Raw genomic sequence first — 54,963 nt, 5'->3', positions numbered from 1 at the left:
CCGGTAGCATTAAGAAGTCCCCCCAACAGATCACAGGAGAACCATGACTACCGTCAAGGCTTATGCATCCCCGTCCGCCACGGAGGACCTGGTGGCTACCACCATCGAGCGCCGCGAAGTGGGTCCCCACGACGTCATGATCGACATCAAGTTCGCCGGCATCTGCCACTCGGACATCCACACCGTCCGCGGTGACTGGGGCCCGCAGCAGTACCCGCTGGTGCCCGGCCACGAGATCGCCGGCATCGTCACCGAGGTCGGCGCAGAAGTAAGCAAGCACAAAGTCGGCGACCGCGTCGGTGTTGGCTGCATGGTCAATTCCTGCAAGGAATGCGCAAACTGCCAGAAGGGCGAGGAACAATACTGCCTCAAGGGCAACATTGGCACCTACGGCGCCGTCGACCGCGACGGCACCATCACGCAGGGCGGCTACTCCACCCACGTGGTGGTCACCGAGGACTTCGTCGTGACCATCCCCGAGGGCATCGAACTCGACGTCGCCGCACCGCTGCTGTGCGCCGGCATCACCACCTACTCACCCCTGCGCCACTGGGGTGCCGGCCCCGGCAAGAACGTTGCCGTCGTCGGCCTCGGCGGACTGGGCCACATGGCCGTCAAGCTGGCCCACGCCATGGGCGCTGAGGTGACCGTGCTGTCCCAGTCGCTGAAAAAGCAGGAAGACGGCCTGAAGCTGGGCGCCGACCACTACTACGCGACCAGTGACGAGAACACCTTCTCCGAGCTCGCCGGCTCCTTCGACCTGATCATCAACACGGTCAGCGCCTCGATTGACATCAGCTCCTACCTGGGCCTGCTCAAGCTCGACGGCGCCCTGGTAAACGTCGGCGCACCCGCGGAGCCCCTTCCGGTCAACGCCTTCGCGTTGATTGGCGGACGGCGTTCCTTCGCCGGTTCCATGATCGGCGGCATCCGCGAAACCCAGGAGATGCTCAACTTCTGCGCCGAGCACCACCTGGGCGCCGAAATCGAGGTCATCCCGGCCGAGAAGATCAACGAAGCCTACGAACGTGTCCTTGCCTCGGACGTCCGGTACCGGTTCGTGATCGACACCGCCACCCTCTAAAGCACCACCCGCGCTTCCAACTCACACGGCGGGCCGGCCCCCACAAGGGGTCGGCCCGCCGTCGCGCTTTAAGGAACCGGCGACGGCGGGACAAGCTATTTAGGCCAGGCCTTAGGGCGCGAGGCTTTTCAGGATTGAAACCGCGGAGCCCTCCATGGTTTGCCTGTAGTTGATGCCGGCCCACAGGTTCAGCCACTCAGGCTCTCCTGCGGCCGCGGCCGCGGCACGCAGGGGAGTGGTGAGGTGGTGGATTTCCGGGTAGCCGTAAGGGGCGTCGCCATCATGTCTGCGCATGAATTCGTTGTGCAGGCCGCGGGCATTGCGGCCGGAGAAGACGCGGGTGACGTCCGTGGTGGTGAAGTGGTCCGGCGCCGCCAGGGCAGCCCGGTGCACCGGCTTGGTTCCCGCTTCGGCGGCGCGCAGGAATGCCGTCCCGGCCTGGACCGCCACGGCGCCGACGGCCAGCGCAGTCCGGGTGTGGTCAGCAGTTGCGATGCCCCCAGCCCCGATGAGGGGGACCTCCAGGTCGGAAAGCTCGCCGAGGATCCCGTGGAGGGGCACCAGCGGGGGAGGCCCGTCCGGCTTGAACGTTCCCCGGTGGCCACCGGCTTCGGGGCCCTGCACGCACAGGGCATCCGCTCCGGCGGCAAGTGCCCGGAGCGCTTCTTCGCGGTCCGTGACAGTGGCTATCACATATACGCCGCGCTGTTTCAGCGATTCCACCACGCCGGATTCGGGAAAGTCGAAGGTGAACGAAACGACCGGGGGTGCCAGGTCCAGCAATGCTTCGAGCTTCCCGTCCCAGTCGTCATCATCATGCTTTGGCTCTCCCAGTTTGACGCCGAACCGCTCAGCGTCCGGAGCCAGTGATGCGGCATATCGCTGCAGGTCGTCGTGACTGATAACCGGGGGCTGCGGTACGAACAGGTTGACGCCGAATGGGTGCTTGGTCTGCGATCTGACAGCCTCGATGTCTGTCCGCATCGCTGCAGCCGTCCGGTATCCGGCTGCAAGGAAACCAAGGCCTCCGGCGGCGCTGACCGCCACGGCCAGCTGCGGCGTGGAGGGCCCGCCGGCCATGGGTGCCTGGATCACCGGCAGGGCCAGCGACTCGAAACGGAACCTGGTGGCCTTCTGCTGGGTACCCATCTGCCCTCCGCTGTTCGGTACGTACCTGACGAATGCTACGCCGGTCCACGCTCCCGTTCGAGGCGCAGGGGACGGCCGCCACGGTCAGCGTGATCCGGCTTCCACCAGGAGCTTTAGGGTCTCACGGGTCTGTAGGCGTGCCCTTTCCTGCATCCGCACGATGGGTTCGTCCGCTACATACGCCGTTGAGGGACAAACAGGGGCCAAGAGCTGTGCGTCCCCGGGGGCGCCGTTGCCGGGCTGCACCAGTGAGGCCACCTGACCCGGAAGGCGCTGCCACAGGTTCCGTGCGGGATAGACGTCGGTGACGCCGTCGACCGCCAGGATGGCTGCCTGCAAGGTATTGGTCACAGTTCCTCCAGGTAAAGACGCAGGCAGGAAGGGAAACGTCACGCAGTAACTTCTATGATCGTCGTCACTTTTCTTTCGGGGCAGCAAAAAGGACGCGGACGACGCCGGGTGAATCCCGCCGTCGTCCGCGTCCTTTGGCGGAGGGCTGCTTACAGCGCCAGTGCGGGCTCGTCGCCCCGCACGCTCAGCGTGAAGGTGTTCGGCCCGCTGCAGTGGACTGCAATGCGGGAAGTGGTGGTGTTGTGGCGCGAGGAGAGGTCGGAGACCGCGGAATCGAGGGTCTCGTGGAGGGAAGCGCGGTCCCAGATCTTCAGCGTCACGGATTCGGCAGTGTTAAACGTCATTGTTCAGTACTTTCCTGTATCAAGCCGGCTTTACGTCCGGCGGTGGCCTGTCCGCTCCGGGGGTCGGTGGCCTGCGCTCACCGGTGGGCCTCGTTGCGTCACCAGGATGTCAAGGGCGGGTGTTGCCCTGCGTATCCATAGTGCCCGTGGCGGATAAGCCCGCTCAACCAAATACGGCATTTATTGCGAGTGAATCTCATCACGTGTGACCGGGGCCACGCACTCCGGGGCGCTAATCATCAAAGTAGGCCGTAATCCTGTCTTCCCCGGAGATCGAGGTGATAACGGTTGCGGCCACTTCCCTGAGCTTGACGTTCCTGGTGCTCGAGGCCCGCGTGAGGATGCTGAAGGCGGTCTCGCGACCGCAGCGGTTCTGGGCCATGATTGCGCCCACGGCCATGTCGATCACTGTGCGTGACTGCATGGCGGCGGTCAGGTCATTCCTCGCTTCGCTCAGCTGAGAGATCCGAAGGATCAGTCGCAGCGAACTGGCGGCCTGCATGGCGAAGGTCTCCACGGTGGCAATGTCTTCCCCTGCGAACCCGTTGCTCCGGCCGGAGTAGAGGTTCAGTACCGCTTCCGCGTCACCCGCGAGGTCCAGTGGAATGGCAAGAATCGAGGACACGCCGTGCTGTGCGGCCGTCCGGATGTAGGGGGCCCATCGCGTTTCGACGGCCAGGTCCGGCACAAGGAGGGTCGTCCCCTGGCGGAGTGCGGTGAGGCACGGGCCCTGGCCGAAACCGTTCTGCAGCTCGTCCAGGGCCCTGGCGGCAGCATCACTGGCCGCTATTGCCTCTGGCCTTTTATGGCGGAGGACCGTAACGCCGCTGTGGATGGTGTTCCCCGGGCCGGACAACCGCGTACTGGCCAGGATTGCCAGTTCCGCGAGGAAGGCCCTGATGTCCTGGCTTTCCAGTACCAGCTGCTGGAGCGACAGTTCCGTTGCTTCCGGAATCGGTCCCTCCGGCTCCCGGGAGGGATCTTCTTTGGTCACTCGTCCCCACCCGCAGACAGTTCCCTTATGGCGGTGGCAATCAGCCCCACCTGGGCGGCCGGAAGGTGCAGTGCCTCGTTGAGGTAGGCGTCCAGGGATACCTCGTCCGCGTCACCGCCGAGGCCGTAGTAATACGTCCACAGCTTGATCATGGGGATTTGGCAGGCACGGAAACGACGGGCTACGTCCTTCCGTTGCTCGTCGGCCTCCAGGAGTTGGTCGGGGCCGCCGGTCCACTCGGCGTTCATTGCCTGCCTCTGCTCCCCCGGACGGGCACAATTGGGGAGCGGAACGCGGAGCCGGGCGGGACTAAGTCCGCTTCGGCTGGAAGCTCCGCGTACTTGCCGGCGCCATGTTGTGGACGGTGGCTGGCCATGGGGCCTCGATCCCTGATTGCGCCTGGTGTTCCATTCCCGGCTGGCGGCCGCCGCTCTTGGCGCGGGTGGCCCGGTGCATTCAACCCCTGGACGTGACGCAATCCCGAAATCTCCTACCTTTGACACTACGCTTCTGCGGGCGTTTACGGTATGGAGGCGGTCAAGGGCTCCCGAATAATTCATCTCCGGGAGCGCAGCGCTGACTCGGACGGCCGGTGGTCCGTATAGTGAAGCCCATGCTGAATCCTGCCAACAATGAGACCGTCCAGCACCTTCAGGAGGTTCTGGTGGGCGCTGAGGATGCCGTGCAGTTTCTGTCAGGTCTCTCGGGGCTGGCGGCAGCAGCAGTTTCTGAAGCCGCGGGGGATGACATCGAGTGCGCGGTGACCCTGAAACTCCGGCGTCGCCCCGCCACTGCGGCCGGCAGCAGTGCCAGGGCTGTGGAACTGGACCTTGTTGAGCAGGCCCTGGGTGACGGCCCCTGCATCCGCTCCCTTCGCGAGATGACCCCTGTGGTGATTGACGATGTCTCTACGGATCCGCGGTGGACTACATACAACCGGAAACTCATGGAAAACGACGTCCGCAGTACGTTGGGCGTGCCACTGGAAATCACGCCTGAGGCCAGCGCCGCTTTGAACTTTTTCGCCACCAGGCCCCGGGCGTTCACGGCAGACGTCTATGACAAAGCGGTGGGGTTCGCTGCGGCCGCCCACAACACGCTGCACCTCTCCGTGCGTATCAACACCGCCCAAAACCGCGCCGATGACCTGGAAGCCGCCCTTGAGAGCAGGACTGCCATTAATCTCGCCTGCGGCGTGATCATGGCGCAGAACCGCTGCTCCCAGGAGGAGGCCATGGAAATCCTCACCAAGGTGTCCAGCAACCGGAACCGCAAACTGCGGGACGTGGCCAAAGACCTGATCGAGCAGCTGTCAGGCACGCCCGTCCAGACGCACTTCGACTCCTAGCATCGGGCGTTTCCTTGCCGCCCGCAGCGCTGCAGGGCCGCCGGACGGAAACGACGGGGGCGCCGGACCTGCGAATGTCCCAGCTGTTCCCCCTTGACACGGACGCAGTCGCGGAATAACGTGCAACCAAATGGTTGTAGAAAAGCTTAGCGAGACCGAACTGGACCGCCTTTTCCAGGCATTCGCCGACTCCACCCGGCGGGACATCGTCCGCCGGGTCACTGTAGGTGAGTACTCCGTCTCTGGTCTTGCAGCCCTCTACGCCATGAGTTTCGCCGCCGTCCAAAAGCACGTGGCGGTGTTGGAGCGCGCATCCCTGGTCACCAAGGAAAAGCGCGGAAGGGAGCAGATCGTGCGCGGCAACCACGAAGGACTGCAGAAAGCCCGCCGCCTGCTCGACGAATACGAACACATTTGGCGGCAGCGCGCCGCCAGGATAGCCGGCATTCTCGCTGAAGATTAGGAAGGCATTGCCATGGCAGTCATCAGTACGGACAAGAATCCGGAGGCGCTGACCCTCACGCTCATTGCTGAATTCGACGCCGGCGTGGAACGCGTCTGGCAACTCTTCGAAGATCCGCGGCAGCTGGAGCGCTGGTGGGGGCCGCCAACGTGGCCCGCCACCTTCTACAAGCACGACTTCGTCCCGGGCGGCCGCGCCGGCTATTACATGACCGGGCCCGACGGGGAGAAAGCGCACGGCTGGTGGCAATTCACCTCCCTGGAGCCCCCGCGGGAGCTGCAGTTCAATGACGGCTTCGCGGACAGCGATGGCAACCCCACCGGGGAGCTCGGCGTCAGCCACGCCACCGTCACCCTCGAGCCCGTAGGCGGCCGGACCCGGATGACGATCCTTTCCACCTTCGAGTCGGAGGAGCAGTTGGAACAAATGATGCAAATGGGCATGGAGGAAGGCCTCAAGGAAGCGGTGGGCCAGATCGACCGCATCCTCGCCGAGCACGCCAACGCCTGACGGCGCACAATCCACTAACCTTTGCCACAGTGTCAGGTGGGCGGACGACGGCGGGACATCCCGCCGTCGTCCGCCCACCTTGGGCGTTGAACCCGCCGGGCCGCCGCTGAATACTGGAAGGTGGGTTCAAGCGAGGAAAGGCGGTGGCGGCTATGGGCACCGGCGCTGGGGATTTCCGAAAGCGTCTCGAACGGGCGGCCGAGGAGCGGTCATACCGCGGTGCCGGCATCAGCGCTGAGGAGGAAGCGGCGCTGGACGCCCTGGACGCGCAGGAGCGGGAGAAGCGCCGGAAGGTCAGCGACGCCGCCCGTGCCGAATACCTGGTCCGGGATGCCATGGCCCAGGGCAAGTTCGACAACCTCAAGTACGCCGGCAAACCGATTCCCGGCCTCGGCGAGAGCTACGATCCGGACTGGTGGGTCAAGGGGCTGATCCAGCGGGAGAACATCAGTGGGCTCGGGCCGGCCGCCATCCTGCTCCGTGGCGAGGACGCCGAACTCGACGCAAAGCTGGACGCGCAGTACACGGAACAGCAGGTTCGCGACATCCTGCAGGACTTCAACCGACGCGTTGTCGATGCCCGGCGGCAGCTTCAGGGCGGCCCGCCCGTCATCACCAAAACCCGTGACGTGGAAGAAGAAGTGGAACGCTGGCGCACCCGGCGGGCAACCCGGGTCGAGGACGTTCCTCCGGAGCCGGAGCCGGAGCCGGAGCACGGGCGCACCTGGTGGAAGCGGTTGTGGAGGGGTGCCGGCTAGGCGTTGTCCTTCTCGAAGAGTTCGCTCGACGCGTTGCAGTACATGTCAGCGCCCGACGCCGGGATGGACTTGAGGAGCAAGGCCGGCGAGGCGTGCCAGACGTGCGCAGGGCACAGGCGCGGGGACTACGGCCTGTAATTGGGGTTCGGACCAATCATTGAAGCGGGAGGCGGCGCGAACGGGGCCGCAGGATAAAGCGGCGCCACCTTGAGCATGTAGTTGGCCCACTGCGGCCCGGCGATCATGTATCCGTCCAGGCTCGGGTAGAAGGTGCCGTTGATGGTCACGTTCTGCCCTGCCCGTTTTTGGCCTTCCAGTGCATCTCCAAAGAAGGAGGCGGTGACCAGGCCGGTGGTGTATCCCACCACCCAGGTGGAACCGTTGTTATTGGAGGTACCGGTCTTGGCTGCGGTGGGAAGCTTGTCCTGCACCTTTGGATTGATCCAGACGCCCGAGCCCTTCTTCAGGACGTCCTGCAGGACCGAGTTGACGCCACGGGCCACGTCCGGTTTGACGGCGTCGTGGCAGTCGGAAGCCTGGGCCGGCAGCTTGGCCCCGGCTGCATCCGTAATGCTGACCAACGCGATGGGAGCGCAGTAGCGGCCGTCGGTGGCGAAGGTGGCAAAGGCATTGGCCAGGGTGAGGGGAGCGACGCCCGTGCCGCCCAGCAGGTTGCCAAGTTGGTGCATGTTGACCGGGCTGCTGTCCAGGCCGCTGTGCAGGCCAACAGCGTCCACCATCTTTTGGATGCCACAGAAGTCCAGTTGTGAGGCGGACGCGAAAGTGGCGGTGTTGATCGAGTTGTACAGGCCGTAGTTGACGGGCATGGGCCGATAGAAGCCGTCCTCCGCATTCTGCAGGTCGTCGGCGGCACCAAGGGCAGGGTTCGCCTGCGCGGTGCTGTAGGCGCCCAGTACCTTTCCGCAGCTGTCCTTCCAGGGGAACCCCAACGGGTAGACCCGGCGTGAGGCATCAACTTCTGCGGTGAGGGTCTTGCCCTCGTTCAGCCATTCCGCGAATGTGAAGGGCTTCATGGTGGACCCCGGCTGGAACCCGCCGGCGCCGTTCAGGTCATTGCCTTGGGCGTCTTTCGCATCCACGTTGAAGTTCAGGTTGGTATCGAGCTTTCCCGGTTGTGGAAGGAACACCGTGTTCTGGGCCATCGCCAGGATCTTGCCGCTGCCTGGCTGGATGCTTAGCAGCGAGGCCGCCCACCGGTCCGGATTTGCGCCCGCGGTCTCGTCCACCTGGGCCTGGGCGGCGGCCTGCAGCCTGCTGTCCAGGGTGGTGGCGATGGTGAGGCCGCCACGGTACAGCAGCCGCTCCCGATCCGTTTCCGTGGGCCCGTAAGCGGGGTTGTTCAGGATCAGATGCGAGATGTAGTCGCAGAAGTAGGGTGCCATGGACGCATAGGCGCAGCCCTGCTGCTGGGGCGTGATCTTCAGTTGGATGGGGGTGGCAACCGCCTCATCGTGCCGGGCCTGCGTGATCTTTCCCAGGCGCAGCATCTCGGACAGGACCAGGTTGCGCCGCCCGATGGACTTGTCCGGATTCGTGACCGGGTTGTACAGGGTGGGGCTGTTGACCACACCTGCCAGCAGGGCCGCCTGCGGAAGGGCAAGGTCTTTGGCGCTGATGCTGAAGAAGTAGCGGGCAGCGGATTCAATCCCATAGGCGTTGTTGCTGAAGAACACAATGTTGAGATAGCCCTCAAGGATCTGGTCCTTGGTGTACTTCTTCTCCAAACTGATGGCCAGCTTCATCTCGCGGATCTTGTCGCCAATGTTCTTCTGCCCGTTCAGGACCACTGCATCAGGCCGGTCCTGGGAGAGTTGCGCCTCGTTCAGCACATTTGTGACGTACTGCTGGGTGATGGTGGACGCGCCCTGCTCGCCGCCCTTGGTCAGGTTGGACACCAGCGCCCGCAGTATCCCTTGGGGATCGACACCCGCGTGTTCATAGAACCTGCCGTCCTCGATGGCAACGATGGCTTCCTTGATAAACGGCGACATCTGGTCAAGTGGCACCTTCACGCGGTTCTCCGCATAAAAGGTGGCGATCTGCTGCCCGTCGGAGGTGAGGACCTTCGTAGCCTGGGACGGGGGCGCGACCGTCAAGTCCCCTGGCAGGCTCTCAAAGAAACCAATGGACGAACTGACGCCCATCCCCGCGGCGGCTACGGCGGGAACCACCAGGCTGGCCACCAACACCCCGCACATCACACTTGCCGCCACGAATCCCAGGATGCTGCCCAGGACCGCGCTGAAGCGACGCCTGCGCTTCCGCTTCTTCGCCATCCCTCGGCCCTCGTCCTCGAAGGGGATCAGGATACGCTCCTGCCGAGGGGCTGGCCAGATGCGGAAGGGTCATGATTTGGTCACGCAAAGGCATAGACAAGCGATAGTTACCGACATATCGTTAACTATCGCTGAAGAAGCAGCGACGAGACGAGCGATGAAAGGACGATGCCACCATGAACGGCATGTTTGGCGACAAGAATCACGGCCCGGAGTCCGGCAAGGGCCGGTTTGAGCGGGCTAGGGGCCGCAGGGGACCGCACGGGCACAGGGGCGCTGGTTTTGGACCTGGTTTCGGACCAGGTTTTGGCCCGGGCTTCGGGCCGGGGTTTGGTCCGGGTTTCGGTCCCGGCTTCGGCAGGGGCGGCCGGCGCGCCGGCCGGGGTGATGTGCGCGCGGCTATCCTGTCGCTCCTGGCGGAGGCGCCATCCAATGGTTACGGACTGATCAAGACCATCGCCGCCAAGACCGGCGGAATGTGGCGCCCCAGCCCGGGGTCCATTTACCCCACCCTGCAGCAGTTGGTCGACGAGGGCCTGATCGAGGCCCTCAGTGAAGGCCGGGGGACGGAGTTCGCACTGACGGACGCCGGCAAAGCCTACGTGGCGGAACATGGCGAGGAGATGGAGAACGCCTGGAATGCTGAACCGGACAGCGCGGACAGGGACTTCCACCAGAGCATCGTCAAGCTGATGGGCGCCATCCATCAGTTCCGCGCGGGCGTTACGGAGGAGCAGCGTGCGGCTGCCATGGAGAAGATGGACGAAACGCGCCGCGCCCTCTACAAGATCCTTGCCGACTAATGGCTCCGTGGACTCCGGTTGGACGGGCCTTGCTGTCCGGCGCCGTCCAACCGGAACCTGGAGGGCCGTAACTTACGCGAAGGAGTCTTCCTTGGCGTGCTGTTCGGCCCGGACCGCAGCAGCCGGGGCGGAGGCTACAGTGTGGTGTGTCAGCATGTGGCCCAGGGTGCTGAAACCGGAACCCATCTCGCCGAACGCGTAAGCGGTTTCTGCGTGCTCGGACAGGTCCACGCCTGCGCTTTCCGCCTCGCGGCTGACTCGGAACCCAACTGTCTTGTGGATGATTCCGGCAATGACAGCCGTGCCGACGCCGGACAGCAGCAGGGTGATGACGACGGCGGCTGTCTGGGCGATGAGCTGCTGGACGCCGCCGCCGTAGAAGAGACCGCCTCCCTGGCCGTTGACAGGAAGGGCGATGAGGCCCAGCGACAGGGTGCCGATAAGGCCGGCGCCAAGGTGGACGCCCACTACGTCAAGCGAGTCGTCGAGGCCAAACCGGTACTTGAGGTCGACGAAGATGCAGCATGCGGCGCCAGCCACCAGGCCAAGGCCGACGGCGGCCAGGGGGCTGATGTTTGCGCACGATGGGGTGATGGCCACCAGACCGGCGACGACGCCGGAGGCAGCTCCAAGGGAGGTGGGGTGGCCGTGGCGGATCTTCTCGGTGATCAGCCACGTCAGCATGGCCGCGGCGGGTGCAACCAGGGTGTTGATCCAGATCAGCCCAGCCTGTTCCACGCTTGTTGCGGCACCGCCGTTGAAACCAAACCAGCCGAACCAGAGGATCGCCGCACCGAGCATGATGAACGGAATGTTGTGGGGCCGGTGGTTGGGGTCCTTGGCAAAGCCGTGACGCTGCCCGACGATGACCGCGAGCACCAGCGCCGCGGTGCCTGAGCTGATTTCCACCACTGCGCCGCCGGCGAAGTCGATGACCTGGCCAAACATTGCCGTGACAGCGCCGCCGGCGCTCATCAGGCCGCCACCCCAGATCATGTATGCGAGGGGGCAGTAGATGGCGGTAATCCAAACGGGAACGAAGAGGGCCCAGGCGCTGAATTTAGCGCGGTCGGCAATGGCTCCGCTGATCAGGGCCACCGTGATAATGGCGAAGGTAGCGCTGTAACCGGCTTTGAGGAGATCCGGTGAGCCAATCAGGTTCTGCAGGCCGAAACTGGTGAAGGGATTGCCGAAGAGCCCCAGGACGCCGTTGCCGGTTGTCATCGAGTAGCCCCAGAGGACCCAGATGACGCCGACGATCCCCGCTGAGATGAAGCTCATCATGATCATGTTGAGCGCAGCTTTGGCGCGGGTCATACCGCCGTAGAAGAGGCCGAGTCCAGGAGTCATCAGCAGTACCATGGCGGCCGAAATCATCAGCCAGACGTGTTGGGCAGTGATCTCCACCGGTGGGTCCCTTCGCAACGTGAACTAGGTGCGGGGCCCGTGTGGCCCCTTGGCATTTCCCCCCGGTTCCATTTTTGGCGCCATGTGTTTCAGCCAATGCCCCTTAAAGTTGCGCGCACGTTACACAAATCGCTCCTGCGTGAAGTTCACGTATCGCCTATGTTTCGGGAATGTAAACGGCTTCTTCCTGCCGGCCGAGGGCAAGGCCCGTCGTGCCCTCTACTGCCCCGGAATGACGGGGCGAAGGACCTTCCAAAGGTGAAATCCGCCGTCGTATGCTCTTCTGCCTTCTGTTTCCGCGCCATGAACGGCGCCTCACCGGACTAGAACCGGCGAGCGTTGGCCAACACCGGCAGCTTGGCCCGGACGTCCTCCACGGCCGAGGGATCGATGTCGACGACGGCGAGCTCGGGCTTCCCACCAAGGGCCACCACGGTCTTTCCCAGGGGCGTGACGACAGCGCTGTGGCCGATCCCGGTAGGTGCTGTTCCTGCGGGCCCTGCACCCGTGGTTTCGGGGTCGCCCTGCCCGCAGGCGACGACGAACGTGGTGCTGTCCAGCGCCCGGGCGCGGACCAGCAGATCCCACTGCTCGGCTTTGCCTTCGCCGGCGCCCCACGATGCGCACACAATGTTCACCTGTGCGCCGGCATTGGCGTTGGCCGTGAACAGCGCGGGAAAACGGACGTCGTAGCAGGTGGCCAGGCCGAACACGGTGCCGTCGAGCTCGAACGTCACCGGGGCTTCCCCCGCTTCGACCGTCCTGGATTCGGTAAAGCCGAAGGCGTCAAAAAGGTGGACCTTGTCGTAGGACGTGTCCACTCCGGGGCCGGTCACCAGCAGCGTGTTGCGGACGCGGCCGTCCCTCCCGGGGGTGAACATACCCGCCACGATGGTGATCTCCAGCTCCTTGGCGATCCTGCGGACCTCGCCGGCCCACGGGCCATCAAGAGGCTCGGCAATATCTTTGAGCGGGTGGCCGAAGGCGCGCATCGTCGCCTCCGGGAACACCACCAGCTGTGCGCCGGCATTCTTTGCCTGGGCAGCGTAGTCCCAGACCAGCTCGAGGTTGGCGGCGGTGTCGGCGCTGCTGATGATCTGGGCTACTGCGATACGCATGGAAGAACTCAATCTGTTTGGAATACGGAAAACAGGTGCCCGGACCACGCTGGCCCGGGCACCAGGGACAGTCCGGCGGAGCCTACTGCCGGTAGCCCTCAACCTCGCTGATGGGGCGGGCTTCGGCGTCGTTAGGGTTTTCGCCTGAATCTTTCTTGGCCCGGCGTTGGCGCAGGAGGTCCCAGCACTGGTCCAGGCTTTCCTCAACGTACTTGAGCCGCGCCTGGTCCGGCGCCTGTCCGTCGCCCGAGCCCTCGCGCAGCGAGTGTTCCTCCTCAACAAGGGCCTGGATGTGCGTCAAAATGTCCTGGTCATTCATGGCTTCCCCTTACTCCGGTCCGGTCTCCTTCAGCGTACGTAGTAGGTGCCGAAGCCACCAGTCCCTGCGATGTACCATCAACGTCATGCCCACTGCGCTCGATATGGCAGGTCCCATCCTGGAAGTGCTCACGTGGTTGTGCCTGCCTGCGGGGCTCGGGCTGCTGTTCTATGCCGGGTTCCTCCGCCGCTTCGTGCACCCGTGGGATGTGGCTGAGGCCGTGGTGTACTCCGACTCCACCGGGGTGGGGTTCCGCTGGTTCGACCGGAAGCACCAGGTGCACAACGCTCCCATGTCCCCTTATGACATCAGGGATATGGCCGTGGGGGACACCCTGTCCGTCTACTACCACCCCAAGCGCCCAACCCAGTGGCAGACCACCGTCCCGGAGGAAGCCGGCAGGACAGCCGCGGTGCTGGGCCGTTGCCTGACCGCGATCGGGGCGGTGGCGCTATTGGGAGGTTTCGTCCTGCCGATGTTCTAGCTGCTTTGTGCACGCTTCGCTCCGCCGGCAGCCACCGCAGGGCGGCGGAGCCGCTGGGCATCATGCCCAGCAGGAGCAGGAGGGCAGCCGGCTAACTGCCACTTCGGGGCGCGAACATGATCACGGCGACGCCCAGCAGGCAGACCAGGGACCCCGCGATATCCCACCTGTCCGGCCGGAAACCGTCAAAAACCACGCCCCACGCCAGGGAGCCGGCCACGAACACGCCGCCGTACGCCGCGAGGATCCGGCCGAAATGGGCGTCGGGCTGGAAGGTGGCGATGAACCCGTAGGCCCCCAGCGCAACCACGCCGAGCCCTGCCCACCACCACTCCTTTCCTTCACGGACGGCCTGCCACACAAGCCAGGCGCCGCCGATTTCTGCGGCAGCGGCCAGCACGAACAACACGATGGTCTTGAAAACGCTGACCGTTTCACCCGGAATACCCACGCAGCCATCATGCCAGCCGGGAATGTAGCCGCCCCCGGGAGAGTTGGGGCAGGTATGGAGCGCATCGGATTCCTCTCATTCGGCCACTGGGGTCCCGGCCAGGGTTCCCGCACCAGGACGGCGGCGGATGCCCTGCTCCAGGGGATCGAACTTGCCGTTGCCGCTGAAGAGCTGGGCGTGGACGGCGCGTTCTTCCGTGTTCACCATTTCGCCCGCCAGCAGGCATCCCCGTTCCCACTCCTGTCCGCCATTGCCGCCCGGACCAGCCGCATCGAAATCGGCACGGGCGTCATCGACATGCGCTACGAGAACCCTCTGTACATGGCCGAAGAGGCCGCGGCCGCGGACCTCATCAGCGGCGGCAGGCTGCAACTGGGCATCAGCCGTGGTTCACCGGAACCGGCCCGCGAGGGTGCAGCGGTCTTTGGCCACCGTCCCCAGCCGGGGGAGACCGACGCGGACATGGCGCGGCGCCACACCGAAGTCTTCCGCAGAGCCATCACCGGGGCCGGCGTGGCCCAAGCGGACCCAAGATACGCCGGCGGCGCCACCGGGCTCCTCCCCATCCAGCCCCAGTCCCCGGGACTGGCGGAACGGATCTGGTGGGGCGCCGGCAGCAGGAAGACAGCGGTGTGGGCAGCGGAGCTCGGCATGAACCTGATGAGCTCCACGCTGCTTACCGAGGACACCGGCGTTCCGTTCCATGAGCTCCAGGCTGAGCAGATCCAGCTGTTCCGGGATGCGTGGGCTGCGGCCGGCCATGCCCATACGCCGCGTGTTTCAGTCAGCCGCAGCGTCCTGCCCATCGTGGATGAAGAGGACAACTACTACTTTGCCGGCAGCGCACTCCGGGACGGCCGCGACCAGGTGGGCGTCATTGACGGGCTGACCGCCAGGTTCGGGAAGAGCTATGTGGGCCCGCCGGACGTCCTGGCGGAACAGATCGTAGCCGACACCGCGGTGCAGGCTGCGGACACGCTCCTCCTGACCGTTCCCAATCAGCTGGGCGTGGAGTTCAACGCCAAGCTCCTGGGCAGCATCGCCCAGTACGTGGCCCCCGCCCTGGGATGGAACCGAAAGGACGCCGGGAACTTTTTGTGAGACCCAACCGTTACTCTTAGGAGTGCGGCGTGGGGGCTTCGCGCCCACCAACTAGCGTGTGACTGCGGAACGGTCATATGACGGAGAGAGAGAAATATGGCTCACACCGCCTTAGGCTTAACCGTATGATCCGGCTACGTCAGCTGGCCCAGGCGGCCTCAGTGCTTACCACCCCTTTGGCGCCGGAAGACATCCTGGCGCTGTTCAACCCTGTCTACTCGGCCCGGCAGTTGCGCGGCGTGGTCACCCGGGTGGTCCAGGAGACCGCCCAGTCCGCAACGATCTTCTTCCGCCCCGGCCGCGGATGGAAGGCGCACCTGGCGGGACAATGGGCGCGAATTGGCGTCGAACTCGACGGCGTACGCCACTGGCGCTCCTACTCGCTCAGCGCCCCTGCCGGCAAGGACCCGGCCATCACGGTGACCGACGTCGGCGCGGTCTCCGCCACCCTGGTACGCACCACAAAGCCCGGTGATGTCCTCTTCCTGGCCCCGCCGCAGGGTGATTTCGTGCTTCCCGAACATCCACGCCCCCTCCTCATGATCACCGCCGGCAGCGGGATCACTCCGGTGATGTCCATGATCCGCACGCTTGTGCCGCGGCGTCCGGATGCCGACGTCGTGCTGGTCCACTCAGCCCGCACCGCCGCGGACAGCCTGTTCCGTGAGGAGCTGGCCGAGCTTGCGGACCAGTTCCCCAACTTCCGGCTGGCACATTGGTACACCGGCGAGCAGGGCCGCATGGACTTCTCCAGCACGAAAGAGCTGGACACGATCTGCCCTGACTGGAAGGAACGGGCGGCTTACGCGTGCGGTCCCGACAGTTTCCTGGATGACGCGGAGGCGCTGTGGAAGCGGGCGCTGGCTGCCAAGGCTCCGGGGTCCGAGGTCGCCGTGGCCGGCGACCCGGGCAACCTGATGATCGAGCGCTTCAACACCACCTTCAACGCCGGCGTAGGGCACGACGGCGGCCTGGTCACCTTCGAAGCCTCGGACCGTGAGGTGCAGGCCGACGGCGACACCCCCATTCTGGACATCGGCGAGGACGCCGGGGTGCTGATGCCCAGCGGCTGCCGGATGGGCATCTGCCACAGCTGCCTCACGCCGCTGCTCGCCGGGCAGGTCCGGGACCTGCGGACTGGGGAAATCCATGGCGAACCCGGCCAACTGATCCAAACGTGTGTCTCGGCAGCCGCCGGACCCGTAAACCTCGAAATCTGAGGAGCACCACGGAATGTCTGTAATCACCCCAAGCAAAGTCACCCCCGCGGGAAGCTCAAGAACCCGGCCCGGGAAGCTCGCCGAATCGGGCAGCCCAACGGTGCGGCCGCCGGCTGCCGCACACCTCAGCGATGAGCAGGTGGCGGAGCTGGGCCGCGAGCTCGACGCCATCCGGGACGAGGTCCTTGCCAAGCGGGGCGCCGAAGATGCCGCCTACATCCGCCGGATGATCAAGATCCAGCGCGGACTCGAGATCTCCGGCCGGGCCGCCCTCCTGGTCAGCAAGAACAAAGCTGCCTGGGTTACCGGCACCACCTTGCTGAGCTTGGCCAAGATCCTGGAGAACATGGAACTGGGCCACAACATCCTGCACGGCCAGTGGGACTGGATGCGCGATCCGGACATCCACTCGACCACGTGGGAATGGGACTTTGTCACCCCCTCGCGGTCCTGGCAGCACACGCACAACGACCTGCACCACCGCTGGACCAACGTGGTGGGCAAGGACAACGACGTCGGATACAACCTCCTGCGCATGGACGAGCAGCAGCCCTGGAAGCCTATCAACCTGGCCAACCCGCTGTTTAACGCCATCCTGGCCCCAGTCTTCGAATGGGGGATCGCCATCTACGACCTCGAACTGACCGAGTATAAAGAAGGCACCAAGTCCAAGGAAGCCCTGCTCAAGGACCTCAAGGCCCTGGGCAAGAAGGTGATCACTCAGTTCACCAAGGACTACGCGGCAACCCCTGCGGTCGCCATGCTCACCGGGTCGGCGAAGCAGGCCCTTTTCGGCACGATCGCAGCCAACGCCATCCGCAACGTCTGGGCGCACGCCGTGATCTTCTGTGGCCACTTCCCCGAAGGAACCGACACCTTCACGGAGGAGATGGTGGATGGCGAGACCCGCGGCGACTGGTACGTGCGCCAGATGATCGGTTCGGCCAATATCTCCGGCTCCAAGTTCATGCACCTGATGACCGGAAACCTCTCCCACCAGATCGAGCACCACCTCTTCCCGGATCTGCCCTCCAACCGGTACGCCGAAGTGGCGCCCAGGGTTCGCGAAATCTGCCAGCGCTATGGCCTGAAGTACACCACCGGTCCGCTGCTGAAGCAGGTGGGTTCGTCCTGGGCCAAGGTCTTCAAGTTGGCGCTGCCCGGAAAGACTGCCCGGGCCTAGCCCGACAGCCTGAACCGCGCAGGCTGCCTGAATGGCGGAAAGTGGCCCGCTGGTCCTGGACCAGCGGGCCACTTCCTGCTTTAACGCCTGCTGACGACGGGAGCCAGGAGGATGTGGTCCAGCTTGGGCAGTGCGTGCCGGAGCCTGTGTTCGGCGCGGTGAAGGACCTCTTCCGCCTGCGACAATCCGGTGTCGGCAAGTTCAATGCGCGCGGAGCCCTGCAGCCGGTGGCCGGACCACCGCAGCTGCAGGTGCTGGACCGCAAGCACGCCCGGGGTTTGCCCAAGCGCGGCTTCGGCCCGGGCCACGAGGTCCGGTTCGATCCCGTCCATGAGCCGCCGCCCAATGCTGCGCACTGTGCCCCACAGCAGAACCATGATGGCCGCGGAAATGACCAGCCCCACGATCGGGTCTGCCAGAGGAAAGCCGAGCATGACGCCCACGGCACCGACCACCACGGCCAGCGACGTGAAGCCGTCTGTCCGGGCGTGCACGCCGTCCGCCACGAGCGCTGCCGAACCGATCCTGCGGCCCACCCGGATGCGGTAGATGGCCACGGCCTCGTTCCCGGCGAAACCAATAAGGCCCGCGGCCATCACCCAGCCCAGGTTCTGCAGCGGCTGGGGATTGATCAGCCTGTCCACAGACTGCCAGCCCGCCACGATGGCGGACAGTGCCACTACGGCCACAATGAACAGGCCTGCCAGGTCCTCCGCCCTTCCGTAGCCATACGTGTAGCGGCGGGTGGCCTGCCGGCGCCCCAGGATGAACGCAACCCACAACGGCACCGCGGTCAGGGCATCCGAGAAGTTGTGGATGGTGTCCGCGAGCAGGGCCACGGAACTGCTGAACAGGACTACCAGGAACTGCAGCACCGTGGTGGCCAGCAGGACGAACATGCTGATCTTCAGCGCCCGGACGCCCTCGGTACTGGCCTCCATGGCATCGTCGATGGAATCGGCGGCGTCGTGGGTATGCGGAACGAACAGCTCGAACAGCCACCCCTTGAAGCCTGAATGGTGATGGTGGTCGTGGTCATGCGGGTGGTCGTGCGCGTGCCCGTGGTCGTGCCCGTGGTCGTGCGCGTGCCCGTGGTCGTGCCCGTGGTCCTCTCCATGGGGATGGCTATGCGTGTGCGTTGCGTCGTGGTGTGACCCGGTCATGAGGCGCTCCTCTGGGCAGGCTGGGCAGGCTGGGCAGGCTGGGCAGGCTGGGCTGCGTGGACGAGGAGGCGGTGGTGGGCGGGCTCCCCGCCCAGGGCGTGTTCTGCCTGGAAGATGGCGTCTGCCACCAATTGCCGGGCGTGCTCATTTTCCAACCGGTACAGCACCCGCGTTCCCTCCTGCCGAGTGGACACCATGCGGGCCAGCCGCATCTTCGCCAGATGCTGGGAGACGGCGGCGGGGGACTTGCCCACCACGTCCGCGAGGGCGCCTACGGCCATCTCCCCGTCACGGAGCGCCAGGATGATGCGCACTCTGGTGGCGTCAGCCAGCATGGCGAAGACCTCCACCGCCAGCTCCACATACTGGCTGTCCGCGCCAAGGGCGCAAGCATTCTTATCTGCATTCATGCGCATATAGTGTCATATCTGCCGCAGTGACGCACCTCGTCGGGCGCCGCCGTCGTCGCTCAAAGGGCTGCTCCCCTGAAGTCGGCGCGCCTGGAGTAGGAGTGCACGGGCATGGCGCTCTGCCTGCCGGATTGGTCAGTCTCGAAAGGAATTTGCCCCCGATGGCTTTCATCGCTGTGCACGGCACCGCGGACAACATCCTGCCCATCGACTCCACGGGACGGCTGTTCGCCAAGGCGCTGCCCAGCGCTGAATACGTGGAAATCGAGCGTGCTCCGCACGGCCTGTTGTGGACCCACGCGGCAGAGGTCAACGAAGCGCTGCTCGGCTTCCTGGCCAAGTAGGAAACGCAAAACGTCCGACGGCGGCACGCGCCGCCGTCGGACGCTAGCGGGGGGAATTCTCCGCTGTATGCTGCGCCTGGGAACGCGGGACAGGCTCCACGAGCTGTTCCGCGAGCTCTGTGAGTTCGCGTGGGTGGAAGGGCTTGGTGAGGTAGCCGGCGGCCCCGGAGGCCATCCCGGCCAGGACGTCGTCGTGCTCCGAACGGGCCGTAAGGAAGAGCAGCGGTGCTGCGCTGAGGGCGCGGACAGCGCGGGCCACCACGTGCCCGTCCATGTCCGGCAGCCCCAGGTCCAGGGTGACCAGTGAAATGGCGGGGTCAGCGGCGGCGGCAATGCCCTCCGCCCCCGTGCCCACTGCCCGCACCGCGAACCCGGCACGCGAGAGGACCACTGCGATCAGTCCGCGGATATCATCGTTATCCTCTACGACAAGGCAAACACGCTGCTGTTCCATCAAGCCCCCCGGCGAAAGTTGGCCCCAGTCTACCGGCGGCGGGACGCGCTGCCGGAGACCGCCACTCCTAGCCGTCGTAGTGTGTCCGGGCCGGCCCCTGGCCCAGCGCATTCACCACAGCGGCCGCCACGTCGTGCAGCTTGGTGTTGCGGGTGCTCGACGCCGCACGAAGGATGCCGAACGCATCCTGCTGGCTGCACCGGTTCTGGGCCATGATGATTCCGACCGCCATGTCGATGACTGTACGGGACTCCAGCGTGGCGCGGAGGTTTGCGGCCGTCTCGCTGTAGTGCGCAAACCGGACCGCCAGTCGGAGCGCCAGGGACGTCTGGCTGACGAAATCCTCTGCAAACTTCAAAAGGCGTCCTTCGAAGCGGTGGGCGCGGCGCGAATACAGAAGCAGGGCAGCCTTGGTTTCCCCTTCGAGCCGGAATGGAAGGGCCGCCACCGAGCGGATGCCCTGGGCAACGACGGCTGTTGCGTAGTCGGGCCAGCGGCCGTCTTCCGCAAGGTCCGGGGCGTGGACGGTCTCCTGGTCAATGGAGGCCAACAGGCCGGGGGTTTTGGTGAACCTGTGCTCCAGCCGCCCAAGGGATTTGGCTTCCTGGCTGCTGCTGGCGATTGTGGCTGCTTTCCGCTGCCTCTGCAGCGTGATCGCGCACAGCATTTCGTCGCCGGGCTCGGAGAGGTTGCGCGCGGACACCTGCGCCAGTTCGGTGAGGAAGTCCTCCACGTCGGAGCTGTTGAGCACCAGCTCATGCAGGTGCTCGGTAACGGATGTATCGGTTTTTGCTGTTGACTCGCTGGCCACGGTTTCTTGGTGCCATTCGTTCAGGTCAAAACGAGCCTGCAACACACAAACGCCCCGCAACTGGGCGGGGAGTCGGTGATGGTCGCTGGATCGACGAACTTTCCAACGGCCTGCTGCTAAACCGATAACCAGAGTATATACATCCCAGGCCGGGGGCACGGCGTCATATCCGCCGCTGCCTGCACCGCTGCATGCTGGCGCCGCGAGGGGCTAAGCGGCACAATGAAGCGGGACCGCCTTGGGAAGGACGCGAACATGACCAGGCTTCTCATCATCGGGCCGCCGGGCTCCGGCAAGGGGACCCAGGCCGGGCAACTGGCCCGGCACTTCGGCGTCCCCGCAGTTTCCACCGGGGACATCTTCCGGAGCAACGTCGACCGGCAGACGGAACTGGGAAACCAGGCTGCCAGGTACCTCGACGGCGGCCGGTTCGTCCCGGACCACCTCACCAATGCACTGGTAAAAGACTGGCTCCTCGAACGCGACGCCCGGCACGGCTTTCTGCTGGACGGCTATCCGCGCACAGCAACACAGGCCACTGAACTTGACGCCATGCTGGCAGAACAGGGACACGCACTGGACGCGGTCATCGAACTGCGGGCGCCGGATGCTGAACTGGAGGAGCGGATGCACCAGCGTGCCCGCGAGCAGGGACGCACGGATGACACCATCGACGTCTTCCGGCGCCGCCTGGACCTCTACCACCGGCAGACGCATGAAGTAGTCTCGGTGTACGCGGGCCGGGGCATCCTGGTGTCCGTCAACGGCAGCGGTGACCCAGTAGGAATTACTGCACTGGCGATCGCCGCCGTCGAACAGTTCCTAACAGCCCCGCGTCCCCCGTCCTGACCGAAACATCCCAGCGTGAACGCACTCCAACAGAAGGAAAAACTGATGAGAATTGCCGTTACAGGCGGAAACGGAAAACTGGGGCGGCACGTGGTGCGCCGGCTCACGGACGACGGCCACCAGGTCCTCACCTTGGACCGCGAGGGAACCCGCAGCCCGGAACTGCTGCTGGTGGACCTGCGCAACTACGGGCAGGTAGTGGACGCGCTGCTGGGCGTCGATGACCGGCATGACGGGTTCGACGCCATAGTGCACCTGGGTGCCATCCCCGCCCCGGGGATCCTTCCGGACGCGGCCACCTTCGAGAACAACATGCTCTCCACATACAACGTGTTCCAGGCAGCACGCCGCGCCGGCATCAAGAACGTGGTGTACGCGTCCAGCGAGACGGTGCTGGGGCTGCCGTTCGACATCGACCCGCCCTACATCCCGGTGGACGAGGAATACCCGCCGCGGCCGGAGAGTACCTACTCCCTGGTGAAGCGCCTCGAAGAGCAAATGGCCGTGGAGATGACGCGGTGGGACCCTGAACTGAGCATTACGGGCCTGCGGTTCTCCAACGTCATGGACGAGGCCGACTACGAGAAATTCCCCTCATTCGACGCGGACGCAACGCTGCGGAAGTGGAACCTGTGGGGCTACATCGACGGCAGGGACGGGGCCCAGGCCGTGGCACGGGCGCTGGAGAACGCCAAGCCGGGATTCGAAGCCTTCATCATCGCCAATGCCGATACCGTCATGAGCCGCTCGAGCGCCGAACTGGCGGCCGAGGTCTTTCCTGACGTCAAGGTGACCAAGGACCTGGGCGAGCACGAAACGATGCTGTCCATTGACAAGGCGCGGCGCCTGCTGGGGTTTGAACCCGAACACAGCTGGCGGAACCACGTGGCCGCTGCCTCCGGCACCGGGGCAAACCAGGGATAAAGCGGGCGGCGCAGGAGCCGCCAAGGATCATCCAAGGGGCCGGGAGCAGTGCGCTTCCGGCTCCTGTCCTTTTGCTGCAAGCTTTGGCCGATTGCTGGGCGGATTCCCCGTCCCGCGGCCCGCTGCCCCGCCCCTCGCCAAGTCCGGCAAAGTGCTGTCGGTGGAGGCAGGCGCCCCCCGCCCGGGGCGCACTCTGGTGGTTTCCCGCCGCCCGATGGAGTGATTGGCCCGTGGCGGGGATAATCTTCAGCCTAGGCATTTACCATGGCACGCATACACTGCATGCCGACAACAGGGCGCAGGGACGGGCAGCACATTGGCACAGAAATCAGCAGGGTCCGCACTCACAGGGCGTGGCACCGGCAGGTGGCATACCTTCCACGAGAAGTTCGTGGTGGAGGAGCGCTACATAGATCCTGCCGACCGGCGCCGGCTCTACCGCGCATCAATCATCCTGGCTGTGGTGGGACTGGCACTCTTTATCGCCACGCTGGTGAGCGTTGTCCAGGGCGGCGGCCTGTCCGCCGCAGACGCCCCCGTGCACAACTGGCTGCTGACCACGCGTTCAGCGGCAGCTACCGCCTTCATGATATTCTTGGCGGTGTTCTTTGGTCCCATCGCCTTGCCCATCATCGTGCTGGTGGTGATCCTCATCTGGGGATTCGCGGCGAAGCACGCCTGGCGCCCCATCCTGCTGGCCGCCGCGATGCTGACCGGGGTGATCGTCTCGCAGATCATCCTCCATATCGTCCAGCGTTCCCGGCCGCCCGTGGACCAGATGCTGTTCGGCGCGGACCAGACGTTCTCGTTCCCGTCCGGCCACGTGCTGGGCGCCTGCGACTTCCTGTTGGTCGGCGCCTACCTGATCTTCTCGCGGCGCCGGAACCCGCGCGCGGCCGTCTTCGGATTCATTGGAGCCGGCATCGGGATCACCCTTGCTATCACAAGCCGCCTTTACCTCGGCTACCACTGGCCCACCGATACCCTTGCCTCGTTCTCCCTGTCGCTGCTCATCCTGGGCGGAGTCATCGCGCTGGACACCTGGCGGACGGCGAGGATTCCGGGTGAGCCGGTCACGGGAGAGCTGTCCAAGGAAGGAGCTCCGCAGGACGAAGGCCTGCGGTGACCCGGGTTGTGGCAGCAACCCGGGTCACTGGGGACGGGACCTGGCGCGTTTCAGGGCCCGGTGCAGTTTGACGTTCGCTGCCTCGAGTTCCAGGACCTTGGCAACGCCGGCCAGGTTTAACCCCTCCTCAAGGAGTTCGCCGATCCTTTGCAGCACGGCGATGTCGTGGTCGCTGTACTGCCGGGTACCGCCCGCCGTCCGGGACGGGGTGAGCAGTCCCCTTGTTTCGTAAAGCCTGATGTTTTGCTGGCCCGTCCCCGTGAGCTCCGCTGCCACCGAGATGGCGTAAAGGGCCCGTGAACCGGGGGAGCGGGGCGCCCGTCCTGCAGCGGGATCTGCCATGTCGACTCCCAAAAATCGTTCCGTCCGGTGTCTTGCTTCAGTTTCCCACAGGTGCTATAAAAAATCTATATCCACCACCATAGATTTAGCGGAGGTGGATAGCGCAGATCCAACACCTGGAAGCTGAAGGAGTGGGAAATGATGTTGATGCGTACTGACCCGTTCCGTGAGCTTGACCGGCTCACGCAGCAGGTCTTTGGAACCGCAGCCCGCCCGGCTGCCATGCCCATGGACGCCTGGCAGGAGGAAAGCGAATTCGTCGTGGCGTTCGACCTCCCCGGCGTGAAGATGGACTCGCTGGACCTGAACGTCGAACGGAACGTCCTGACCGTCCGTGCCGAGCGCCAGGACCCCACCCAGCCCAATGTCGAGCTGGTGGCCTCGGAGCGCCCCCGTGGCGTGTTCAGCCGTCAACTGATCCTGGGCGACACCCTGGACACCGACAAGATCAAGGCCAGCTACGACCAGGGCGTCCTGACCCTGCGGATTCCGGTTGCAGAGCAGGCCAAGCCGCGCAAGATTGAGATTCAGACCCAGCAGGGCGAGCGGCAACAGATCAGCACCTAGGACCATATGCTTTCCCGTCCGCGCCCCCGGGACTTCCGGCAAGGGCGCGGACGGAGCAGGAGGCTGGGATGAACGAAGTTCCCGATTACTACGCCATCCTGGGCGTAGGCCGGGAGGCCACCCGGCAGGAAATCTCCCATGCGTACCGGGCCCTCATGCGCAGCCACCACCCGGACATGGACGGCGGCCAGGCGTACATGGACACGGAACCGAAAGCGGATGGTCCGGCGGGAAAGGGCAAGCCCGGTTACGGCGACGAACTCCTCCGGATCATGAAGGCGTTCAATGTCCTCCGGGACCCGAGCCGCCGTGCCGATTACGACAGGAGGCTGGCGGCCGCGGAACCCACCGTCATTCCGGTCCGGAAAGTCCGAAGCACCGGCGGACACTCCGGACCTCCCATTCGCGTCACTCCGGTGCGGTGGGAAAGCGGCCCCTGGTCCTGAACGGTCCGGGACCGCTCCACAAGGCAAGGGCCAAACCACGGCCATTCATCCAAGGAGGCGGAAAACTGCATGAGCGACTGGCGGCGCTACGATTCACACTTGATTCCGGCATTCCATGAGCGTTTTGAGCAGCGGTGGGGTGCCGGAACTGCGCCCTTCCTGGACCCTGAGGCTCATGAACAGCCGCTGCCGCGGGCACAGTGGATCAACCCGGCCACGGGTGCGGCCCTGGCGGTGGTCCCCGTGTGGACGGCAGATGAGCGGCAGCAGCGTTCCTTTGGCGTGTTTTACCTGCCGCCGGCAGGGGACATCTGGGTCCTGCGGCCCGGGTTCACCGGTTACCTGGAGCCGTCCGACGGAGACACCGAACACTTGGTGACCTTGCGCAATGACGCCTTTCGCAAGGCAGTGGGGCACGCAAAGGAGTTCCTTTTCGGGACCCAGTAGTGCACGGCATTCGGGGCGGGGAGCGGCTGCTCGTCAGCAGTGCTCCGCTGTGACATTCTGGGACGTACCCTAACCACCGTGACCAAAGGCTGGACCCCAATGCACATCACCGCCAAGGACCTCGCAGCGCTCATCCCCGCGGGGTTCACTCTTGGTGTCGCAACCGCAGCATTCCAGATCGAAGGAGCACTGGATGAGGACGGCCGCGGGCCCGCGGGGTGGGACACATTCGCTGCCCGGCCGGGCGCAATCGTGGAGGGCCACAGTCCGGTGGTGGCAACGGACCACTACCACCGGATGCCGCAGGACGTGGCGCTCCTGAAACAGCTGGGCGTGGACTCCTACCGATTCTCCTTTGCCTGGCCGCGGATCCAGCCTGGCGGCACGGGACCGGCCAACCGCGCCGGCCTGGCTTTCTATGACCGGCTCCTGGATGAGCTCCTCGCCAACGGAATCTCGCCCATGGCCACCATCTATCACTGGGACACACCCCTGGAGCTCGATGAAGCGGGCGGCTGGATGAACCGCGATACGGCATACCGGCTGGGCGAATACGCCGCGCTGGTGGCCGAGGCCTTCGGGGACAGGGTGGCCCGCTGGGTCACCATCAACGAACCGGCAACCGTGAGCGCGAACGGCTACGCGTTTGGCCTGCATTCGCCCGGCAGGGAGCTGGCCCTGGGCGCCTTTCCCACCGTCCACCACCAGCTTCTGGGCCACGGCCTCGCCGTCCAGGCCCTGCGCGCCGCGAAGGTGCCGGGGGAGATCGGGATGACCAACGTCTACTCACCCATGGTGCCGAATTCAATCAACCCCCTGGATAAGATCAGCGCCGGAATCATGGACCTTGGCCAGAACCGGCTCTACGCGGACCCGGTCCTCACGGGCAAATACCCCGACCTGATCCGTGCCGCCAAGTTCTTCAGTTCCTTCGAGCACCCCGAAGAGGACATGGAGATCATCTCCCAGCCCCTGGATTTCTACGGGCTCAACTACTACATGCCCACCAAGGTGGCGGCGGGTCCGGGCGGCGGCACCGTACCGTCAAGCATGGCGGAGGCCATGGGCAGCGACCTCAGCGCAACGGGCAGCGGCGCAACACCGTTCCATGTGGAGACCTGGCCCGAAGCGGACATCACCGCGTACGGCTGGCCGGTCAAGCCCGAGTACATGGCCGTGGCCCTGAAGGAGATGGCGGAGCGGTATCCCAACCTGCCTCCCGTGATCATCACCGAGGGCGGGGCAAGTTTCGAGGACATCATCGTCCGCGACAAGTCCACCAACACCCGGTTCATCCCGGATGAGCGCCGGCTGAAGTACCTCTCCGACCACCTCGAAACGGCATTGCGCGCCACGGCGCCCGGCGGGGTGGCGGAGTCCGTGGAGCTGCTCGGATACTACGTTTGGTCCTTCCTGGACAACTTTGAGTGGTCCGCCGGCTACAACCAGCCGTTCGGACTCCTGCACGTGGACTTCGAAACGCTGGAGCGCACGCCCAAGGCGTCCTACTTCTGGTTCCAGGAGCTCATTGAAGAACGTGACCTCGCCGCAGCGGCTGACCTTGCCATCGCCCAGGCGGTGGTCCCGGATCTTCCGGTCGAGGAAGGTGCGGAGGGCACTGAAGCGCCCGACGACGACGCGGCCTTGGGCGCCAGCGCCTAGTAGGGCCTGGGCTGCGGGCTCCGGGCGCGCTGGCGGAATGCAGCAAACCAGCGCGGCCGGATCAGCCCCGGAGGAGGTCCAGCATGGCGAGCTGTTTTGCGATGCCGGCACCGTCCGGGGAGTAGATCCACGGCACCCGGGAGGTGGTGTGGTCACCGTCCTCCGAGTGTCCGCCGGCGAACACCGACTCGCTGACTGACAGTTGCCGGATGGCAATCGCGGCAACCTTCTCCGGGTTTTCGGCCGCGAATGCGGAGTAGATGGCTTCGTCGTGCTGGCCGTTGTCGCCAATCAGGAGCCACCGCATGTCCGGGAATTCCTTGGCCAGCCGTTCGAGGTTACGGTGCTTGTGGTCCTGGCCGCTGCGGAACCAGCGGTCCTGGGTGAGCCCCCAGTCGGTCAGCAGCAGGGCGCCCTTCGGGTACATGTTCCGCGTCAGGAAACGTGCCAGGGTGGGGGCGGCGTTCCAGGGCCCGGTGGACAGGTAGATCACCGGGGCATCAGGGTGTTCAATAGTCAGGCGGTCCAGCAGCACGGCCATGCCCGGGGTGGCCATGCGCGCCCGTTCGCTGAGCACAAACGTGTTCCACAGTGCCAGGAAGGGCCGGGGCAAGGCGGTGACCATCACCGTGTCGTCAATGTCGGAGACAATGCCGAATTCCACGCCGGGGGCGATCACCTGGATGAGTGCCTCGGCCGGCTCGGTCCCCTCGGCGCACAGGACGGCGGTGTGCCAGCCAGGGGTCAGCTCCACTTCCACCTCGGTATCGATCAGGCCGCCCCGGTCCGCCGTGACGTGGGTGACTATGCCCCCGATGGTGATTTCGACGTCGGAATACTGCAGCGGGACGCCCGTGAAGGCCCGCCAGCCCCGGATGTTCTGGTTGCCGTTCTTCGCTTCGTGCTCCGCTTTGCTCCCGGGCAGGGGTTTCTGGGTCAGCAGTACCCTCCCCAGCACCCGTACCCGGGTGGTGGAACCGTAGCCTTGGTAGGCGATGGTCTGCGGCATGAACTTCCACCGCTTGGCGAGGTGGATCCGCACGTCGTTGACCGCATCCGACAATCGGTGCGCCAGCCGGAAGAACTGGCTTCCGGAAAGGGCGTAGTGGCCCTTCGCGTTCTGCCGGGCTGGGCGTGCCGTGTCCTGGGCTGGGTTCTGCGGAGCCGTGTCCATGGGACCACTCTGCCACAGGGCGGCCGCAGCGATCAGCCGGTGCCCAGGATCCCCCGCAGGGTCCGGGCATTCCGCACTGCGTTCCCGCCGCCGTCGTTGTTGAAGTAGGCGTAAACGTCAATGCCCGCGCCGTCCCACTCCCTGATCCGGTCAGCCCACCATTGCATGTCCTCGTCCGAGTAAGAGCCGCCATATAGGTGCTGCTGATCGGGCCCGTGCAGCCGGACGTAGGTGAAGGGTGCGGTGGTGCGCAGGATACAGGGAAGGTTGGCGCCGCTCATGATGCAGTAGGCCGCCCGGTGCCGCTCCAACAGGGAAAACACCTCCGGGCAGTCCCAGCTGGGGTGCCGGAACTCAACTGCCACCCTGATCCAGGACGGAAGCGCTGCCAGGAAGTAGTCCAGCCTGGCATCGTCCCGCTCCAGCTGGGGAGGAAGCTGGACCAGGAGCACGGCACGTTTGTCCCCCAGTTCATGCCAGCACGTGGCGATCCGCTCTATCCAGACTTCCGGCGAATACAGCTTGCGGGCGTGCGTCAGCCCCCGGGGAGCCTTGACGGACATGCTGAAACCGGGTGGAAGGCGCCGGTTCCAGCCAGCAAAGGTGGTATCGCGGGGCCACCGGTAGAAACTCGCGTTCAACTCGACCGTGCTGAACGCGGCCACGTAGCACTGGAGACGGTCCCGGACGGGCAGGCCCGGCGGGTACAGCACGTTCTCCCAGTGGTCGTAGCTCCAACCGGAGGTGCCAACATGGATTGCCATTTTGCTCAGGCTACACCCGCACATTTCCCCTTCCGTTCCGGGCACCGTGTGGCAGGGTAATGTCATGGCGCGAATTGAAGATTATGCGGTGGTAGGCGACCTCCATACCGGGGGCCTGATCAGCAAGGAAGGTTCCATCGACTGGCTCTGCCTTCCCAGGTTCGATTCCCCCGCGTGCTTCAACGCCCTCCTGGACACGCCCGACGCCGGGCGCTGGCTGCTGGCCCCGGAAGGAGGAGGTGCCTGCACGCGCCGGAGCTACCGGGACGGCAGCCTGGTCCTCGACACCGAGTGGGAAACTCCGGAGGGGACGGTGCGGGTCACCGATTTCATGCCGCCCCGCGATTCGGTGGCGGACATCGTCCGGATCGTGGAGGGCCTAAGCGGCAGCGTTCGGATGCACGGTGAACTGATCATGCGTTTTGACTATGGGCACATCGTTCCGTGGGTGCGCAAGGATAAGCGCGGCCTGCACGCCATCGCGGGTCCTGACGCCGTCTACCTGGTGACGCCGGCACCGCTGCACGGTGAGAACATGCACACCATCAGTGACTTCACCGTGAAGGCAGGCGAGAAAGTGCCGTTCGTGCTGACGTGGGCGCCCAGCCACGTGGGGCGCCCGGTCACGGTGGACGCAGAAGAAGTACTGGACAGCACCTTTGAGTTTTGGCGGGGGTGGTCCTCGCAATGCACCGTCAGGGGGAAGTACCAGGACGCGGTGGTCCGCTCTCTGGTGACGCTCAAGGCGCTGACCTACGCCCCCACAGGGGGGATCGTCGCGGCCATTACCACCTCGCTTCCCGAGCAGCCGGGCGGCCAGCGCAACTGGGACTACCGCTACTGCTGGCTCCGGGACGCCGCCATGACCCTCCAGGCGCTGCTCGCCGCAGGCTACACCGCGGAGGCGGCTGCCTGGCGGGACTGGCTGCTCCGTGCGGTTGCAGGGGACCCTGCCGACCTGCAGATCATGTATGGGATCCACGGCGAACGGCGGCTGCCGGAAATGGAACTGCCGTGGCTGAAAGGCTACGAGAACTCGGTCCCCGTGCGGATCGGCAACGCGGCGGCGGAGCAGTTCCAGCTGGATGTGTGGGGTGAGGTCCTTGACTGCCTTGCCCTGACGCGGAACTCGCTGTTGAAGCACACGGACGAGGCCTGGGATGTGCAGATCGCACTGATGGAACACCTGGAGACCATTTGGGACCAGCCGGACAACGGGCTCTGGGAAATGCGCGGTCCCCGCCGCCACTTCACCCACTCCAAGGTCATGGCCTGGGTGGCGGCGGACCGGATGGTGAAGGGCGTCCGCGAATCCGGGCTGCCGGGCCCGGTGGAACGCTGGGAGGCGCTCCGGGACCGGATCCGCGAAGACATCATGGCCAACGGGTATGACGCCAAGCGCAATACGTTTGTGCAGTCCTACGGCCGCCCCGAGCTGGATGCCAGCCTGCTGTTGATTCCCAGGGTGGGATTCCTGCCCAACGACGACCCCAAGGTCATCGGCACCATCGAGGCCATCCAGCGGGAGCTGACCCAGGACGGGTTCGTGCTGCGGTACAAGCCGGAAGAGAGCGATGACGGACTGCCCGGCGACGAGGGCGTCTTCCTGGCCTGTTCATTCTGGATGGTGGAGGCGCTCCTGGGCGCCGGGCGCCATGAGGAATCCCGTGAACTCTTCGAGCGGCTGCTGGAACTGCGCAACGATGTAGGGCTGCTGAGTGAGGAATGGGGAGTCAAGTCAGGCCGCCAACTGGGCAACACACCGCAGGCATTCAGCCATTTCGCGCTTGTGACTAGCGCCCTGGAGCTCCATCAGGATACGGTACGGCGAAGTGACACCCCCCTTCCGTCCGCACGGGCGGACTCGCGCTGAGGCGGCGCGGGCCAGGGGCCGAACTTCTCCTTCGCAGGATAGATAAGTATACTTACTAACACCTCATGGAGTGCTCCCAAGCACAATGCCGTGATTGACGGAGGAGTGATAGTTATGGCCGGATTTTTCGAGCTCGTGGATGCCCCTGACGGCGGTTACCGGATCAGGATGATGGACGGAAGCGGGAACCTGATGGCCATCTCGGTCACCTTCCCCACCAAAAGGGCAGCTGTGGCCGGCGTGGCGATGGCCCGCGAGATTGCCGGTACGGGCCTAATCCGGGACAAGAGCCTGGACGGCGCCGGCACGGTTATCCGTGAACGTGTACGCCCGGTCAACTCCCCTAAGGAGGAGGCCGCCAGGCGCAAGAAGGCCCCTGACGTGCGACGGGCAGCGGTGGGCTGATGTCCGAGGCTACGACACCCCCTGGCGGTCCTCGCCGGGGGGTCCTCTTTGACGTTGACGGGACGCTGATCGACTCGTCCTACATCCACACCGTCGCCTGGTGGGGCGCGTTCCGCCAGTACGGGCATGACGTGCCCATGGCGGCCATCCATCAACTTGTCGGAATGGGCGGCGCCCGGCTGGTGGACAATCTGCTGCCGTCCGATCGTGACCGTGATGAAGACGAGGACATCATGGCCAGCCATGGAGCGCTTTATGCCTCGCACTGGCCCTCGCTGCGCGCCCTTGACGGCGCCAAGAACCTGTTGGGCCAGTGCCATGCCGGTGGCCTTGCCGTCGCACTCGCCTCCTCCGCAAGGGAAAGGGACCTGCAGGTCATGCGGTCTGTCCTGGACGCCGACGCGTTCCTCGATGCTGCCACCAGCGCAAACGATGCGGAGGAAAGCAAGCCGGCGCCGGACATCCTCGAAGCTGCCCTCGAAGCCGTGGGGGTGGAGGCCGGAAATGCCGTCTACGTCGGTGACGCCGTCTGGGATATGAAGGCCGCCGCGGCGCTGGGCATCCCGGCCATAGGGGTTACCTGCGGCGGCATCCAGGCCGGGCAACTGCGTGAGGCGGGCGCCGTCGAGGTCTACCAAGGACCGCGCGATCTGCTGCAAAACCTGGCCTCAAGTGCCATTGGCCGGCTGCTGGCTCTGCAGCCGGACTCCTGAGGTCAGCCTCCGCTCACAGCGGCCGGCCGCCCGGCACTGAGTCCTCATTGCCGGCAATGGCGGGCTTGGTCCAGGACACCACCACCTTGACGGAACCGTCGTCGTTCCGTTCGACGTCGGTGGCTACCTCCGCCGCGGGCGCGCCCATTTCCTCCACCCGTGTCCGGTAGGTGCTGACCAGTTGGGCCAGGCTTTCCTCTGTCCACTCACCCGGGCGCATGCGGGTGGAGATCTCGACCGGTTCCGCCTGGTACAGCGACATGGCGTTCCTCTTTCACGTGCTTTTCCTGATCGTTCTGGACTCTTCCTACGGTAGGAGCAGCCGGCGCGTGCCACAAGCTTTTGATCAGCATGCTTACTTTTTTCCCTTAAAACCGATAGCGTCGAAGAAAGGGTGCCCGCGGGTGCCCTTCCCCGCCGGGGGAGAACCCCCCGCGCAAAGCAGACGAAAGGGAGACTGTGAAAGCACTGACGTGGCAAGGAAAACGGTCGGTAAGCGTGGAAGAAGTTCCCGATCCCGTCATCCAGGAACCGACGGACGCGATTGTCCGCATCACCTCCACCGCCATCTGCGGCTCCGACCTCCACCTTTACGAAGTCCTGGGCCCCTACATGCACAAAGGCGACGTCATCGGCCACGAGCCCATGGGCATTGTGGAGGAGGTGGGCAGCGGCGTCACAAACCTCCGCAAGGGCGACCGCGTGGTGGTCCCGTTCAACATCTCGTGCGGCTCCTGCTACATGTGCAAGCAGGGCCTGCAGTCCCAGTGCGAAACCACCCAGGTCAAGGAAAAGGGATCCGGCGCTGCCCTCTTCGGCTACTCCGAGCTGTACGGGTCCGTTCCCGGCGGCCAGGCCGAATTCCTCCGCGTCCCGCACGCCGACTACGGCCCCGTCAAGGTGGGCAGCGAACTCCCGGACGAGCGCTACCTGTTCCTCTCCGACATCCTTCCCACCGCCTGGCAGGCCGTGGAGTATGCGGACGTACCGGCCGGCGGCACTCTTGCCGTGTTCGGCCTCGGACCCGTGGGACAGTTCGCCGGCCGCATCGGCGTGCACCGCGGCTTCCGCGTGATCGGCATCGATCCCGTCCCGGAACGCCGGGAGATGGCGGCGCGGCACGGCGTGGAAACGCTCGATTACAGCAAGGCGATCGGTGATGAACTCCGGGAGATGACGGGCGGTCGCGGCCCGGATGCCGTGGTTGACGCCGTCGGCATGGAAGCCCATGGCTCCCCGGTGGCGGGGTTCGCGCACCAGGCGCTGGGGCTGCTGCCGGACAAGCTGGCGCAGAAGGCCATGGAAACCGGCGGTGTGGACCGGCTGGCTGCCCTGCACGCCTCCATCGACGCGGTGCGCCGGGGCGGCACGCTGTCCCTGAGCGGCGTATACGGCGGCACTGCCAGCCCCATGCCGATGCTCACGATGTTCGACAAGCAGTTGCAGGTACGCATGGGCCAGTGCAACGTGCGGCGCTGGACCGATGACATCCTTCCCCTCGTGGAGGACGACGCCGATCCGCTGGGTGTCATGGACCTGGTCACCCACCGTTCGGGCCTGGACGGTGCCCCGGCCCTGTACGAGAAGTTCCAGAAGAAGGAAGACGGCTGCATCAAGGTGGTCCTCAACCCCGGCGCCTGAGCCGCACCAGCAGCACAAAAAGCAGGGGCCGTTATGGAATTCCATAACGGCCCCTGCCAGTCCCCGAAGGGGAAAGGGCTAGGTGAGCTTCACCTGGCGGTTCATGTCCTTGTACAGCAGGTAGCGGAACTCGCCCGGGCCGCCGGCGTAGCAGGCCTGCGGGCAGAAGGCGCGCAGCCACATGAAGTCGCCGGCCTCCACCTCCACCCAGTCGTTGTTCAGCAGGTACATGGCCTTGCCCTCCAGGACGTACAGGCCGTGCTCCATCACGTGGGTTTCGGGGAACGGGATCACGCCGCCGGGCTGGAACGTCACGATGTTGACCTGCATGTCATGCGCCAGGTCACTGGAGTCCGTGAAGCGGGTGGTCTTCCAGACGTCGTTGGTGTCCGCCATGGACGTGGGCTCCACGTCCTTCTCGTTGGTGACGAAGGACTTGGCTTCATAACCCTCGAGGCGCTCATAGGCCTTGCGGATCCAATGGAAGGACACGACGTCGTCCGAGACGTTTTCCAGGCCCCACTGCGCGCCGGCGGCCAGGTAGGCGTAGCCGCCCTCCTCCAGCTGGTGGAGCTCGCCGTCGAGCGTGAGGTTGACCTTGCCCCTGGTGACGAAGACGACGCCTTCCACCCCTGCCTCGAACTCGGCCTTCGGCGCGCCGCCGCCGGGACCGATTTCGACGATCAGCTGGGAGAAAGTGGTGGCGAATCCTGAGATGGGACGGGCGATGATCCACGACCGGGTGTTGGAGAAGCCCGGCAGGTTGGACGTGACGATGTCCGTCATCACGCCCTTGGGGATCACCGTGTACGCCTCGGTGACGATGGCCCGTTCGGTGGTGAGGTGCGTCTGCGGCGGCAGTCCGCCGCTGGGGGAGTAGTACTTGCCCATGGAAGGAATCCTTTGCTTACGGGTTGGAAGTGATGGCCAGCCGCGGGTGCGCCAGTGCGGTGAGCTGCGGAATTCCGACGCCGGCAAGCGCCTGGACTTCCTCGGCACCCACAGCGCCGCACTGGACGCCACGGAGCACGAACGCGGCCAAGGCTCGGGCGGTTGCCGGCTCGTCCATGACCCCGCCTTCGGTCCGTTCCACGTAGTTGCGCAGGCGGGCGGCAGCGGCCGGCAGGCCTTGGCGGTAGAAGGCGTAGGTGGCGGCGAACCGGCTGGGCAGCTGGGCCGGGTGCAGGTCCCAGCCCTGGTAGTAGCCGCGTTCCAGTGACCGGCGGACCAGGCGGCCGTGGAGCTGCCAGGCGTTCTCCACGTTGTCGCCCACCGGGATGATGTTGGTGGACCCGTCGGAGAGCCGGATGCCCGTGCCGGCCACTGCCAGCTGCATGACCTCCTTGGCGAAGTCCGCCACCGGGTGCTCCATGGACTGGTATTCAGCGGAGATCTGCAGGGACGCGGAGTAGTCGTAGGTTCCGTAGTGCAGCCCGCTGATCCTGCCGGGGACGGCGTGCGGCAGCTGGGCCACCGGCGACGTGCCGTCCGGGCCGAGGATCAGCTGCGGCGTCTCCACCTGCACCTCGAACCGCAACCGGCCCGCGGGCAGCGAGTGGACTTCCTCGAGCCGGGACACGGCGTAGTCCATGGCCTGCACCTGGGCCACCGTGGTGACCTTGGGCAGCGTCAGGACCAGGCCGTCCGGCAACTCACCGGCGGCGGCGAGACCTGAGACGAACAGGTCCAGCGTCCGCAGCCCCCGCGCCCGGGTGGGAGCCTCGAAGCATTTGAAGCGGATGCCGATGAACGGGGGAGCGGACCCCGCAGCGACTGCCGTGGCCACCGCGGAAGCGGCGGCAACCGCGGCGGCATCCTCGGCGTCGTCGCCCCTGTCCCCGAAGCCGTCCTCAAAGTCCAGGCGCAGGTCCTCGATGGGCTCGCTGGAAAGCTTCGCATCCACGCGAGGGGCAACAGCCTGTGCCAGCGTGGCATCCTGGCCCAGCAGTCCGCAGAGTCTTCCGAACCCGCCGTGCGCTTCCACGGCCGCCGTTGCCTGGGCGCCCCAGTCGGCAGCGAGCGACGGCGTGAAACGGTCCGCCGGCACGTACACCGTGTGCACGGGCTGGCGGGAGCCGTCGTCGCCCGGGTAGTTCTGTTCCAGCAGCCGGTCCGTCGCGGCAAGCTGGCCGTCAATGTGCGCAAGGTCCCCGGCGGAAAGCGATGACTTGGGTCGGGCCATCTCAGTCCACCAGTTCGTAAGCCGGCGTGGTGAGGAAGTCCGTGTAGTCATCCGAGAGGCAGATGTCGGCGATCAGTTCGCCGGCCGGCTGGTAGTAGCGGCGGAAGGCCTCGTCGCCGAACTCGGTGCGCAGCCGCTCCGTTTCCTCGCCGAGGATCCGCTCCACCAGCTCCTTGGTCACCGTGTTGCCGGTGTCCGCGAGGATGGACTTGTTGCGGATCTGCTGCCACACCTGGGATCGGGAGATTTCCGCGGTGGCGGCGTCCTCCATCAGGTTGTGGATGGCCACGGCGCCGTTCCCGGACAGCCACACTGCCGTATAGGCGACGGCCACGTAGAGGTTCAGGCGCAGGCCGGCCTCGGTGACCTGGCCGTCGGCGGACTGGACATCGAGCAGCTGCGCGGCGGTGACGGAAACCTCCGGGCGCTGCTTGTCCACCTGGTTGGGCTTCTCGCCGAGGACAGAGTCGAAGACTTCGCGGCAGGTGGGGACCAGGTCCGGGTGGGCAACCCAGGAACCGTCGAAGCCGTCGTTCGCCTCGCGGGTCTTGTCCGCACGCACCTTTTCAAAGGCGGCTGCGGTGACTTCCGGGTGGCGGCGGTTGGGGATGACCGCAGCCATGCCGCCCATGGCGAAGGCGCCGCGCTTGTGGCAGGTCTTGACCAGGAGCTCGGTGTAGGCGCGCATGAAGGGGGCGGTCATCACCACGGAGGCGCGGTCCGGCAGGACGAACTCCTCGCCCGCGTCGCGGAAGTACTTGATGATGCTGAAGAGGTAGTCCCAGCGGCCGGCGTTCAGGCCTGAAGCGTGGTCCCGCAGCTCGTAGAGGATCTCGTCCATCTCGAAGGCCGCCGGGATTGTCTCGATCAGCACCGTGGCCCGGATGGTGCCCTGGTGCAGGCCGAGGTAGTCCTGCGCGAAGACGAAGACGTCGTTCCACAGCCGGGCCTCGAGGTGGCTTTCCATCTTGGGCAGGTAGTAGTACGGGCCCTGTCCGTTCAGCACCAGTTGCTTGGCGATGTGGAAGAAGTGCAGGCCGAAGTCCACCAGGGCGCCCACGGCGGGTTCGCCGTTGATGAGGAGGTGCTTTTCCTGCATGTGCCAGCCCCGCGGGCGGGCCACAACGACGGCGAGCGGAGCGTCGGTGCGCAGGCGGTACTCCTTGCCCTCATCCGAGGTGTAGCTGAGGGTGCCCTGGGCGGCGTCCCGGAGGTTCAGGATGGCGTCGATGACGTTGGCCCAGGTGGGTGTGCTGGCGTCCTCAAGGTCCGCCAGCCACACCTTCGCACCGCTGTTGAGGGCGTTGATGGCCATCTTCGCCGGCGAGGCCGGCCCGGTCATCTCCACCCGGCGGTCCTGCAAAGCTGCGGGCGCGGGCGCGACTTTCCAGTCGCCGTCGCGCACGTCCTGGGTCTCCGGCAGGAAGTCCAGCTTGCCGGTCTCGGCAACCCGCTGCCGCTTGGCGGCGCGTGCCGCCAGGAGTTCGTTGCGGGTGCCGGCGAACCGGTTGTGGAGTTCCTCCACGAAGGCCAGAGCCTTGGGTGTGAGGATCTCCTCCGCGCGGGGGATCGGCCGGGGATCTGTGACGGTGATGGCCATTTCTGGTCCTTTCCTTTGGCTGGAAGTCAGTCGGTCAGGCGGAGGCGAGTGCCGGCTCCGCGGCGGATTCGGCCGGTTCGGCAGCCGTAGCAACGTTGGAGGCGTGGGCTGCGGCCGCGACGGCGGCCGCGACGTCCGCGGTCACGTGCGGGTCGAAAATGCTCGGGATGATGTAGCTCGCATTGAGCTCATTATCATTCACCCGGTTGGCGATCGCCTCTGCAGCAGCCACCAGCATGTCCGGAGTGATGTCGCGGGCCCCGGCGTCCAGGAGGCCGCGGAAGAGGCCCGGGAAGGCCAGGACATTGTTGATCTGGTTGGGGAAGTCGCTGCGGCCGGTGGCCACGACGGCGGCGTGCCGGGAAGCGACGGCCGGGTCCACCTCGGGGGTGGGGTTGGCCATGGCGAACACGATGGCATCCTTGGCCATGGAAGCGATGTGCTCTTCGCCGAGGATGTTCGGGGCCGAGACGCCGATGAAGACGTCGGCGCCCACCAGGGCCTCGTGCAGGCTGCCGGCGAAGCCTTCCTGGTTGGTGTTTTCCGCGATCCAGGTGCGGTGGGGGTCGTTGTAGGTTTCACCCTTGTGGATGGCACCGGAGCGGCCCGCGGCGATGATCTGCCGGGCACCCTGGGCTCTGAGCAACTGGATGATGGCCGAGCCGGCGGCGCCGACGCCCGAAACCACGATCTTGACGTCCGCGATCTTCTTGTCCACTACGCGCAGGGCGTTGACCAGGGCGGCCAGGGTCACGATGGCCGTGCCGTGCTGGTCGTCGTGGAAGACGGGGATATCCAATTCCTCACGCAGGCGGGCCTCAATTTCGAAGCAGCGGGGAGCGGCGATGTCCTCGAGGTTCACGCCGCCAAAGACGGGTGCCAGGAGCTTGACGGTGCGGATGATTTCCTCGGTGTCCTGGGTATCCAGGCACACGGGCCACGCGTCCACGTTGGCGAACTGCTTGAAGAGGGCGGCCTTGCCCTCCATGACCGGCAGGGCTGCGGCGGGGCCGATGTTGCCCAGGCCCAGCACGGCGGAGCCGTCCGTGACCACGGCGACCGTGTTGCGCTTGACGGTAAGGTTGCGGGCTGCGGCGGGGTCCTCGGCAATGGCCAGGCAAACGCGGGCGACGCCGGGAGTGTAAGCGCGGGAGAGGTCGTCGCGGTTGCGCAGGGGGACCTTGGGGACGACTTCGAGCTTGCCGCCGAGGTGCATCAGGAAGGTGCGGTCCGAGACGTGCTGGACGGTCACGCCGTCGAGGGCGTTGAGGGCGTCCTTGACGCGTGCTGCGTGGGCATCGTCCGTCGTGTTGCAGGTGACGTCGACAACCAGGGTCGCGTGGTGGGACTCGGTGACATCCAGTGCGGTGATGGCGGCGCCGGCCGCTCCGACGGCTGCGGCAAGCTCGCTGGTGGCGCTGAAGCTTGACGGCGCTTCCACGCGCAGGGTGATCGAATTTCCGGGGCTGGGGTTCGCCATTGAATGTCCTCCTGTTTAGGCCTTGTCCGGCTGCTGCTCTGATTCCGAAGTTTTTCGTATTATGGATATTATTATCTACCTTATGGAAACACAACCCCTCCGAATGCGACTGCACTGCCCCGTCGCGCGGCAGGAAGGCCCGTGATGTATGTTGGGGTTCTAAGCAACTCTTTTCACGATGCGGATAAGAGTTGTCGGATTCCGAGCCGTAGGAGACAGCGGAATGGCAGAAAAAGCCTCTGGTGGGGTGCAGTCGGTGGAGCGCGTCTTCGAACTGCTGGAGCTCATCACCGATGCCGGCGGAGACGTCACGCTTAGCGAGCTGTCGTCCTCGACTGATCTTCCGCTGCCCACCATCCACCGCCTGCTCCGCACGTTGGTGTCGCTCGGATACATCCGCCAGCTGCCCAACAGGCGCTACGCCCTGGGCCCACGCCTGATCCGTTTGGGGGAAGGTGCCAACAAGCAGCTCGGCGCCTTGGCCCAGCCGCAGCTCAAGGTCCTGGTGGACCGGCTGGGGGAGACCTCCAACATGGCGGTGCTGGACTCGGACATGGTGATCTATGTGGCCCAGGTGCCCTCGCTGCACTCCATGCGCATGTTCACGGAGGTCGGCCGCCGCGCCCATACCCACGCGACAGGCGTCGGCAAGGCCATCCTGGCGCAGCTTGACGACGACACTGTCCGCGGCATCGTGGCCCGCGCCGGGATGCCCACCCCCACTTCCAAGAGCATCGGCGACGTGGAGGAACTCCTGGCAGACCTCAAGCTCATCCGCGAGCGTGGCTACGCTATCGATGAGGAGGAGCAGGAGCTTGGCGTGCGCTGCTTCGCCATGGCGGTGCCCAACGCTCCTACCCCCACCGCTATTTCCGTGTCGGGCCCCGTGTCCCGCGTCGACGGGAATTTTGCCGACAAAGCTGTGCCCATCCTCCGGGAAGCCGCCGATGCCATCTCCCGCGAGTTGAACCGCACCTGACCCGGCCACGCTGCATCGGCTGACCCAACCACTCATGACGGCGGCCCCTCCCTTTCGGGAGGGGCCGTCGTCGTCCACACCCGCACCCTGGCGGCGTGGGCCCATGGGGGCAGAGTCAGTGTTCTGATGCCTTCTCTGATGACTGGATGGGGACTTCGTTGCCGTCACAGTCGATGAGCTTGCCATTTTCAAACCGGTCGCCCTCGGCCAGGCAGTGGAGGTCCTCCGCCCTGACCACGCGGCCTGTTCCGGCCACGAAAACGGACTGGTTGTCGGAATTGCCGGCCTTGAGGTGGTTGAACAGCAGGTTCAGCAAAATGGCCATGACGGCTGCAGAGCTGATGCCGGAGTGGAAGATGGTGCTGAACCAGGAGGGGAACTGGTCATAGAAGGTGGGGGCCACGATCGGGATCATCCCGAAGCCCAGCGAGGCGGCCACGATGATCAGGTTCATGTTGTTGCGGTATTCCACCTTGGCCAGCGTACGGATGCCGCTGGCAGCAACGGTTCCGAAGAGGACGATGCCGGCGCCGCCCAGGACGGCGGTGGGTACGGCGGCGACAACGCGGCCAAGGACCGGGAGCAGGCCCAGCAGCACCAGGATCACGCCGCCGGCGGCCACGACGTACCGGCTCTTGATTTTGGTGACCGCCACCAGTCCAACGTTCTGCGCGAATGCGGTTTGTGGGAAGGAGCCGAATACAGGCGCCACAAGGGACGAGACCATGTCAGCCCGCAGCCCTGCCGCGATGCGCTTGGAGTCGACCTTGGTGCCCACAATTTCGCCCACGGCAAGGATGTCCGCCATGGTCTCGGTCATGATGACCAGGACCACGATCACCATGGAGACGATTGCTGCCAGTTCAAAGGTGGGTGCACCCAGATGGAAGGGGGTGGGGAATGCGGCGATAGGTCCGTCGGCGATCTTCGAGAAGTCCGCCATTCCCGTGACCACCGCCACGATGGTTCCGCCAACCATGGCGAGCAGGATGGAGAGGCGGGACAGGGTGGCGCTTCCCACCTTGCTAAGGACCAGGACCAGGACAAGGGTTACCGCTGCAAGGCCGATGTTGGCCGTGCTGCCGTAGGTGGGTGCCTTGCTGTTGCCACCCATGGCCCAGTTTGCGGCAACGGGCAGCAGTGTCAGCCCGATGGTGGTGATGACGGTGCCCGTCACCACCGGTGGGAAGAACCGGACGATCTTGGAGAAAACCGGGGCAATCAGCAGGCCGATGGCGGCAGAGGCAATAATGGCGCCAAAGACGGCGGGGAGGCCACCGCCGCTGCTGACAATCGAGAGCATGGTGGCGACGCTGGCGAAGGAAACGCCTTGGACCAGCGGCAACTGTGAGCCGAAGAACGGGAGTCCAAGGGTCTGGATGAGCGTTGCCAACCCGCCCATGAAGAGGGCCGCGGTTACGAGGATGCCGATGTCGGCGGGGGCAAGGCCTGCTGCCTGTCCGATGATGAGTGGGACCGCGATCATCCCTCCGTACATTGTGAGGACATGCTGGAAGCCGTAGGCGAAGCTGCTGCCAATTGACAGCCGTTCGTCTTCCGGCCGTCCTGTGATGGGGCGCTTGGTCCGTTGCTTGGCGTCCCCGGTTGTTGTGTTGGTGTCAAGGGACGGGTTGTTCCTGATGTTCATGGCAGACTTTCCTGGTTCATGGCAGACGTCATCGTCTGGCTAACTTTGTCTGGCTAACGTCGAAGTTTTGCGGTAGGGCTGTTTTGCGGAACTGCTTGTGCGTTGCGGAACTGCGGGGTGGTTTGCGGGTGGGCCGGCCTGCCGAAGCCTCGATTTCGGCAGGCCGGCCGCCCCGCTTTGGCTCAGCAGAAGCCGGCGATGCCCGTCCAGGCGTTTTCGGCGGTTACGGCGTCCTCGCGCAGGACCGTGGCCTCGATCAGGCCGTAGGGGCGGTCCGCCGCGTAGAAGACCTCGTTGGGGTTGTCGAGGCCGAACGGCGAGAGGTCCACGAGGAAGTGGTGCTTGTTGGGCATGGAGAACTTGATCTCGTCGATCTCGGGGTGGGCCTCAAGGACCTTGGTACCCATGTCGAAAAGGGTCTGCTGCAGGGCGTGCGAGTAGTTTTCCGTGAACCCTTCGAGCAGCAGGCTCTTCACGTCGTCGTAGTTCTTGTTGAAATCGAAGGACGTGAAGTCGGTGCCGGACTTGAACCGCCAGCGGGCTGAGACATCGGTGGCAAGGATCCGGTCGGTGGTTTCCGCCAAGGTGGTGTACTTGTCCTTGGGGTAGCCAACGAAGCCGGACTGGGTGGACTTCAGGACGGTCAGGTCCTTCAGGCCGGAGATGAGGTGCTCGGCAGCGCCGTCGCGAACCAGCACTGCCGTGCGGACTTCCTGGCCATTGCGGACGAACGAGTGGTCGTGTTCGCTGCCGTGGGCCTGGATGCGGTTCCAGCTGTACGCCTCCGCTTCCCAGCGGCCGCCGTCCACCCAGCTAAAGCTCGAGGTGAAGTGCTCGCCGAGGCGAAGCAGGAAGGCTTCCGGGGAGCCGATGCCCTCACGGGCAAACGCATAGACGGTGTTCTTCTGGGTGTCGGTGGGCACAACGTGGCTGTTGTCGCCCTCCAGGTGGGCGGCCTCGAAGTCGCCGCGCAGCTGCGAGGTGACGTTGAGGTCTTCGATCTGGTGGCGGTCCGTGTCGCGGGTGATCTTGACTACCCGGACCTCGGCCTTGCCGAACTGGTTGCTGCCGAGAATGATCTTGCTGCTCATGGTCTTTTCCCAACTTCCGGTAGGTGGAACCTAGGTTCCATCACTGAAATTAAGCGCGCGTTTCATGCGCGTTTCCGATGGAGCCGACCCAATAAAAAAGAGCCGGCATCCGTTGATGCCAGCTCATTACGACCCTGCCTGCTGCTCCCAGGTTACGTGACGTGCGCCACGAGTTGGATAACAGCGTACCGCCGAATGCCGGTGGTGTACATCACAGGTTCAAAATCCGCTTTGTGACCGCCGACGGCGGGAGATCCTCGGGTGGGACTATTGACCGTCATTCCAAAGGCGGAATAGAATTTCACTAAGCAATAATTGCTTTCCGTATTGCGAAATTAGGAGGTATCGATGTACCAGCAGGACAGCCGTCCCGCTCAGGCAGCGCCGTCTGCAGGAGCCGCCGCCCCGGAGTTCTACCTCCCGCTTGGCGGTGGAATTGATCCCGACCTGCACGTGCCGGAGGAGCGCCGTCCTTCCAGCGGCCGTTTCTCCCGCTGGATCCAGTCCCTTCCGGTCTTTGGGGGCCGGGCGGCCGGGCAATAGCCCTCCCTGTCCGCGTCCTGTGGATGTGAGTACATGAAAAGCATCCCGGGTGGCGGCAGCCACAAAGGCGAGTAGTTGCTACTCACGACGCCTGCCGGTGGTTCTCCTTACCCTTGCACGATAGGCAGCAAGCCATGTCCTGGCGCTTAGTCCGGGGCCGGCCGGCCTCCGCTAAGAGCAGGGAAGGAAAGCCATGCACCAAGCCAGAGACCGCTTGCTGCAGTTCCTCTGCTGTCTCTTGGTCCTCGCAGGCCTGTCGGCCAGCGCCATCCGGGGCCAGGGTTCCGTTGATGACTCTTCTGCAGGGCCCGGCAGCGAACAAAGCGCTCCGGTGCCGGGTGCCGGGGCGGTGCCGCCCTCTCCGGGCTCCAGCGCAATTGGGCCGGCGCCGGAAGTGACCGCCGGGAAGGACGGTTCGGCTGCCTCCGCTGCCCAGGATCAAACGGGTGGAGCAGGCCAGCCCGATGGGCTGAAGGCCGGGGACGCAGGAAGCGACGCTTCCGTCAAAGGTGCGCCGGTGGTTGCCAGTACGGAGCCGGCCCCGGCAGGACCTCCCGGCTCGTGGAAGCTCGTCTTCGATGAGGAGTTCGACGTACTGAACACCGCCGTCTGGACCCCGTACTGGTTCAAGGATTGCGCTTCGGACTCGATGAAGAACGGGGTCAAGACCTGCGCCAGCAATGTGAAGGTCGAAAACGGCAACGCCGTCCTTAAGCTGTCGGACGCTGAGTCCGGCGCGCTGCTGTCGACTAATCCGAAGGACGGTGTCCCGGGGCACGTGGGCTTCCAGTACACCACCGGCTACGTCGAGGCCCGGATCTTCTTCCCCGGAACCTGCTCCGGCGGGATCAATAACTGGCCTGCCTGGTGGACCGTGGGACAAAATTTTCCGGCCACTGGCGAGATTGACATCGCTGAACCGCTGGCGGGGGACATGTCGACCGTCTACCACTCGCCGGTAACCGCGATGGCAAAAGGCGTCCTGGGGTGCTGGGCCGGTGGCTACCATACCTATGGCGTGCACCGGAAGGCGGGCGTGAATGACATCTATTTCGATGGGCGCCGCGTCTCGTCCTACCCTACCCAGGACAATAACGCACCCCATTATCTGCTTCTCAATGTCGGGGTCTATCCGCAGAAGCGGATCTTTGGCGAGGACAGTGCCGTCCGCGTGGACTGGGTACGGGCGTGGGAGTAACGCGTCAGGAGCCGGGGCGCCCCGGCCATTGCCTGCCTGCCCACGGGTCGTAGTCCGCTATGAGCTCCTCCTGCGGCGGCCGCCCCGCTTCGGGAACGTGCTGCAGGTTAACCCGCACCCGGTACCAGAGTGAGCTGGACCCCCGCATGCCGTCAACCAGGACATCTGCCGGACGGAGGGACGGTACGACGTCGGCGTGCCGCGACTTCCATTCGTCCAGCGCCGCCAGCGCTTCCGGCTTTGTCCTGGTCCTGGCAACCTCGATCAGCGGCATCAGCGACTGCCGCCGACCCGATCCGTTGCCGCTGCGTGGGGCCTTTTCCGCGGGCCCGAGCCTTTCGGCCAGGGACAGGAGCGCGTCCAGCCTGCCCGCCGCGCCGTCAATGCCCTCGTGGGGGTCGCCGATGTCCGCATACCGCTGCAGCACCGTGGGTACCGTGAATTGGCCAGGCCGGGCAGTCCGCATCTCTTCCCACGTCAACGGTGTTGAAACCCGGGCATCCGGGAGGGGCCTCACGGAATAAGCGGACGCGACCGTTCGGTCCTTGGCGTTCTGGTTGAAGTCCACGAAAACGCTCTCGCCGCGTTCCTCCTTCCACCAGCGCGCCGTGGCCAGGCCCGGGGCGCGGTTTTCGACTTCCCGCGCCAGGGTTTCCGCGGCAAGGCGGACATCACGGTAGGACCATTCCGGCGCGATGCGGACCAGGATGTGCAGGCCGCGCGACCCGCTGGTCTTGGGCCATCCCACCAGGCCTACGTCGTCCAGGACTTCCTGCGTTACGTACGCCGCATCCACGATTTGCGGCCAGTCCACGCCGGGCATGGGGTCGAGGTCCACCCGCAGCTCGTCCGGGTGCTCAAGGTCCTCCGCCCGGACCGGATGCGGGTTCAGGTCCAGGCAGCCAAGGTTGATGACCCAGGCCAGGCCGGCGGCATCCCGGATCACGGCCTCCTCTGCCGAGGTCCCTGATGCATAGTGCAGCGTGGTGGTATCGATGAAGGCAGGGTGGTTTTCCGGCACGCGTTTTTGGAAGAATGGCTCGGCGTCGATGCCCTTCGGGAAGCGCTTGAGCACCATGGGCCGGCCGCCCGCGCCACGCAGGGCACCGTCAGCCACTGCCAGGTAGTACCGCACCAAATCGAGCTTGGTCAGCCCCGGCTCCGGGAATACCACCTTGTCCGGGCTGGAAATCCGGACTTCGATTCCGCCAATATCGAGAACCTCGGGCGGCGTCTTTGACGGGGTCATGCGGCCACGCTAGCAGCGGCCAGCGCGGCTGTCAGCCGTTCCGCACCTGCGTCAACGCCGCTGTTTGCGGCGCCCAGAGTGGCGGCCGTGAAGAACGCGAAACCTGGATTTCACATAGCGAAATTAAGTTTCCAGAAAACTATGGCGCTGCCCACAAAGCGGTGCTAATCTCGATTCTGCCAAAGGCGGGCACCCGGGCACGGGAGGCTATCTACCAGGCGCAACTTAACCTTCACAGCACATGCTGAAGCCTGGTAACCGTTCGCACCTGGTTCTACTGGTATTGCGCGGCGTCAGGCTTCCCGGCAAAAGGAAGTCGCATCATGAGTACCACCGTCACGGCCGAACAGTTTTTGGCCCGCTCCATCCGGCTGGCAACAGCCAACGTCCTCAACAGCGGCGGCCCCTTCGGGGCCATGATCGTCACGGCGGACGGACAAACGTTCGACGGCGTCAACCGCGTCACGGCGGACAACGATCCCACCGCGCATGCCGAAGTCACGGCGATCCGCGCCGCCTGCCGCGAACTGGGCACCTTCGACCTCAGCGGCGCCACTCTCTACACCAGCTGCGAGCCGTGCCCCATGTGCCTGGCTTCGGCGCTCTGGGCGCGGGTCAGCCGCGTGGTGTACGCCGCCGACCGGCACGACGCCGCGTCGGTCGGCTTCGATGACGCCGTCTTCTACGAATACTTTGAAAACCAGGACAGGGATTCCCTGATGCCGGTCTCCAAGCTGGTGCTGGGCGATCCCCAGGCCCCGGCCCCGCTGGAGCCGTTCAACACCTGGAACACGCTCGAATCCAGGATCGACTACTAGGCCCGGCGGCTTCGATGACCATCCTGGACCGTTCCCACGAGGAGCATGCGGCTCCACGTACGCCCGCCCTCCGGCCGGCCCCCGGCACGCCCAAACTGCCGGCGTCAAACTCCTTCCTTGACCGTTTCTTCCACATCACCCGTCGCGGCTCAACCCTGGCGCGCGAATTCCGCGGTGGTTTGGTCACCTTCTTCACCATGGCGTATATCGTCATCCTGAACCCCCTCATCCTGGGCGGGTTCAGCGCTGACAATGCGCCCACCGACGTCGCTGGCGGCTGGCTGTCCGCATCCCAGGTGGGTGCGGTCACCGGCCTCACCGCCGGCGTCATGACCATCCTCTTCGGCCTCATCGCCAACCTGCCCTTCGGGCTCGCCGCCGGACTGGGCATCAACTCCTTCCTGGCTGTCTCCGTGATCCACGAGGTCACCTGGCCCGAGGCCATGGGGCTGGTGGTCATCAACGGCATCCTTATCGTCCTGTTCGGCGTCACCGGCGCCCGGACCGCCATCTTCCGGGCCGTTCCCAAGGAACTGAAGGCCGCCATCACCGTGGGCATCGGCCTGTTCATCGCCTTCATCGGCTTCGTTGACTCCGGCTTCGTGCGCCCCACCACCGGCGGGCCGCCCGTCCAACTGGGCGACGGCGGCTCCATCACCTCCGTGCCCACGCTCGTGTTCGTCGTCGGCCTCCTTGCCATGGGCATCCTCGTGGCCCGGAAGGTCCAGGGCGGCCTGCTCATCGGCATCGTCGGCACCACCGTGCTCGCCGCCGTCGTCGAAGCCGTCATGAAACTGGGGCCAGCCAGCGCCACCAACCCCGGCGGCTGGCACCTGAATACCCCCGTCCTGTCCGGCCGGCTGGTATCGGCGCCGGACCTGGGCCTCGTAGGCCACTTCGACCTGTTCGGTTCGTTCAGCCGGATCGGCGGGCTCGCCGCCACCATGCTGGTGTTCACGCTGGTGTTCACCAACTTCTTTGACGCCATGGGCACCATGACCGGCCTGGCCAAGAGCGCCGGCGTCGCCCACAAGGACGGCACGTTCCCGCGGCTGAAATCAGCCTTCATCGTGGAAGGCTTCGGCGCGGTGGCGGGCGGCGCCACCTCCGGGTCGTCCAACACGGTGTACATCGACTCCGCAGCGGGAATCGGGGAGGGCGCCCGGACCGGCCTGGCCTCCGTGGTCACTGGACTGCTGTTCCTCGGCTCGATGTTCCTCACCCCGCTTACCAGCGTGGTGCCGCTCGAGGTTGCCGCCGCCGCCCTGGTGGTGGTGGGCGCCATGATGATGGCCCAGATCCGCGAGATCAAGTTCACCAAGTTCACCGTGGCGCTGCCGGCTTTCCTCACCATCGTGACCATGCCGCTGAGCTACTCGATCGCCAACGGCATTGGCGTCGGCTTTGTGAGCTGGGCCGTGATCGGGGCGGCATCGGGCAAGGCGAAGAAGATCCATCCGCTGATGTGGGTGGTGAGCGCCGGGTTCCTGGTGTACTTCGCCCGCGGACCCATCAACGCCCTGCTGGGCAGCTGAGCATCATCAACAACAGCCCCGCGCCAGGGGCCGGACCAACACCTGGTCCGGCCCCTGGCAGGACAGGCTGGCAGGACCGACAATGGACACCACCGCTGCGGAAGAAGGAGCGCCGCCATGCTTGACCTGATCCCTTCGCTGGGCCCCTGGGTCCTCCGGCTCGAAGGTCGGCGGTTCGCCGTGGCCACCGTCGTGGGGGCATCCGGGTCGGTCCCCCGGCCGGTGGGGACCTCCATGCTGGTCACGCAGTCCGGCGATGTGCTGGGCAGCCTGTCCGGCGGTTGCGTTGAGGGCGCTGTGGTGGCGCTCGCGCAGGAGGCAATGGACGACGACGTTCCGCGCCACGGGATCTTCGGCTTCAGCTCCGCCGATGCGTTCGCAGCCGGACTCAGCTGTGGGGGAGAGCTCGCCATCGATATCCAGCCCGTGCCCGCCGATGCCGCCCACCCACTGCGGACGGCCCTGCTGCAGCTCGCCGGACTTGATCCGGACCAACCCGTGGCGCTGGTACGCGGGTTGGGCAGCCTGGGGGGCACCGCCGTCGTACTTCCCCATCCGGAGGCGTTCCGCCTGGCCGCCGAGCCGAAGCTGGCATCGCTGCTGGGTGGGGAACCTGCGCTTCAGGTGGAGGCCCTTGTGCGCAGCGGCGGGGCCGGCCTGGTCCAGCTCCCGCAACCAGGGCAGTGCGCTTCGGACCGGAGCGGCGGCCAGCTTGCGGGGCCGGCCATCCTGGTGGAGTCCCGCCTGGCCCCGCCCCGCATGCTGGTTTTCGGGGCCAACGATTTCGGCGCGGCCCTGGTCCCGGCCGCCAAACTGCTGGGCTACCACGTGACCCTCGTGGACGCCCGCCCGGCGTTCACGGCGCAGCCCCGGTTCGCCGCGGCGGACCAGGTGGTCACGGACTGGCCGCACCGCTACCTGGCAGCGGAAGCGGCCGGCGGACGGACGGACAGCCGCACCGTTGCGGCCGTCCTGACCCATGACCCGAAGTTCGATGTCCCCCTGCTGGAAACCGCCCTGGCCCTGGACCTCGCGTATGTGGGCGCCATGGGATCCCGCCGCAGCCACCTGCAAAGGGTCGACGAACTCCTCAACGCAGGCGTCCCGGCGGAACGGATTGCCCGGCTGCACTCACCCATCGGACTTGACCTTGGTGCCATCACCCCTGCCGAAGTGGCAGTGTCCGTCACCGCCGAACTGATCGCCGCCCGCAACCGCGCCGCCAGCTGCCTGCCGCTGCGCGACACCACCGGCACCATCCACCACAGCGCGCCGGCAACGGCGCCCCAAGACCTCAAGACAACAGACTTCATCACGCAGGAGATCGCATGGACATGAACACCATCGAGGCGGTGGTCCGCACCACCGACCCCGCAGATTGGCACGACGGCGACGCGTGGCTTGCCGGCGGAACGGTCCTCTTCTCCTACGGCAGCTACGCCTTCGGACCCCGGCCGCTCACACGCCTGCTGGACCTCGGCGACGCCGGCTGGACCCCCATGACCGTCAGCGGCGACGGCATCGAGCTCGCCGCCACCTGCACCATCGCCGAGTTGTACAGCCTTCCCGATTCAGCCCAGGTCTCCGGCCACACCTGGCCAGCCCTGGCCCTGGTCCGGGCATGCTGCGATTCCTTCGTCGCCTCGTTCAAGGTATGGAACATGTCCACCGTGGGCGGGAACCTCTGCACGTCGTTGCCAGCGGGGCCTGTTATCTCCCTCTGCGCCGGGCTGGACGGTGTGGCCACCATCCTCGCTCCCGGCGGCCGCAGTCGCACGGTCCCCGTGGCCGACTTCGTCACCGGGGACGCGGCAAACTGCCTGGCACCCGGCGAGCTGCTCCGCAGTGTCCAGCTCCCGGCGTCGTCCCTTTCCGCCCGCGTGGCGTTCCGCCGCCTGTCGCTGAGCAACCTGGGAAGGTCCGGGGCATTGCTGATTGGACGGCTCGACGGCGGCACCTCCCTGGTGCTGACCGTCACCGCGGCCACCAAGAGGCCCGTGCAGCTGCGCTTTGACACAGTCCCCGACGCGGACCGGCTGGCCTCCGCGCTGCAGGACGCCATCCCGGCGGCGCTCTACCACGACGACGTTCACGGCCTGCCCGCCTGGCGCCGGGACATGACCTACCGGCTTGCCGAGGAAATCCGCACCGAGCTGGAATCGCCCGAAGGGACGCCCGGCCTGGCTGTGTCCGGCGACTTCTGGCCGCCACGGAGCGCCAGGATGCCGGGATCCGGGGCCACGACACTTTCGAAAGGGGCCTGAGCATGGCCATCGAGATCAATGGCGCTGCGGCTGACGCTGCTCCGCGCCCCGGACAGTGCCTGCGCACGTTCCTGCGTGAGCAGGGCAACACCGGTGTCAAGAAGGGCTGCGACGGCGGCGACTGCGGCGCCTGCACCGTCCACGTGGACGGAACGCCCGTGCATAGCTGCATCTACCCCGCGGTCCGGGCCGAAGGGCGCGCGGTTACCACCATCGAGGGCCTGGCCGCCCCGGACGGTGCCGATGGGCAGCTGCATCCGATCCAGCAGCAGTTCATGGAACGGCAGGGCTTCCAGTGCGGCTTCTGCACGGCCGGCATGGTGATGACGGCGGCGACCTTCGACGACGACCAGAAGGAGAACCTTCCCCGGAACCTCAAAGGCAACCTCTGCCGCTGCACCGGGTACCGCGCCATCGCCGACGCCGTCTGCGGGAGCGCCGGCCATCCCGATCCTGCCGGGCAAGGGTCAGGCATCGCAGGGGAAGGACAGCCGGGTCCGGAGCCGGGCCGGCTGGGTGATGACGTCCCCGCCCCGGCCAGCCGCGCCGTGGTCACCGGGGCCGCCCGCTACACCCTGGACGTCCCGAAAGACCAGCAGCAGGCACTGCTGCACCTGAAGGTCCTGCGCTCGCCGCACGCCCACGCCCGGGTGGTGTCCATCAATGCCGATGCGGCGCTGAAGGTCCCGGGCGTGGTGGCAGTCTTCACCCATGAGGATGCCCCGGCCCAGCTGTTCTCCACGGCCCAGCACGAGCTCTTCACCGACGACCCGGACGATACCCGCGTGCTTGACGACGTGGTGCGGTTCCGCGGCCAGCGCGTGGCCGCCGTCGTGGCCGAATCGGTGGGCGCCGCTGAAGCAGGCGTCCGCGCACTGCAGGTGGAGTACCAAGAACTTCCGGCGGTCTTTTCTCCACAGGACGCACTGGTACCTGGCGCTCCACTGGTCCATGGGGACAAGGATGCTGCCCGCTCCCGAATCGCCCATCCGGACCGGAACGTGGTGGCTGAGCTGCACTCTGAACTGGGAAGCGTGGCCAACGGCTTCGCAGCCGCCGACTTCATCCACGAACAGACGTACCAAACCCAGCGGGTGCAGCACGTCGCCCTCGAAACCCATGCCGCCGTCGCCTCCGTGGATGCCGAGGGACGCCTCCAGGTCCGTACCTCCAGCCAGGTGCCGTTCCTGGTGCGCCGCACACTGTGCCGGGTCTTCGGGCTCGACGAGGACAAAGTCCACGTGGTGGCCGGACGCGTGGGCGGCGGATTCGGCGGGAAGCAGGAGGTCCTTACCGAGGACCTCGTGGCGCTCGCGGCCCTGAAACTGCAGCGGCCGGTCCAGCTGGAACTGACCCGCACCGAACAGTTCACCGCCACCACCACCCGGCACCCGTTCACCATCAAGCTCAAGGCCGGAGCCGGCAAGGACGGTAAACTGACGGCCCTGGAGCTGGACGTGGTTACCAACACCGGCGCCTACGGCAACCACGGCCCCGGCGTCATGTTCCACGGCTGCGGCGAATCGCTGGCGGTGTACAACTGCGCCAACAAAAAGGTGGACGCGCGCTCCGTATATACGAACACCGTGCCGGCCGGCGCGTTCCGTGGGTATGGGCTGAGCCAGATGATCTTCGCCATCGAATCCGCCATGGATGAGCTGGCCGTCGGGATCGGGATGGATCCGCTGGAGTTCCGTCGGCGGAACATGGTCCGGGAGGGCGACCACATGCTGTCCACCCAGCCCGATCCGGAGGAGGATGTCCACTACGGCAGCTACGGGCTGGACCAGTGCCTGGACCTGGTCCGGGATGCGCTGGACCGGGGGAAGGCGAGGTACCGGGAAGCGGGCCTTGATGACCTGGGGCCCGACTGGATGGTGGGCGAAGGCACTGCACTGTCGATGATCGACACGGTGCCGCCGCGTGGCCACTTTGCCCACTCCCACGTCCGGCTCCTGCCGGACGGAACGTACCAGGCCGATGTCGGAACCGCCGAGTTCGGCAACGGCACCACCACCGTCCATGCCCAGCTTGCTGCCACGGCACTGTGCACGGAGGCTGCCAAGGTTGCGGTGCGGCAGTCGGACACGGACCTGGTGGAGCACGACACCGGAGCCTTTGGTTCCGCGGGCACGGTGGTGGCCGGCAAGGCCACCCTCGCCGCGGCGGAGGAACTTGCTGTCCGCATCCGGGCCTTTGCCGCGGGCATCCGGCAGACGCAAGCCTCCGCATGTGTCCTCGACGGCGACGCCGTGGTGATCGACGGGAAGTCCGTGGCATTGGCTGAGCTGGCGCAGGCTGCCGCGGATGCCGGCGTCGAACTTTCCGCGGAAGGGCGCTGGGGCGGCACTCCGCGCTCCGTGGCGTTCAACGTGCACGGCTTCCGGGTGGCGGTGAACCGCGGCACCGGCGAGCTGAAGATCCTGCAGAGCGTGCAGGCGGCCGACGCCGGCGTGGTGGTCAACCCGCGCCAGTGCCGCGGACAGATCGAGGGCGGCATCGCGCAGGCCATCGGCGCCACACTTTATGAGGAGGTGGTGGTGGACGACGCCGGGAAGGTCACCACGGACATCCTGCGGCAGTACCACGTTCCTACTTTTGCGGATGTGCCGCGCAGCGAGGTGTACTTCGCGGACACCAATGACAAGCTTGGGCCGCTGGGTGCCAAGTCGATGAGTGAAAGCCCGTTCAACCCCGTGGCTCCGGCGCTGGCCAACGCGATTCGGAACGCGACGGGCGTGCGGTTTGCATCCCTGCCCATCGCGCGGGACCGGATCTACCTGGGGCTCAAGGAAGCGGGGTTGGTGCCCAAGCTGGAGCGGGTTCCTTCCTAGGGCACCCGAGGGTCATACTTCCGCTTGTGCGGGAACAACCCGGAGTCGGATCTGACCCCGGGTTGCATCGTTGCATATAGTCGGGGGATGGAACAGCGGATTTTAGGCAAGACCGGACGGAACGTCTCCATCGTGGGGCTCGGTACCTGGCAGCTCGGCGCGGACTGGGGCAATGTGGATCCGGCACAGGCGCAGGCCATCCTCGCAGCCTCGGTGGAAGCGGGAGTCACCTTCTTTGACACCGCCGATGTGTACGGCGACGGCAGGAGCGAGCAGGCAATCGGGAAGTTCCTCGCGGACCAGCCTGGCCTCGGCGTCACGGTTGCCACCAAGATGGGCCGGCGCATGGAGCAGCGCCCCGAAAACTACAACCTGGCCAACTTCCGCCAGTGGGTGGACCGTTCCCGGAAGAACCTGGGCACTGACACTCTGGACCTGGTCCAGCTGCACTGCCCGCCCACGCCTGTGTACAGCAGCAACGAGGTGTACGACGCTTTGGACACCCTGGTGTCCGAAGGCGCCATCCGGAACTACGGTGTCAGCGTGGAGCGGACCGACGAGGCCCTTGAGGCCATCCGGCACGAGGGAACCGCCTCCGTGCAGATCATCCTGAACGCCTTCCGGCTCAAGCCGCTGGACGAGGTGCTTCCTGCCGCCAAGGCTGCAGGCGTGGGCATTATCGCCCGCGTGCCGCTGGCGTCCGGACTGCTGTCCGGAAAGTACTCCAAGGACACCACGTTCGCGGAGAACGACCACCGGAACTACAACCGCAAGGGCGAAGCGTTCGACGTCGGAGAGACCTTCTCCGGTGTGGACTACGAGCTGGGCCTCAAGGCAGTGAAAGAGTTCGAACAGCTGGTGCCGTCCGGTGCCACCACTGCGCAGGCGGCCATCGCCTGGATCGCCGCGCAGGACGGCGTCACCACCGTTATTCCGGGCGCGCGCAATGTGGAACAGGCGCGCGCCAACGCCGCCGCAGCCGCCGTCAGCATTGGCAAGGAGTTCGACGATGGCGTCCGCTGGATCTACGACCACTACTTCCGGGAAGCCATCCACCCGCGCTGGTAGCGTCCGCAGCCTGGGAGCACTCGGGTGACTGAATCCGTCCACGACTTTGTTGAGCGGCTGGCCGCCGTGGAGACTGGCCCTGCCTCCACCAATTTCTTCAGTTACGACGCGCCTGAGAATGCGCTGCGCCGGCACAACTTGGAACTCTACCTGCAGGAGATGCTGGACCGGCGCCCCTCGGTCCTGCTGGTGGGGGAGGCCCCCGGCTTCCGTGGCATGCGGATCACCGGTGTGCCCTTCACCAACCGGGTCATCCTCGGCGGACCTGCCAACAGCTTTGGACTGTTTGGCCCCGGCAAGGGGTACGTGCTGCCGCCCGAAGCTGCAGGGGTAGCTGCCGAGCCGACGGCAACGGTGCTGTGGCAGGTCCTGGAAGAAGTGGGGCTTCTGCCCCTGCTGTGGAGTGCTTTCCCCTGGCACCCGCACCAACCCGGCAAGCCCTTGTCCAACCGCACTCCCCGGCCCTCCGAAACCAAGCTCGGCACCCCCTTCTGGCAGGAGCTGGCGGAGATGTTCGGGATCAGCTCCATCGTGGCAGTTGGCAACGTTGCCCAGCACAGCCTGCAGCGCAGCGGCCTGTCTGTACCAAAGATCCGGCATCCCGCCCACGGTGGCAGATCCGGCTTCAAACAGGGGCTGGAGCAGCTGCTGGCGGGCGGGATGCCGGCCTGAGCTGAATTCTCTGTGGCCGCTCTTGATTGTCGTACCCCCTTGTCATGATGGGTTTATGGGGAAAGCGGCGGTGGTGAGGGCGTTGGCGGAGATGCGTGCTGCCCTTGCCGTGCTGGTTGCGGAGGTGGAGGGCTCTGGTTCGGAGCCGTTTTCGGTGGCTGATCCGTTGGCTGGTTTGGCGGATGGTTGCCTGGATATTCTGGCTGGTGCCCGTGGGGTGGAGGCCGGGATTGCGGCGTTGAAGGCCAAAGCGGCGGTGGTGTACGCGGATGCTGCGTGTGCTGTTGCGGGGCCGGAGGTGCC

The 54,963-nt window shown here is 65.7% G+C and carries 56 protein-coding genes and 2 pseudogenes; 33 read left to right on the top strand and 25 right to left on the bottom strand.

Translation table 11 applies throughout. From position 1 onward, the window contains the following. Window positions 1–43 precede the first annotated feature (43 nt). Window positions 44–1,084 (top strand): NAD(P)-dependent alcohol dehydrogenase, encoded by a 1,041-nt coding sequence (locus AB0313_RS07810; protein WP_141945802.1) that lies wholly within the window; start codon window positions 44–46, stop codon window positions 1,082–1,084. 111 nt (window positions 1,085–1,195) lie between these two features. Here the strand turns inward: AB0313_RS07810 and AB0313_RS07805 are convergent, their stop codons facing one another. The 5 genes from AB0313_RS07805 to AB0313_RS07785 form a co-directional block, all read right to left on the bottom strand. Continuing rightward, the gene (locus tag AB0313_RS07805; protein WP_307304091.1) at window positions 1,196–2,233 is read right to left on the bottom strand and encodes a nitronate monooxygenase; all 1,038 of its coding nucleotides are present in this window, start codon (window positions 2,231–2,233) and stop codon (window positions 1,196–1,198) included. A gap of 84 nt (window positions 2,234–2,317) precedes the next feature. Beyond that, window positions 2,318–2,584 (bottom strand): hypothetical protein, encoded by a 267-nt coding sequence (locus tag AB0313_RS07800; protein WP_366304676.1) that lies wholly within the window; start codon window positions 2,582–2,584, stop codon window positions 2,318–2,320. A 149-nt stretch (window positions 2,585–2,733) separates the two neighbouring features. Further along, window positions 2,734–2,928 carry a hypothetical protein gene (locus tag AB0313_RS07795; protein WP_141945811.1) on the bottom strand — a complete coding sequence of 65 codons (195 nt, stop codon included), beginning with the start codon at window positions 2,926–2,928 and terminating at the stop codon, window positions 2,734–2,736. A 232-nt stretch (window positions 2,929–3,160) separates the two neighbouring features. Beyond that, a complete protein-coding gene (locus tag AB0313_RS07790) occupies window positions 3,161–3,922 on the bottom strand; it encodes a GAF and ANTAR domain-containing protein (RefSeq protein WP_366304674.1) in 762 nt (253 codons plus the stop codon). Next, window positions 3,919–4,170, bottom strand: coding sequence for a hypothetical protein (locus AB0313_RS07785; RefSeq protein ID WP_307304097.1), 252 nt, complete (start codon window positions 4,168–4,170; stop codon window positions 3,919–3,921). Before AB0313_RS07785 ends, AB0313_RS07790 begins: the two co-directional genes overlap by 4 nt. Before the next feature lie 365 nt (window positions 4,171–4,535). Between AB0313_RS07785 and AB0313_RS07780 the strand changes: the two genes are divergently transcribed. The 4 genes from AB0313_RS07780 to AB0313_RS07765 all read left to right on the top strand — a co-directional run bounded on the left by AB0313_RS07780 (window position 4,536) and on the right by AB0313_RS07765 (window position 7,001). Beyond that, a complete protein-coding gene (locus tag AB0313_RS07780) occupies window positions 4,536–5,270 on the top strand; it encodes a GAF and ANTAR domain-containing protein (protein WP_141945822.1) in 735 nt (244 codons plus the stop codon). Between the two features lie 130 nt (window positions 5,271–5,400). Continuing rightward, the gene (locus tag AB0313_RS07775; protein ID WP_366304671.1) at window positions 5,401–5,733 is read left to right on the top strand and encodes a metalloregulator ArsR/SmtB family transcription factor; all 333 of its coding nucleotides are present in this window, start codon (window positions 5,401–5,403) and stop codon (window positions 5,731–5,733) included. A 12-nt stretch (window positions 5,734–5,745) separates the two neighbouring features. Further along, window positions 5,746–6,243, top strand: a complete 498-nt coding sequence (locus AB0313_RS07770; RefSeq protein WP_307304101.1) for an SRPBCC domain-containing protein — start codon at window positions 5,746–5,748, stop codon at window positions 6,241–6,243. A 152-nt stretch (window positions 6,244–6,395) separates the two neighbouring features. Beyond that, the gene (locus AB0313_RS07765; protein ID WP_366304668.1) at window positions 6,396–7,001 is read left to right on the top strand and encodes a DUF1992 domain-containing protein; all 606 of its coding nucleotides are present in this window, start codon (window positions 6,396–6,398) and stop codon (window positions 6,999–7,001) included. A 125-nt stretch (window positions 7,002–7,126) separates the two neighbouring features. Here the strand turns inward: AB0313_RS07765 and AB0313_RS07760 are convergent, their stop codons facing one another. After that, window positions 7,127–9,298 carry a transglycosylase domain-containing protein gene (locus tag AB0313_RS07760; protein ID WP_366304666.1) on the bottom strand — a complete coding sequence of 724 codons (2,172 nt, stop codon included), beginning with the start codon at window positions 9,296–9,298 and terminating at the stop codon, window positions 7,127–7,129. Between the two features lie 176 nt (window positions 9,299–9,474). Here AB0313_RS07760 and AB0313_RS07755 point away from each other — a divergent pair, with 176 nt between their 5' ends. Then, window positions 9,475–10,101, top strand: coding sequence for a PadR family transcriptional regulator (locus AB0313_RS07755; RefSeq protein WP_141945835.1), 627 nt, complete (start codon window positions 9,475–9,477; stop codon window positions 10,099–10,101). A gap of 72 nt (window positions 10,102–10,173) precedes the next feature. Here AB0313_RS07755 and AB0313_RS07750 read toward each other — a convergent pair whose 3' ends face one another. From AB0313_RS07750 to AB0313_RS07740, 3 genes are all read right to left on the bottom strand, one after another. Next, complete coding sequence (locus tag AB0313_RS07750) at window positions 10,174–11,508, bottom strand: ammonium transporter (RefSeq protein WP_366304664.1); 1,335 nt, start codon at window positions 11,506–11,508, stop codon at window positions 10,174–10,176. A gap of 323 nt (window positions 11,509–11,831) precedes the next feature. Further along, a complete protein-coding gene (locus tag AB0313_RS07745; protein WP_141945840.1) occupies window positions 11,832–12,626 on the bottom strand; it encodes a carbon-nitrogen hydrolase family protein in 795 nt (264 codons plus the stop codon). Window positions 12,627–12,708: 82 nt separating this feature from the next. Then, the gene (locus AB0313_RS07740) at window positions 12,709–12,945 is read right to left on the bottom strand and encodes a DUF2630 family protein (protein ID WP_141945842.1); all 237 of its coding nucleotides are present in this window, start codon (window positions 12,943–12,945) and stop codon (window positions 12,709–12,711) included. 85 nt (window positions 12,946–13,030) lie between these two features. Here AB0313_RS07740 and AB0313_RS07735 point away from each other — a divergent pair, with 85 nt between their 5' ends. Beyond that, entirely contained in the window at window positions 13,031–13,429 is a 399-nt protein-coding gene (locus tag AB0313_RS07735) for a hypothetical protein (RefSeq protein WP_141945844.1), read from the top strand. A gap of 91 nt (window positions 13,430–13,520) precedes the next feature. Here the strand turns inward: AB0313_RS07735 and AB0313_RS07730 are convergent, their stop codons facing one another. Beyond that, complete coding sequence (locus AB0313_RS07730) at window positions 13,521–13,880, bottom strand: YnfA family protein (RefSeq protein ID WP_366304662.1); 360 nt, start codon at window positions 13,878–13,880, stop codon at window positions 13,521–13,523. Between the two features lie 54 nt (window positions 13,881–13,934). Between AB0313_RS07730 and AB0313_RS07725 the strand changes: the two genes are divergently transcribed. The 3 genes from AB0313_RS07725 (at window position 13,935) to AB0313_RS07715 (ending at window position 17,384) form a co-directional block, all read left to right on the top strand. Then, a complete protein-coding gene (locus AB0313_RS07725; RefSeq protein ID WP_366304660.1) occupies window positions 13,935–14,981 on the top strand; it encodes an LLM class flavin-dependent oxidoreductase in 1,047 nt (348 codons plus the stop codon). 125 nt (window positions 14,982–15,106) lie between these two features. Continuing rightward, window positions 15,107–16,201 carry a ferredoxin reductase gene (locus AB0313_RS07720; protein ID WP_366304658.1) on the top strand — a complete coding sequence of 365 codons (1,095 nt, stop codon included), beginning with the start codon at window positions 15,107–15,109 and terminating at the stop codon, window positions 16,199–16,201. 13 nt (window positions 16,202–16,214) lie between these two features. Next, window positions 16,215–17,384, top strand: a complete 1,170-nt coding sequence (locus tag AB0313_RS07715) for an acyl-CoA desaturase (protein WP_141945851.1) — start codon at window positions 16,215–16,217, stop codon at window positions 17,382–17,384. 80 nt (window positions 17,385–17,464) lie between these two features. Here the strand turns inward: AB0313_RS07715 and AB0313_RS07710 are convergent, their stop codons facing one another. Together AB0313_RS07710 and AB0313_RS07705 are read right to left on the bottom strand one after the other, a co-directional pair. Further along, the gene (locus tag AB0313_RS07710) at window positions 17,465–18,547 is read right to left on the bottom strand and encodes a cation diffusion facilitator family transporter (protein WP_366304656.1); all 1,083 of its coding nucleotides are present in this window, start codon (window positions 18,545–18,547) and stop codon (window positions 17,465–17,467) included. Continuing rightward, a complete protein-coding gene (locus AB0313_RS07705; protein ID WP_366304654.1) occupies window positions 18,544–18,957 on the bottom strand; it encodes a metalloregulator ArsR/SmtB family transcription factor in 414 nt (137 codons plus the stop codon). Before AB0313_RS07705 ends, AB0313_RS07710 begins: the two co-directional genes overlap by 4 nt. Before the next feature lie 170 nt (window positions 18,958–19,127). Here AB0313_RS07705 and AB0313_RS07700 point away from each other — a divergent pair. Then, a pseudogene (locus AB0313_RS07700) lies at window positions 19,128–19,301 on the top strand (alpha/beta hydrolase); the annotation flags it as partial. Between the two features lie 43 nt (window positions 19,302–19,344). Here the strand turns inward: AB0313_RS07700 and AB0313_RS07695 are convergent. Both AB0313_RS07695 and AB0313_RS07690 read right to left on the bottom strand, forming a co-directional pair. After that, complete coding sequence (locus AB0313_RS07695; RefSeq protein ID WP_141945857.1) at window positions 19,345–19,755, bottom strand: response regulator; 411 nt, start codon at window positions 19,753–19,755, stop codon at window positions 19,345–19,347. A gap of 67 nt (window positions 19,756–19,822) precedes the next feature. Continuing rightward, window positions 19,823–20,566, bottom strand: a complete 744-nt coding sequence (locus tag AB0313_RS07690; protein ID WP_141945859.1) for a GAF and ANTAR domain-containing protein — start codon at window positions 20,564–20,566, stop codon at window positions 19,823–19,825. Window positions 20,567–20,821: 255 nt separating this feature from the next. Here AB0313_RS07690 and AB0313_RS07685 point away from each other — a divergent pair, with 255 nt between their 5' ends. From AB0313_RS07685 to AB0313_RS07675, 3 genes are all read left to right on the top strand, one after another. Next, on the top strand, window positions 20,822–21,415 hold the full coding sequence (locus AB0313_RS07685) for an adenylate kinase (protein ID WP_366304652.1): 594 nt from the start codon (window positions 20,822–20,824) through the stop codon (window positions 21,413–21,415). Between the two features lie 45 nt (window positions 21,416–21,460). Further along, window positions 21,461–22,339 (top strand): NAD(P)-dependent oxidoreductase, encoded by an 879-nt coding sequence (locus AB0313_RS07680; RefSeq protein ID WP_366304650.1) that lies wholly within the window; start codon window positions 21,461–21,463, stop codon window positions 22,337–22,339. A gap of 316 nt (window positions 22,340–22,655) precedes the next feature. Continuing rightward, window positions 22,656–23,465 carry a phosphatase PAP2 family protein gene (locus AB0313_RS07675; protein WP_366304648.1) on the top strand — a complete coding sequence of 270 codons (810 nt, stop codon included), beginning with the start codon at window positions 22,656–22,658 and terminating at the stop codon, window positions 23,463–23,465. A gap of 24 nt (window positions 23,466–23,489) precedes the next feature. Here the strand turns inward: AB0313_RS07675 and AB0313_RS07670 are convergent, their stop codons facing one another. Next, a complete protein-coding gene (locus tag AB0313_RS07670; protein ID WP_366304646.1) occupies window positions 23,490–23,807 on the bottom strand; it encodes a MerR family transcriptional regulator in 318 nt (105 codons plus the stop codon). A 141-nt stretch (window positions 23,808–23,948) separates the two neighbouring features. Here AB0313_RS07670 and AB0313_RS07665 point away from each other — a divergent pair, with 141 nt between their 5' ends. The 4 genes from AB0313_RS07665 (at window position 23,949) to AB0313_RS07650 (ending at window position 26,929) form a co-directional block, all read left to right on the top strand. Beyond that, a complete protein-coding gene (locus AB0313_RS07665; RefSeq protein ID WP_141946758.1) occupies window positions 23,949–24,374 on the top strand; it encodes an HSP20 family small heat-shock protein in 426 nt (141 codons plus the stop codon). 68 nt (window positions 24,375–24,442) lie between these two features. Then, window positions 24,443–24,820, top strand: a complete 378-nt coding sequence (locus AB0313_RS07660; RefSeq protein WP_366304644.1) for a J domain-containing protein — start codon at window positions 24,443–24,445, stop codon at window positions 24,818–24,820. A 69-nt stretch (window positions 24,821–24,889) separates the two neighbouring features. Further along, window positions 24,890–25,267: a hypothetical protein gene (locus AB0313_RS07655; RefSeq protein ID WP_141945871.1), complete on the top strand. Its 378-nt coding sequence runs from the start codon at window positions 24,890–24,892 to the stop codon at window positions 25,265–25,267. 99 nt (window positions 25,268–25,366) lie between these two features. Then, window positions 25,367–26,929, top strand: coding sequence for a family 1 glycosylhydrolase (locus AB0313_RS07650; protein ID WP_141946760.1), 1,563 nt, complete (start codon window positions 25,367–25,369; stop codon window positions 26,927–26,929). 61 nt (window positions 26,930–26,990) lie between these two features. Here AB0313_RS07650 and AB0313_RS07645 read toward each other — a convergent pair whose 3' ends face one another. Both AB0313_RS07645 and AB0313_RS07640 read right to left on the bottom strand, forming a co-directional pair. After that, complete coding sequence (locus AB0313_RS07645) at window positions 26,991–28,103, bottom strand: phosphatase domain-containing protein (RefSeq protein ID WP_307304132.1); 1,113 nt, start codon at window positions 28,101–28,103, stop codon at window positions 26,991–26,993. Between the two features lie 32 nt (window positions 28,104–28,135). Further along, window positions 28,136–28,867, bottom strand: coding sequence for a DUF72 domain-containing protein (locus AB0313_RS07640; RefSeq protein WP_141945873.1), 732 nt, complete (start codon window positions 28,865–28,867; stop codon window positions 28,136–28,138). Between the two features lie 64 nt (window positions 28,868–28,931). Here AB0313_RS07640 and AB0313_RS07635 point away from each other — a divergent pair, with 64 nt between their 5' ends. The 3 genes from AB0313_RS07635 (at window position 28,932) to AB0313_RS07625 (ending at window position 31,858) form a co-directional block, all read left to right on the top strand. After that, window positions 28,932–30,740 carry a glycoside hydrolase family 15 protein gene (locus AB0313_RS07635; protein WP_307304137.1) on the top strand — a complete coding sequence of 603 codons (1,809 nt, stop codon included), beginning with the start codon at window positions 28,932–28,934 and terminating at the stop codon, window positions 30,738–30,740. A gap of 114 nt (window positions 30,741–30,854) precedes the next feature. Further along, the gene (locus AB0313_RS07630) at window positions 30,855–31,145 is read left to right on the top strand and encodes a hypothetical protein (RefSeq protein ID WP_141945877.1); all 291 of its coding nucleotides are present in this window, start codon (window positions 30,855–30,857) and stop codon (window positions 31,143–31,145) included. After that, entirely contained in the window at window positions 31,145–31,858 is a 714-nt protein-coding gene (locus AB0313_RS07625) for an HAD family hydrolase (protein ID WP_141945878.1), read from the top strand. The genes AB0313_RS07630 and AB0313_RS07625 overlap by 1 nt, the downstream gene beginning before the upstream one ends. 13 nt (window positions 31,859–31,871) lie before the next feature. On the opposite strand, the gene AB0313_RS07620 is transcribed toward AB0313_RS07625, so the two are convergent. After that, the gene (locus AB0313_RS07620) at window positions 31,872–32,120 is read right to left on the bottom strand and encodes a hypothetical protein (protein ID WP_366304640.1); all 249 of its coding nucleotides are present in this window, start codon (window positions 32,118–32,120) and stop codon (window positions 31,872–31,874) included. 197 nt (window positions 32,121–32,317) lie between these two features. Here AB0313_RS07620 and AB0313_RS07615 point away from each other — a divergent pair, with 197 nt between their 5' ends. After that, window positions 32,318–33,499, top strand: a complete 1,182-nt coding sequence (locus tag AB0313_RS07615) for a zinc-dependent alcohol dehydrogenase (RefSeq protein ID WP_307304140.1) — start codon at window positions 32,318–32,320, stop codon at window positions 33,497–33,499. Between the two features lie 78 nt (window positions 33,500–33,577). On the opposite strand, the gene AB0313_RS07610 is transcribed toward AB0313_RS07615, so the two are convergent. From AB0313_RS07610 to AB0313_RS07595, 4 genes are read right to left on the bottom strand one after another with little or no spacing between them, the layout of a single operon-like run. Next, on the bottom strand, window positions 33,578–34,390 hold the full coding sequence (locus AB0313_RS07610; RefSeq protein ID WP_366304638.1) for a bifunctional allantoicase/(S)-ureidoglycine aminohydrolase: 813 nt from the start codon (window positions 34,388–34,390) through the stop codon (window positions 33,578–33,580). Between the two features lie 16 nt (window positions 34,391–34,406). Beyond that, the gene (locus AB0313_RS07605; protein WP_366304636.1) at window positions 34,407–35,681 is read right to left on the bottom strand and encodes an aldolase; all 1,275 of its coding nucleotides are present in this window, start codon (window positions 35,679–35,681) and stop codon (window positions 34,407–34,409) included. Window position 35,682: 1 nt separating this feature from the next. Continuing rightward, complete coding sequence (gene aceB, locus AB0313_RS07600) at window positions 35,683–37,281, bottom strand: malate synthase A (RefSeq protein ID WP_141945886.1); 1,599 nt, start codon at window positions 37,279–37,281, stop codon at window positions 35,683–35,685. Window positions 37,282–37,315: 34 nt separating this feature from the next. Beyond that, window positions 37,316–38,761 (bottom strand): NAD-dependent malic enzyme, encoded by a 1,446-nt coding sequence (locus AB0313_RS07595; RefSeq protein WP_366304634.1) that lies wholly within the window; start codon window positions 38,759–38,761, stop codon window positions 37,316–37,318. A gap of 223 nt (window positions 38,762–38,984) precedes the next feature. Here AB0313_RS07595 and AB0313_RS07590 point away from each other — a divergent pair, with 223 nt between their 5' ends. After that, complete coding sequence (locus AB0313_RS07590) at window positions 38,985–39,740, top strand: IclR family transcriptional regulator (RefSeq protein WP_141945890.1); 756 nt, start codon at window positions 38,985–38,987, stop codon at window positions 39,738–39,740. Between the two features lie 115 nt (window positions 39,741–39,855). Here the strand turns inward: AB0313_RS07590 and AB0313_RS07585 are convergent, their stop codons facing one another. Further along, window positions 39,856–41,388, bottom strand: coding sequence for a nucleobase:cation symporter-2 family protein (locus AB0313_RS07585; protein ID WP_307304157.1), 1,533 nt, complete (start codon window positions 41,386–41,388; stop codon window positions 39,856–39,858). A gap of 182 nt (window positions 41,389–41,570) precedes the next feature. Further along, window positions 41,571–42,479, bottom strand: a complete 909-nt coding sequence (gene pucL / locus AB0313_RS07580) for a factor-independent urate hydroxylase (RefSeq protein WP_141945894.1) — start codon at window positions 42,477–42,479, stop codon at window positions 41,571–41,573. 348 nt (window positions 42,480–42,827) lie between these two features. Here pucL and AB0313_RS07575 point away from each other — a divergent pair, with 348 nt between their 5' ends. Beyond that, the gene (locus AB0313_RS07575) at window positions 42,828–43,022 is read left to right on the top strand and encodes a hypothetical protein (protein ID WP_141945896.1); all 195 of its coding nucleotides are present in this window, start codon (window positions 42,828–42,830) and stop codon (window positions 43,020–43,022) included. Window positions 43,023–43,215: 193 nt separating this feature from the next. Next, on the top strand, window positions 43,216–44,220 hold the full coding sequence (locus AB0313_RS07570; RefSeq protein ID WP_307304163.1) for a family 16 glycosylhydrolase: 1,005 nt from the start codon (window positions 43,216–43,218) through the stop codon (window positions 44,218–44,220). Window positions 44,221–44,224: 4 nt separating this feature from the next. On the opposite strand, the gene ligD is transcribed toward AB0313_RS07570, so the two are convergent. Beyond that, entirely contained in the window at window positions 44,225–45,469 is a 1,245-nt protein-coding gene (ligD, locus tag AB0313_RS07565) for a non-homologous end-joining DNA ligase (RefSeq protein ID WP_366304631.1), read from the bottom strand. A gap of 323 nt (window positions 45,470–45,792) precedes the next feature. Here ligD and AB0313_RS07560 point away from each other — a divergent pair, with 323 nt between their 5' ends. The 8 genes and pseudogenes from AB0313_RS07560 to AB0313_RS07525 form a co-directional block, all read left to right on the top strand. Beyond that, a complete protein-coding gene (locus tag AB0313_RS07560; RefSeq protein ID WP_366304629.1) occupies window positions 45,793–46,287 on the top strand; it encodes a nucleoside deaminase in 495 nt (164 codons plus the stop codon). A 14-nt stretch (window positions 46,288–46,301) separates the two neighbouring features. Continuing rightward, window positions 46,302–47,822 (top strand): NCS2 family permease, encoded by a 1,521-nt coding sequence (locus tag AB0313_RS07555; protein WP_141945903.1) that lies wholly within the window; start codon window positions 46,302–46,304, stop codon window positions 47,820–47,822. A 117-nt stretch (window positions 47,823–47,939) separates the two neighbouring features. Beyond that, a complete protein-coding gene (locus AB0313_RS07550) occupies window positions 47,940–49,160 on the top strand; it encodes an XdhC family protein (protein WP_366304626.1) in 1,221 nt (406 codons plus the stop codon). Next, a complete protein-coding gene (locus AB0313_RS07545) occupies window positions 49,151–50,086 on the top strand; it encodes an FAD binding domain-containing protein (RefSeq protein ID WP_366304624.1) in 936 nt (311 codons plus the stop codon). Before AB0313_RS07550 ends, AB0313_RS07545 begins: the two co-directional genes overlap by 10 nt. A gap of 2 nt (window positions 50,087–50,088) precedes the next feature. Then, on the top strand, window positions 50,089–52,920 hold the full coding sequence (locus AB0313_RS07540; protein WP_366304622.1) for a molybdopterin cofactor-binding domain-containing protein: 2,832 nt from the start codon (window positions 50,089–50,091) through the stop codon (window positions 52,918–52,920). A gap of 87 nt (window positions 52,921–53,007) precedes the next feature. Next, window positions 53,008–53,988 carry an aldo/keto reductase gene (locus AB0313_RS07535; protein ID WP_141945911.1) on the top strand — a complete coding sequence of 327 codons (981 nt, stop codon included), beginning with the start codon at window positions 53,008–53,010 and terminating at the stop codon, window positions 53,986–53,988. Window positions 53,989–54,012: 24 nt separating this feature from the next. Beyond that, window positions 54,013–54,660 (top strand): uracil-DNA glycosylase, encoded by a 648-nt coding sequence (locus tag AB0313_RS07530; RefSeq protein WP_366304619.1) that lies wholly within the window; start codon window positions 54,013–54,015, stop codon window positions 54,658–54,660. A gap of 55 nt (window positions 54,661–54,715) precedes the next feature. After that, window positions 54,716–54,963, top strand: a pseudogene (locus AB0313_RS07525) (endonuclease); the annotation flags it as partial.

Source organism: Pseudarthrobacter sp. NPDC080039 (genome assembly GCF_040702335.1).
Taxonomy (GTDB): domain Bacteria; phylum Actinomycetota; class Actinomycetes; order Actinomycetales; family Micrococcaceae; genus Arthrobacter; species Arthrobacter enclensis_A.
This window is presented reverse-complemented; position numbering and strand designations above follow the sequence as displayed.

Coding starts and splice junctions, on each gene's coding strand:
- AB0313_RS07810 (WP_141945802.1), top strand. CDS start 44: ATGACTACCGTCAAGGCTTATGCATCCCCGTCCGCCACGGAGGACCTG.
- AB0313_RS07805 (WP_307304091.1), bottom strand. CDS start 2,233: ATGGGTACCCAGCAGAAGGCCACCAGGTTCCGTTTCGAGTCGCTGGCC.
- AB0313_RS07795 (WP_141945811.1), bottom strand. CDS start 2,928: ATGACGTTTAACACTGCCGAATCCGTGACGCTGAAGATCTGGGACCGC.
- AB0313_RS07785 (WP_307304097.1), bottom strand. CDS start 4,170: ATGAACGCCGAGTGGACCGGCGGCCCCGACCAACTCCTGGAGGCCGAC.
- AB0313_RS07780 (WP_141945822.1), top strand. CDS start 4,536: ATGCTGAATCCTGCCAACAATGAGACCGTCCAGCACCTTCAGGAGGTT.
- AB0313_RS07775 (WP_366304671.1), top strand. CDS start 5,401: ATGGTTGTAGAAAAGCTTAGCGAGACCGAACTGGACCGCCTTTTCCAG.
- AB0313_RS07770 (WP_307304101.1), top strand. CDS start 5,746: ATGGCAGTCATCAGTACGGACAAGAATCCGGAGGCGCTGACCCTCACG.
- AB0313_RS07765 (WP_366304668.1), top strand. CDS start 6,396: ATGGGCACCGGCGCTGGGGATTTCCGAAAGCGTCTCGAACGGGCGGCC.
- AB0313_RS07760 (WP_366304666.1), bottom strand. CDS start 9,298: ATGGCGAAGAAGCGGAAGCGCAGGCGTCGCTTCAGCGCGGTCCTGGGC.
- AB0313_RS07755 (WP_141945835.1), top strand. CDS start 9,475: ATGAACGGCATGTTTGGCGACAAGAATCACGGCCCGGAGTCCGGCAAG.
- AB0313_RS07745 (WP_141945840.1), bottom strand. CDS start 12,626: ATGCGTATCGCAGTAGCCCAGATCATCAGCAGCGCCGACACCGCCGCC.
- AB0313_RS07740 (WP_141945842.1), bottom strand. CDS start 12,945: ATGAATGACCAGGACATTTTGACGCACATCCAGGCCCTTGTTGAGGAG.
- AB0313_RS07735 (WP_141945844.1), top strand. CDS start 13,031: ATGCCCACTGCGCTCGATATGGCAGGTCCCATCCTGGAAGTGCTCACG.
- AB0313_RS07725 (WP_366304660.1), top strand. CDS start 13,935: ATGGAGCGCATCGGATTCCTCTCATTCGGCCACTGGGGTCCCGGCCAG.
- AB0313_RS07720 (WP_366304658.1), top strand. CDS start 15,107: ATGATCCGGCTACGTCAGCTGGCCCAGGCGGCCTCAGTGCTTACCACC.
- AB0313_RS07715 (WP_141945851.1), top strand. CDS start 16,215: ATGTCTGTAATCACCCCAAGCAAAGTCACCCCCGCGGGAAGCTCAAGA.
- AB0313_RS07710 (WP_366304656.1), bottom strand. CDS start 18,547: ATGACCGGGTCACACCACGACGCAACGCACACGCATAGCCATCCCCAT.
- AB0313_RS07705 (WP_366304654.1), bottom strand. CDS start 18,957: ATGAATGCAGATAAGAATGCTTGCGCCCTTGGCGCGGACAGCCAGTAT.
- AB0313_RS07695 (WP_141945857.1), bottom strand. CDS start 19,755: ATGGAACAGCAGCGTGTTTGCCTTGTCGTAGAGGATAACGATGATATC.
- AB0313_RS07685 (WP_366304652.1), top strand. CDS start 20,822: ATGACCAGGCTTCTCATCATCGGGCCGCCGGGCTCCGGCAAGGGGACC.
- AB0313_RS07680 (WP_366304650.1), top strand. CDS start 21,461: ATGAGAATTGCCGTTACAGGCGGAAACGGAAAACTGGGGCGGCACGTG.
- AB0313_RS07670 (WP_366304646.1), bottom strand. CDS start 23,807: ATGGCAGATCCCGCTGCAGGACGGGCGCCCCGCTCCCCCGGTTCACGG.
- AB0313_RS07665 (WP_141946758.1), top strand. CDS start 23,949: ATGTTGATGCGTACTGACCCGTTCCGTGAGCTTGACCGGCTCACGCAG.
- AB0313_RS07660 (WP_366304644.1), top strand. CDS start 24,443: ATGAACGAAGTTCCCGATTACTACGCCATCCTGGGCGTAGGCCGGGAG.
- AB0313_RS07655 (WP_141945871.1), top strand. CDS start 24,890: ATGAGCGACTGGCGGCGCTACGATTCACACTTGATTCCGGCATTCCAT.
- AB0313_RS07650 (WP_141946760.1), top strand. CDS start 25,367: ATGCACATCACCGCCAAGGACCTCGCAGCGCTCATCCCCGCGGGGTTC.
- AB0313_RS07645 (WP_307304132.1), bottom strand. CDS start 28,103: ATGGACACGGCTCCGCAGAACCCAGCCCAGGACACGGCACGCCCAGCC.
- AB0313_RS07640 (WP_141945873.1), bottom strand. CDS start 28,867: ATGGCAATCCATGTTGGCACCTCCGGTTGGAGCTACGACCACTGGGAG.
- AB0313_RS07635 (WP_307304137.1), top strand. CDS start 28,932: ATGGCGCGAATTGAAGATTATGCGGTGGTAGGCGACCTCCATACCGGG.
- AB0313_RS07630 (WP_141945877.1), top strand. CDS start 30,855: ATGGCCGGATTTTTCGAGCTCGTGGATGCCCCTGACGGCGGTTACCGG.
- AB0313_RS07625 (WP_141945878.1), top strand. CDS start 31,145: ATGTCCGAGGCTACGACACCCCCTGGCGGTCCTCGCCGGGGGGTCCTC.
- AB0313_RS07620 (WP_366304640.1), bottom strand. CDS start 32,120: ATGTCGCTGTACCAGGCGGAACCGGTCGAGATCTCCACCCGCATGCGC.
- AB0313_RS07610 (WP_366304638.1), bottom strand. CDS start 34,390: ATGGGCAAGTACTACTCCCCCAGCGGCGGACTGCCGCCGCAGACGCAC.
- AB0313_RS07605 (WP_366304636.1), bottom strand. CDS start 35,681: ATGGCCCGACCCAAGTCATCGCTTTCCGCCGGGGACCTTGCGCACATT.
- aceB (WP_141945886.1), bottom strand. CDS start 37,281: ATGGCCATCACCGTCACAGATCCCCGGCCGATCCCCCGCGCGGAGGAG.
- AB0313_RS07595 (WP_366304634.1), bottom strand. CDS start 38,761: ATGGCGAACCCCAGCCCCGGAAATTCGATCACCCTGCGCGTGGAAGCG.
- AB0313_RS07590 (WP_141945890.1), top strand. CDS start 38,985: ATGGCAGAAAAAGCCTCTGGTGGGGTGCAGTCGGTGGAGCGCGTCTTC.
- AB0313_RS07585 (WP_307304157.1), bottom strand. CDS start 41,388: ATGAACATCAGGAACAACCCGTCCCTTGACACCAACACAACAACCGGG.
- pucL (WP_141945894.1), bottom strand. CDS start 42,479: ATGAGCAGCAAGATCATTCTCGGCAGCAACCAGTTCGGCAAGGCCGAG.
- AB0313_RS07575 (WP_141945896.1), top strand. CDS start 42,828: ATGTACCAGCAGGACAGCCGTCCCGCTCAGGCAGCGCCGTCTGCAGGA.
- AB0313_RS07570 (WP_307304163.1), top strand. CDS start 43,216: ATGCACCAAGCCAGAGACCGCTTGCTGCAGTTCCTCTGCTGTCTCTTG.
- ligD (WP_366304631.1), bottom strand. CDS start 45,469: ATGACCCCGTCAAAGACGCCGCCCGAGGTTCTCGATATTGGCGGAATC.
- AB0313_RS07560 (WP_366304629.1), top strand. CDS start 45,793: ATGAGTACCACCGTCACGGCCGAACAGTTTTTGGCCCGCTCCATCCGG.
- AB0313_RS07555 (WP_141945903.1), top strand. CDS start 46,302: ATGACCATCCTGGACCGTTCCCACGAGGAGCATGCGGCTCCACGTACG.
- AB0313_RS07550 (WP_366304626.1), top strand. CDS start 47,940: ATGCTTGACCTGATCCCTTCGCTGGGCCCCTGGGTCCTCCGGCTCGAA.
- AB0313_RS07545 (WP_366304624.1), top strand. CDS start 49,151: ATGGACATGAACACCATCGAGGCGGTGGTCCGCACCACCGACCCCGCA.
- AB0313_RS07540 (WP_366304622.1), top strand. CDS start 50,089: ATGGCCATCGAGATCAATGGCGCTGCGGCTGACGCTGCTCCGCGCCCC.
- AB0313_RS07535 (WP_141945911.1), top strand. CDS start 53,008: ATGGAACAGCGGATTTTAGGCAAGACCGGACGGAACGTCTCCATCGTG.